This is a genomic window from Leucobacter komagatae, assembly GCF_000834055.1.
Classification (GTDB): Bacteria; Actinomycetota; Actinomycetes; order Actinomycetales; family Microbacteriaceae; genus Leucobacter; species Leucobacter komagatae_A.
On record NZ_JXSQ01000021.1, the window covers coordinates 1 to 56104 of the forward strand.

54 protein-coding genes, 4 tRNA genes, 1 pseudogene and 1 riboswitch (1 of these 60 cut by a window edge) are annotated in these 56104 nt (G+C 65.4%); of the genes and pseudogenes, 20 read left to right on the forward strand and 39 right to left on the reverse strand.

The features are described from left to right. Window positions 1-52 precede the first annotated feature (52 nt). The 11 genes and pseudogenes from SD72_RS12750 to SD72_RS12795 form a co-directional block, all read right to left on the reverse strand. A tRNA-Asp gene (locus tag SD72_RS12750) sits at window positions 53-129 on the reverse strand. A 112-nt stretch (window positions 130-241) separates the two neighbouring features. After that, window positions 242-314 (reverse strand) — tRNA-Phe (locus SD72_RS12755). A gap of 87 nt (window positions 315-401) precedes the next feature. After that, window positions 402-475: transfer RNA gene (locus SD72_RS12760), tRNA-Asp, on the reverse strand. Window positions 476-503: 28 nt separating this feature from the next. Beyond that, a tRNA-Glu gene (locus tag SD72_RS12765) sits at window positions 504-576 on the reverse strand. 128 nt (window positions 577-704) lie between these two features. Beyond that, window positions 705-989 carry a hypothetical protein gene (locus tag SD72_RS12770; protein WP_042544850.1) on the reverse strand — a complete coding sequence of 95 codons (285 nt, stop codon included), beginning with the start codon at window positions 987-989 and terminating at the stop codon, window positions 705-707. A 64-nt stretch (window positions 990-1053) separates the two neighbouring features. Next, on the reverse strand, window positions 1054-2415 hold the full coding sequence (locus tag SD72_RS12775) for a M18 family aminopeptidase (RefSeq protein WP_042544851.1): 1362 nt from the start codon (window positions 2413-2415) through the stop codon (window positions 1054-1056). Window positions 2416-2419: 4 nt separating this feature from the next. Then, entirely contained in the window at window positions 2420-3157 is a 738-nt protein-coding gene (locus SD72_RS18320) for a leucyl aminopeptidase family protein (RefSeq protein ID WP_232299768.1), read from the reverse strand. A 97-nt stretch (window positions 3158-3254) separates the two neighbouring features. Then, window positions 3255-3974, reverse strand: a pseudogene (locus tag SD72_RS18325) (M17 family peptidase N-terminal domain-containing protein); the annotation flags it as partial. A gap of 66 nt (window positions 3975-4040) precedes the next feature. Further along, the gene (locus tag SD72_RS12785; RefSeq protein WP_042544852.1) at window positions 4041-5441 is read right to left on the reverse strand and encodes an ABC transporter permease; all 1401 of its coding nucleotides are present in this window, start codon (window positions 5439-5441) and stop codon (window positions 4041-4043) included. Further along, window positions 5438-6211 carry an ABC transporter ATP-binding protein gene (locus SD72_RS12790; protein ID WP_042544853.1) on the reverse strand — a complete coding sequence of 258 codons (774 nt, stop codon included), beginning with the start codon at window positions 6209-6211 and terminating at the stop codon, window positions 5438-5440. The genes SD72_RS12785 and SD72_RS12790 overlap by 4 nt, the downstream gene beginning before the upstream one ends. A gap of 165 nt (window positions 6212-6376) precedes the next feature. Further along, on the reverse strand, window positions 6377-7840 hold the full coding sequence (locus SD72_RS12795; RefSeq protein WP_042544854.1) for an MDR family MFS transporter: 1464 nt from the start codon (window positions 7838-7840) through the stop codon (window positions 6377-6379). Between the two features lie 92 nt (window positions 7841-7932). Here SD72_RS12795 and SD72_RS12800 point away from each other — a divergent pair, with 92 nt between their 5' ends. Next, a complete protein-coding gene (locus SD72_RS12800; protein ID WP_042544855.1) occupies window positions 7933-8571 on the forward strand; it encodes a TetR family transcriptional regulator in 639 nt (212 codons plus the stop codon). Window positions 8572-8598: 27 nt separating this feature from the next. On the opposite strand, the gene SD72_RS12805 is transcribed toward SD72_RS12800, so the two are convergent. Beyond that, window positions 8599-9165 (reverse strand): AraC family transcriptional regulator, encoded by a 567-nt coding sequence (locus tag SD72_RS12805; protein WP_198141965.1) that lies wholly within the window; start codon window positions 9163-9165, stop codon window positions 8599-8601. A gap of 296 nt (window positions 9166-9461) precedes the next feature. Here SD72_RS12805 and SD72_RS12810 point away from each other — a divergent pair, with 296 nt between their 5' ends. Both SD72_RS12810 and SD72_RS12815 read left to right on the forward strand, forming a co-directional pair. Continuing rightward, window positions 9462-10289, forward strand: coding sequence for a sulfite exporter TauE/SafE family protein (locus SD72_RS12810; protein WP_232299769.1), 828 nt, complete (start codon window positions 9462-9464; stop codon window positions 10287-10289). A 127-nt stretch (window positions 10290-10416) separates the two neighbouring features. Further along, complete coding sequence (locus SD72_RS12815) at window positions 10417-11478, forward strand: LLM class flavin-dependent oxidoreductase (protein WP_042544856.1); 1062 nt, start codon at window positions 10417-10419, stop codon at window positions 11476-11478. Between the two features lie 107 nt (window positions 11479-11585). On the opposite strand, the gene SD72_RS12820 is transcribed toward SD72_RS12815, so the two are convergent. The 6 genes from SD72_RS12820 to SD72_RS12845 all read right to left on the reverse strand — a co-directional run bounded on the left by SD72_RS12820 (window position 11586) and on the right by SD72_RS12845 (window position 16164). Further along, window positions 11586-12206 (reverse strand): Type 1 glutamine amidotransferase-like domain-containing protein, encoded by a 621-nt coding sequence (locus SD72_RS12820; RefSeq protein WP_042544857.1) that lies wholly within the window; start codon window positions 12204-12206, stop codon window positions 11586-11588. 186 nt (window positions 12207-12392) lie between these two features. Continuing rightward, entirely contained in the window at window positions 12393-12914 is a 522-nt protein-coding gene (locus tag SD72_RS12825; protein ID WP_042544858.1) for a hypothetical protein, read from the reverse strand. Window positions 12915-13044: 130 nt separating this feature from the next. After that, entirely contained in the window at window positions 13045-13527 is a 483-nt protein-coding gene (locus SD72_RS12830; protein WP_042544859.1) for an ASCH domain-containing protein, read from the reverse strand. A 174-nt stretch (window positions 13528-13701) separates the two neighbouring features. After that, on the reverse strand, window positions 13702-14712 hold the full coding sequence (locus SD72_RS12835; RefSeq protein WP_157000578.1) for a phosphatidylinositol-specific phospholipase C domain-containing protein: 1011 nt from the start codon (window positions 14710-14712) through the stop codon (window positions 13702-13704). Window positions 14713-14924: 212 nt separating this feature from the next. Further along, complete coding sequence (locus SD72_RS12840) at window positions 14925-15308, reverse strand: hypothetical protein (protein ID WP_042544861.1); 384 nt, start codon at window positions 15306-15308, stop codon at window positions 14925-14927. A 121-nt stretch (window positions 15309-15429) separates the two neighbouring features. Then, entirely contained in the window at window positions 15430-16164 is a 735-nt protein-coding gene (locus SD72_RS12845) for an SDR family NAD(P)-dependent oxidoreductase (protein WP_042544862.1), read from the reverse strand. A gap of 76 nt (window positions 16165-16240) precedes the next feature. Between SD72_RS12845 and SD72_RS12850 the strand changes: the two genes are divergently transcribed. From SD72_RS12850 to SD72_RS17470, 3 genes are all read left to right on the forward strand, one after another. Further along, on the forward strand, window positions 16241-17215 hold the full coding sequence (locus SD72_RS12850; protein ID WP_042544863.1) for an arsenic resistance protein: 975 nt from the start codon (window positions 16241-16243) through the stop codon (window positions 17213-17215). 128 nt (window positions 17216-17343) lie between these two features. Then, a complete protein-coding gene (locus SD72_RS18015) occupies window positions 17344-18075 on the forward strand; it encodes a hypothetical protein (RefSeq protein ID WP_198141966.1) in 732 nt (243 codons plus the stop codon). After that, window positions 18009-18452, forward strand: a complete 444-nt coding sequence (locus SD72_RS17470) for an LppP/LprE family lipoprotein (protein ID WP_198141967.1) — start codon at window positions 18009-18011, stop codon at window positions 18450-18452. The genes SD72_RS18015 and SD72_RS17470 overlap by 67 nt, the downstream gene beginning before the upstream one ends. Window positions 18453-18522: 70 nt before the next feature. Here the strand turns inward: SD72_RS17470 and SD72_RS12865 are convergent, their stop codons facing one another. Next, on the reverse strand, window positions 18523-19350 hold the full coding sequence (locus SD72_RS12865; protein ID WP_084767199.1) for a DUF3027 domain-containing protein: 828 nt from the start codon (window positions 19348-19350) through the stop codon (window positions 18523-18525). Then, window positions 19343-19720 carry a cold-shock protein gene (locus tag SD72_RS12870; protein ID WP_042544865.1) on the reverse strand — a complete coding sequence of 126 codons (378 nt, stop codon included), beginning with the start codon at window positions 19718-19720 and terminating at the stop codon, window positions 19343-19345. The genes SD72_RS12865 and SD72_RS12870 overlap by 8 nt, the downstream gene beginning before the upstream one ends. Before the next feature lie 170 nt (window positions 19721-19890). On the opposite strand from SD72_RS12870, the gene SD72_RS12875 reads away from it, so the two are divergent. The 6 genes from SD72_RS12875 to SD72_RS12900 all read left to right on the forward strand — a co-directional run bounded on the left by SD72_RS12875 (window position 19891) and on the right by SD72_RS12900 (window position 27896). Next, on the forward strand, window positions 19891-20157 hold the full coding sequence (locus SD72_RS12875; RefSeq protein ID WP_042544866.1) for a hypothetical protein: 267 nt from the start codon (window positions 19891-19893) through the stop codon (window positions 20155-20157). Between the two features lie 12 nt (window positions 20158-20169). Continuing rightward, the gene (locus SD72_RS12880; protein WP_042544867.1) at window positions 20170-21969 is read left to right on the forward strand and encodes a helicase-associated domain-containing protein; all 1800 of its coding nucleotides are present in this window, start codon (window positions 20170-20172) and stop codon (window positions 21967-21969) included. An 86-nt stretch (window positions 21970-22055) separates the two neighbouring features. Next, window positions 22056-23756: a sunset domain-containing protein gene (locus SD72_RS17055; protein WP_052492677.1), complete on the forward strand. Its 1701-nt coding sequence runs from the start codon at window positions 22056-22058 to the stop codon at window positions 23754-23756. 83 nt (window positions 23757-23839) lie between these two features. Then, entirely contained in the window at window positions 23840-25489 is a 1650-nt protein-coding gene (locus SD72_RS12890) for a DNA repair helicase XPB (protein WP_042544868.1), read from the forward strand. A 59-nt stretch (window positions 25490-25548) separates the two neighbouring features. Further along, entirely contained in the window at window positions 25549-26250 is a 702-nt protein-coding gene (locus SD72_RS12895) for a response regulator transcription factor (RefSeq protein WP_042544869.1), read from the forward strand. Next, window positions 26250-27896 carry a sensor histidine kinase gene (locus SD72_RS12900; protein ID WP_157000579.1) on the forward strand — a complete coding sequence of 549 codons (1647 nt, stop codon included), beginning with the start codon at window positions 26250-26252 and terminating at the stop codon, window positions 27894-27896. Before SD72_RS12895 ends, SD72_RS12900 begins: the two co-directional genes overlap by 1 nt. 255 nt (window positions 27897-28151) lie before the next feature. Here the strand turns inward: SD72_RS12900 and SD72_RS17060 are convergent, their stop codons facing one another. From SD72_RS17060 to SD72_RS12915, 3 genes are all read right to left on the reverse strand, one after another. Next, entirely contained in the window at window positions 28152-29210 is a 1059-nt protein-coding gene (locus SD72_RS17060) for a hypothetical protein (protein WP_052492678.1), read from the reverse strand. Between the two features lie 108 nt (window positions 29211-29318). Further along, window positions 29319-29951 carry a GNAT family N-acetyltransferase gene (locus SD72_RS12910; protein WP_042544870.1) on the reverse strand — a complete coding sequence of 211 codons (633 nt, stop codon included), beginning with the start codon at window positions 29949-29951 and terminating at the stop codon, window positions 29319-29321. A 24-nt stretch (window positions 29952-29975) separates the two neighbouring features. Next, window positions 29976-30881 carry a UTP--glucose-1-phosphate uridylyltransferase gene (locus tag SD72_RS12915; RefSeq protein WP_042544871.1) on the reverse strand — a complete coding sequence of 302 codons (906 nt, stop codon included), beginning with the start codon at window positions 30879-30881 and terminating at the stop codon, window positions 29976-29978. A 94-nt stretch (window positions 30882-30975) separates the two neighbouring features. Between SD72_RS12915 and SD72_RS12920 the strand changes: the two genes are divergently transcribed. Both SD72_RS12920 and SD72_RS17475 read left to right on the forward strand, forming a co-directional pair. Next, window positions 30976-31575: a 5-formyltetrahydrofolate cyclo-ligase gene (locus SD72_RS12920; RefSeq protein ID WP_052492679.1), complete on the forward strand. Its 600-nt coding sequence runs from the start codon at window positions 30976-30978 to the stop codon at window positions 31573-31575. A gap of 11 nt (window positions 31576-31586) precedes the next feature. Then, the gene (locus SD72_RS17475) at window positions 31587-31844 is read left to right on the forward strand and encodes an FmdB family zinc ribbon protein (protein WP_084767200.1); all 258 of its coding nucleotides are present in this window, start codon (window positions 31587-31589) and stop codon (window positions 31842-31844) included. Between the two features lie 24 nt (window positions 31845-31868). Here the strand turns inward: SD72_RS17475 and SD72_RS12925 are convergent, their stop codons facing one another. The 6 genes from SD72_RS12925 to SD72_RS17480 all read right to left on the reverse strand — a co-directional run bounded on the left by SD72_RS12925 (window position 31869) and on the right by SD72_RS17480 (window position 40924). Next, window positions 31869-32075 carry a hypothetical protein gene (locus tag SD72_RS12925; RefSeq protein WP_157000580.1) on the reverse strand — a complete coding sequence of 69 codons (207 nt, stop codon included), beginning with the start codon at window positions 32073-32075 and terminating at the stop codon, window positions 31869-31871. Window positions 32076-32173: 98 nt separating this feature from the next. Then, window positions 32174-35836: an ATPase AAA gene (locus tag SD72_RS12930; RefSeq protein WP_042544893.1), complete on the reverse strand. Its 3663-nt coding sequence runs from the start codon at window positions 35834-35836 to the stop codon at window positions 32174-32176. A 234-nt stretch (window positions 35837-36070) separates the two neighbouring features. Then, on the reverse strand, window positions 36071-37420 hold the full coding sequence (locus SD72_RS12935) for a uracil-xanthine permease family protein (protein ID WP_042544873.1): 1350 nt from the start codon (window positions 37418-37420) through the stop codon (window positions 36071-36073). 197 nt (window positions 37421-37617) lie between these two features. Beyond that, window positions 37618-39039 (reverse strand): NAD(P)/FAD-dependent oxidoreductase, encoded by a 1422-nt coding sequence (locus tag SD72_RS12940; RefSeq protein ID WP_042544874.1) that lies wholly within the window; start codon window positions 39037-39039, stop codon window positions 37618-37620. Window positions 39040-39128: 89 nt separating this feature from the next. Then, on the reverse strand, window positions 39129-39347 hold the full coding sequence (locus SD72_RS12945) for a hypothetical protein (protein WP_042544875.1): 219 nt from the start codon (window positions 39345-39347) through the stop codon (window positions 39129-39131). Beyond that, on the reverse strand, window positions 39344-40924 hold the full coding sequence (locus SD72_RS17480; protein WP_157000581.1) for an EamA family transporter: 1581 nt from the start codon (window positions 40922-40924) through the stop codon (window positions 39344-39346). Before SD72_RS17480 ends, SD72_RS12945 begins: the two co-directional genes overlap by 4 nt. A gap of 42 nt (window positions 40925-40966) precedes the next feature. On the opposite strand from SD72_RS17480, the gene SD72_RS12955 reads away from it, so the two are divergent. Continuing rightward, window positions 40967-41503, forward strand: a complete 537-nt coding sequence (locus SD72_RS12955) for a hypothetical protein (RefSeq protein WP_157000582.1) — start codon at window positions 40967-40969, stop codon at window positions 41501-41503. Window positions 41504-41674: 171 nt separating this feature from the next. On the opposite strand, the gene SD72_RS12960 is transcribed toward SD72_RS12955, so the two are convergent. Further along, complete coding sequence (locus SD72_RS12960; RefSeq protein WP_042544876.1) at window positions 41675-42079, reverse strand: ArsR/SmtB family transcription factor; 405 nt, start codon at window positions 42077-42079, stop codon at window positions 41675-41677. Between the two features lie 161 nt (window positions 42080-42240). Between SD72_RS12960 and SD72_RS12965 the strand changes: the two genes are divergently transcribed. From SD72_RS12965 to SD72_RS12975, 3 genes are all read left to right on the forward strand, one after another. Further along, window positions 42241-43968, forward strand: a complete 1728-nt coding sequence (locus tag SD72_RS12965; protein WP_232299771.1) for an ABC transporter permease — start codon at window positions 42241-42243, stop codon at window positions 43966-43968. 22 nt (window positions 43969-43990) lie between these two features. Continuing rightward, the gene (locus SD72_RS12970; RefSeq protein ID WP_042544877.1) at window positions 43991-45352 is read left to right on the forward strand and encodes an ABC transporter ATP-binding protein; all 1362 of its coding nucleotides are present in this window, start codon (window positions 43991-43993) and stop codon (window positions 45350-45352) included. 133 nt (window positions 45353-45485) lie between these two features. After that, on the forward strand, window positions 45486-45791 hold the full coding sequence (locus SD72_RS12975) for a hypothetical protein (protein ID WP_042544878.1): 306 nt from the start codon (window positions 45486-45488) through the stop codon (window positions 45789-45791). An 81-nt stretch (window positions 45792-45872) separates the two neighbouring features. Here the strand turns inward: SD72_RS12975 and SD72_RS17065 are convergent, their stop codons facing one another. The 7 genes from SD72_RS17065 to SD72_RS13010 form a co-directional block, all read right to left on the reverse strand. After that, window positions 45873-46766: a CorA family divalent cation transporter gene (locus SD72_RS17065; RefSeq protein ID WP_198141968.1), complete on the reverse strand. Its 894-nt coding sequence runs from the start codon at window positions 46764-46766 to the stop codon at window positions 45873-45875. Beyond that, window positions 46763-47641 (reverse strand): CorA family divalent cation transporter, encoded by an 879-nt coding sequence (locus tag SD72_RS12985; protein ID WP_232299773.1) that lies wholly within the window; start codon window positions 47639-47641, stop codon window positions 46763-46765. Before SD72_RS12985 ends, SD72_RS17065 begins: the two co-directional genes overlap by 4 nt. Window positions 47642-47773: 132 nt before the next feature. Then, complete coding sequence (locus tag SD72_RS12990; protein ID WP_042544879.1) at window positions 47774-48016, reverse strand: hypothetical protein; 243 nt, start codon at window positions 48014-48016, stop codon at window positions 47774-47776. 39 nt (window positions 48017-48055) lie between these two features. Continuing rightward, window positions 48056-49006, reverse strand: coding sequence for a CorA family divalent cation transporter (locus SD72_RS12995; RefSeq protein ID WP_052492683.1), 951 nt, complete (start codon window positions 49004-49006; stop codon window positions 48056-48058). Window positions 49007-49068: 62 nt separating this feature from the next. Next, window positions 49069-49389: a hypothetical protein gene (locus tag SD72_RS17070; protein WP_052492684.1), complete on the reverse strand. Its 321-nt coding sequence runs from the start codon at window positions 49387-49389 to the stop codon at window positions 49069-49071. Between the two features lie 47 nt (window positions 49390-49436). Further along, a riboswitch (M-box (ykoK) riboswitch) is annotated at window positions 49437-49602 on the reverse strand. A 73-nt stretch (window positions 49603-49675) separates the two neighbouring features. Continuing rightward, window positions 49676-50881, reverse strand: a complete 1206-nt coding sequence (locus SD72_RS13005; protein ID WP_042544880.1) for an acyl-CoA dehydrogenase family protein — start codon at window positions 50879-50881, stop codon at window positions 49676-49678. A 43-nt stretch (window positions 50882-50924) separates the two neighbouring features. After that, complete coding sequence (locus tag SD72_RS13010) at window positions 50925-51812, reverse strand: TIGR03084 family metal-binding protein (RefSeq protein WP_232299775.1); 888 nt, start codon at window positions 51810-51812, stop codon at window positions 50925-50927. A 104-nt stretch (window positions 51813-51916) separates the two neighbouring features. Here SD72_RS13010 and SD72_RS13015 point away from each other — a divergent pair, with 104 nt between their 5' ends. Then, on the forward strand, window positions 51917-53491 hold the full coding sequence (locus SD72_RS13015) for an acyl-CoA synthetase (RefSeq protein WP_042544881.1): 1575 nt from the start codon (window positions 51917-51919) through the stop codon (window positions 53489-53491). A 10-nt stretch (window positions 53492-53501) separates the two neighbouring features. Here the strand turns inward: SD72_RS13015 and SD72_RS17485 are convergent, their stop codons facing one another. Further along, window positions 53502-54605 (reverse strand): maleylpyruvate isomerase family mycothiol-dependent enzyme, encoded by a 1104-nt coding sequence (locus SD72_RS17485; RefSeq protein ID WP_332307508.1) that lies wholly within the window; start codon window positions 54603-54605, stop codon window positions 53502-53504. 229 nt (window positions 54606-54834) lie between these two features. Next, window positions 54835-55206, reverse strand: a complete 372-nt coding sequence (locus SD72_RS13025) for a hypothetical protein (RefSeq protein WP_157000583.1) — start codon at window positions 55204-55206, stop codon at window positions 54835-54837. 309 nt (window positions 55207-55515) lie between these two features. Here SD72_RS13025 and SD72_RS13030 point away from each other — a divergent pair, with 309 nt between their 5' ends. Then, window positions 55516-56104, forward strand: partial view of a hypothetical protein gene (locus tag SD72_RS13030; RefSeq protein WP_042544884.1) — the 5' portion only. Its footprint extends 293 nt past the window's final position; the window shows 589 of its 882 coding nt (coding positions 1-589); its start codon is at window positions 55516-55518; its stop codon lies off the right edge, out of view.

The window sequence follows — 56104 nt, forward strand, 5'->3', positions numbered from 1 at the left end:
GCGCGAAGCACCCGAACACGGCCCCGATTTCGGGGCAGATGGGAACAAAAAGTGGCGACCCTGACGGGACTTGAACCCGCGACCTCCGCCGTGACAGGGCGGCGCGCTAACCAACTGCGCTACAGGGCCAGATGTGAAATTGTGTTGTCGCCCGCACAACAACCGTGCGTGGGAGAAAAATAAGGAACCCCCACGAGTAGAAGCCTCATGGGGGTTCAGCAGCGGCGTAATGACCGCTACGTGGCTCCGACCGGCATCGATCCGGTGACCTTTCGATTTTCAGTCGAACGCTCTACCAACTGAGCTACAGAGCCAGACGATCAATCGAACTGGATACCCAACTCTAGGCGATCGCCGTGAAGATGAAGAAGCCCTTCCGAAGAAGAGCTTCCCCAACCTAGCGACCCTGACGGGACTTGAACCCGCGACCTCCGCCGTGACAGGGCGGCGCGCTAACCAACTGCGCTACAGGGCCATGCATATTTAGTTGTATTCAGTGACAGTGACCCCAACGGGATTCGAACCCGTGCTGCCGCCGTGAAAGGGCGGTGTCCTAGGCCGCTAAACGATGGGGCCGAGACAATTTCTTGCCTGCTACCGAGATATGAGCTTATGGCAACAATGGCGTAGGGCGCAAATCGTGGCCGCAGTGCGGGATCCCTGGCGTGTCGCGAAGCTTCTCGACAGCGCCAGTTGCGCCCCGCTCAGCCACCGAGCGCACGCTGCACCCGGTTGAGCGAAATGTTCTCGAGACGTTGCACCCCTGCCCCGGTGCGCTGCTCGAAGTGGTAGCCCATTTTGCCCTGGCTGAGCATGCCAATGAGGTGTGGCTCGCTCGCGTTCCACATGATCCACGTCGGCTGCCCATGGATGTTTGGGCCTAAGAAGGTGAACTCAATCGCTTGCCGCCCGAACCGCTGGATGTTAGGCCCCAGCCGATCCGTTGGGAGCGCTAGCACCTTCTCACCCTGCCGTCGCACCTCGCTCATGGCCCGATCCTATCTAACCCATCGCAAAATTTCGATTGTGAAACGCTCATCTACGCACAGCCTGTTAGGCGCCGGCGTAGAACGCCCCGATTGCGCGGGCAAGCCCGTGCAGGTCGTTGACGTGCGCGAGCTCCCGCGCCGAGTGCATGGAGAGCAGCGGCACCCCGACGTCGACGGTGCGGATCCCGAGCCTGGTGGCCGTGATCGGACCGATGGTCGATCCACACGGCACCGTGTTGTTCGAGACGAATTCCTGCGTTGCAACGCCGGCCGTCGCGCAGGCCCGCTGCCAGAGCGCTGCGCCGTGCGCGTCGCTCGCGTAGCGCTGGTTCGCGTTCACCTTGAGCATCGGCCCATTGCCCGCGAGCGGGCGCACGTTTGGGTCGTGCTTCTCCTGGTAGTTCGGGTGCACCGAGTGGCCGGCGTCTGCCGACAGGCACCACGACGCTGCCATCGCCCGTGCGGCGTCGTCAGCGGTCGCGCCGAGCCCAGCACGCAACCGCGTGAGAACGTCCTCCAGGAAGGGCCCTGCGGCTCCTGAGCGGGTGTCTGAGCCGAGCTCCTCGTGGTCGAACGACGCGAACATCGAAATCGTGCCCGGTGCTGGCTCGGTTTCGATGAGCGCGACGAGGCCAGCAAACGTCGAGCTCAGGTTGTCGAGGCGGGGCGACGCGAGGAACTCCTGGCGCGCACCGATCAGGCTCGCGGCCTGCGTGTCATACATCCGCACGTCGGTGCCCGCGATATCGGCCGCCGTGATGCGCCCGGTGTCCGCGGTGAGCTCGGCCCGAGCGGGGGCTTCCCCGAACGGGTCCTCCCCCGGCTGCGGCAGGTTCGCGGCGGTAGCGAGCAGCTCAAGCACGGAGGTCTCGGGCGAGGACACCGCGAGGATCGGCTGCGTGTTCCGCTGCCGATCGAGCGTGAGCCCAGAGTTCGCCTCGCGGTCGAGGTGGATCGCGAGCTGTGGGATCCGCGCGACCGCCTGCGTGCAAACAAGTCGCTCCTCCCCGGAACTCGTGACCACGCGCCCGGCGAAGCCGAGGTCGCGATCGAGCCAGGAGTTGATGAGCGGGCCGCCGTAGATTTCGACGCCGGCCTGCGACCAGCCCGCGGCCGTGAAGTCGGGCTGCGGTTTCAGCACGAACCCTGGCGAGTCGGTGTGCGCGCCGAGCACGCGCACCGGGCTCGTCGCGGTGACGGCCTCCCCCGCCCGCCACGCGATGATCGCGCCGTCGCGGACGACGACGCCGCGGGAACCGGCAGTGACCGGCCCCCACGCGTCTTCCTCGGACAGCTCGGTGAAGCCCGATCCTGCGAGGATCGCCGCTGAGAACCGCGCCGCGTGATACGAACTCGGCGATGATCCTACGAAATCGATGAACTCATTGATGTACCCGTCGCGGTTACTCAGCAGCGTCTCAGTCATGGCGTTACTTGATCACGCTCGACTGCGGCGCATCGGTTGCAACCGGTGCGGTGAAGGCTGCAGCGAACTCCGAGAGGAGGCGCGCACCGAAACCGGTGGAACCGGTCGAGCGCCACAGATCGTCGCGATCCGTCTCCATCGTCGCCGCGATGTCGAGGTGCCCCCAGGGCACATCGCCAACGAACTCGTTGAGGAAGAGCGCCGCGAGGATCGCCCCGCCGTACGGGCCGCCAATGTTCGACAGGTCGGCGACGTTCGACTTCAGCTGATCGCGGTAGCGGTGGTCGAGCGGGAGCGGCCAAATGCGCTCGTCGGTGAGGTCGGCCGCTGCAGCGAGCTGCTCGGCGACCTGATCGTTGTTCGCGAGGGTCGCTGCGGTGCTCAGACCGAGCGCTGCCATCGCGTTGCCCGTGAGGGTCGCGATGTCGACGATCGCGTCTGGGCGGCGCTCCTCCTCGGTTGCGAGCACGAGACCGTCGGCGAGGACCAGGCGGCCCTCAGCGTCCGAGTTCTTCACCTCTGCGGTCTTGCCGCCGCGGAAGGTGAGCACGTCACCGATCTTCGTCGCGGTGCCCGAGAGCATGTTGTCGGTGCACATGAGCCAGCCGGTGACGACGCTGTCGACGCCGAGCTCGCGCAGCGAGAGCATCGAGGCGAATACCGCGCCGGCGCCCATCATGTCCATCTTCATGCTGCCCATCGAGTTCGCGGGCTTCAGGCTCACCCCGCCCGAGTCGAACATGATGCCCTTGCCAACGAGGGCAAGGTGCGGGGTCGCGTCGGTCGCGCCCTTCGGGGTGGTAGCGGAGCTTGATCATGCGTGGCTCTTCGACGCTGCCGGCGTTCACGCCGAGCAGGCCGCCGGTGCCGAGCTCGATGAGCGCTTCGCGGTCGAAGATCTCGACCTCGAGGCCGTACTCTGGGCCGAGCTTCTCCGCGATTTCAGCGAACTTCTCAGCGCTGAGGTGACGGGGAGGCGCGTTGCCGAGGTCGCGGGAGATCGCGGCGGTGCGTGCGAGCACGAGGCCGCGATCCACGCCCTCCTGCGCGGCCGCAGCGTCACTGTCTGCCGCACCGAGGAGCATTGATTCGAGCGCGACGTGCTTCGACTCGCCCTTGAGTGACTCGAAGCGGTAGCGCGCGAGCACAGCACCCTCGGTTGCGGCGAGCGCAGCGTCGCGTGCCGAGAGTTCAGCCGAGACAACCTCAGCGAGGTCGAGCGCAAGCTTCGGTGCTTCGTTCGCTGCGCGGGTGAACGCGGCAACGGCGTCGCGGAGCTTCGCGGCGGTCTTCAGCCCCTCACCGGTGCCGACGAGGACGCAGAGCGTCTCACCGGGGAGGCGGAGGGTCTGGCCTGGCTTGCCGGTGAAGCCCGCTGCGGCGAGCGCCTCACGGGTGATGCCGGTGAGGCGCTCGCACGAAGGCAGCTCCCCCTCAGCGGCGATAAAGCACGCACGGACGGGGGCTGCGGCGACATCGGCGGCGGAGCCGATGGTGACGTCAGTCGTCTGTGCGAGCGAGGGGACAGGGTCAAAGGATGGGTCAATCACAACACTCATGCCCCAACCCTATCCCTCGCGCATCGCAACGGTCTCAGCGAGATTCGGCCGTGACCGGTTGCCCGCTCAGTCGATCGCGAGCGCCGTGACCGGCGACACCCGCACGGCGCGCCTGGCCGGGGCCGCTGCGGCGATGAGCGCGAGCGCGATCCCGAACACGGCGACCCCGGCGAGCATGAGCCACGGAATGCTCGGAGCGGCGAAGCCCACCTCCGACCCGATGAGCGATTGCGCAGCAACCCAGCCGTAGAAGACACCGAGCACGAGCCCGAATCCGAGGGCGGCGAACGTCATCTGCGCGCTCTCGGCGAGCACCATCCGGCGCACCTGGGCCCCGGTGAAGCCGAGCGCGCGCAGCAGGCCGAGCTCGCGGGTGCGCTGCAGCACGCTGAGCGAGAGCGTGTTCACCATGCCGACGGCCGCGATCACCGCCGAGAATCCGACGAGGCCGGTGAAGATCGCCGTCGTGACTCCGAGGGTCTCGTTGAGCGCGGCCTCCATGGCGGGGTCGGCGTCGAACGCGATGAGCGCCATGGTGCGGTAGCTCTCCATCGCGACGGCGAACATCACGACGAGGGTGACGCCGATGACGAGGCCAATCGTCGAGCGGGCGCTCCGCTCGGGGAAGCGCACCGCGTTCGCGGCGGCGAGGGATCCCGTCGGGCCGCGGTCGATGAGCTTGCCTGTCAGGCGCAGCACCGGCGGCATGATGATGTGCGCGCCGACCGCGATTCCGGTGAAGGAGAACAGGCCGCCGAAGAACGAGACGCCGAGCGCCATCGGGGAGACGACGCTCATGAGGATCCCGCCCGCGAGCAGGGCGACGCCGATCGCGATGAGGATCCACGCCCACACGGTGCGGGCACTGCGGCCGCGCGCGTCTTCGGGGCGGAGCTCAACCGACGCGCCAGTCGCCGCGATCGGTGACACTGCTGCCACGCGGCGGGAGCCGGCCCAGGCTGCGGCCCAGGTGGTGAGCGCGACGATCACGACCGCGAGGAGCGCGAGCGGATCGAACAGCGGGTACTCGCGGCCGGCTGGTAGCCAGCCCCAGCCTGGCCCGAAGGTGGTGGCAACGAAGACGAGCCCCTCGGCGAGCGCGAAGCCGATAGCGGCACCGATCGCGCCCATGAGCAGGCCCTCCGCTGCGACGCGGGAGCGGATCCTCGCGGAGGTGGATCCCACGAGCCGGTACAGCGCGATCGTGCGCGTGCGGCCGGCGATAATCGTCGCGAACGTGTTCGCGGTGACGATCGCACCGACGTAGAGAGCGATGAGAATGAAGATCGCCGAGACCATGAGCAGCATGACCCGGAAGGTGCCCGAGCCCTCGATGATGTTCGGGTCGATCGCGGCACCCATGACGCCGGTGAACAGGATGAGCGTCACCGCGAAGAGCGTGCTCAGCGCTGAGACGACAACGGTTGCTGCGTGCTCGCGGAGACCGGAGCTAGGAGCGGCACTCATGCTGCGTTCGCCTCCATGTTCAGCATCGTCGTCGAGATCTCCTCGGCGGTCATCGCTGCGCGGTCGGCGACGACGCGGCCGTCCGCGAGAAACAGGATGCGGTCGGCGTAGCTCGCGGCGATCGGGTCGTGCGTGACCATGACGATGCTCTGGCCGGAGTTCGTCACGGCCGAGCGCAGCAGCTTGAGCACCTCGCGGCCCGTGCGCGAGTCGAGCGCGCCAGTCGGCTCGTCAGCGAAGATCACGTCGGGGTTCGTGGCGAGCGCCCGCGCGATCGCGACGCGCTGCTGCTGCCCGCCCGAGAGCTCGTGCGGCCGGTGCTCGAGGCGCTCGGCGAGGCCGAGCTGGCCGAGGAGTGCGTCGATCCACGCCATCTCCTTCAGGCTCGGCTTCTTGCCGTCGAGCTGAAACGGGAGCATGATGTTGCCGCGCACGTCGAGCGTCGGCACGAGGTTGAAGGCCTGGAAGATGAAGCCGATCCTGCGCCTGCGGAGCTTCGTGAGTTCGGCGTCGCCAAGGTTCGTGACCTCGTCGCCGCCGAGCCAGACGCGCCCCTCGCTCGGGGTGTCGAGGCCGGCCATGACGTGCATGAGCGTCGACTTGCCGGAGCCAGACGGGCCCATGATCGCGGTGAACTGGCCGCGACCGACGCCGATCGAAATGTCGTGGAGCGCGACGACGCGGTGTGCGCCGTCGCCGTAGTACTTGCCGAGGTTCGCGACTCCCGCGACCGCTTCAGCCTGCTGGGGAGATGTAGCTTGCGTGTTCATACTTCGAAGTTACGGGCGCGCGGCGCGTGGCGGATCGGTCCGCGGTCCTGCCCGACTCGTACCCGGGTGCCGTTGGGGGCCGTGCCCGGGTGGTACCCGGGTACCGATGCGGTCGGGTTGGCATGTGCCTCACCCGCCGCACCGGCACCGCCGGGTACCGGCCGGCTACGCCGCCGCTTCGGGCTGCACGCGCTTCTTCGGAACGAAGAAGGCGAGCACCAGGGCGACGAGCGAACTCAGTGCGGCAACGACGAAGGCTGAGTGGATGCCCTGCGCTGTCGCTTGGACGCCGTCGAGCCCCGCGCTCGTTGCCGAGGCCGAGCTGAGCGACATGATCGTCACGAACACTGCCGTGCCAACCGCGCCCGCAAGCTGCTGGACGGTCGAGAAGATCGCGCTGCCGTGGCTGTACAGCTCGGGAGTGAGCGCCCCGAGCGAGGACGTCATGAGCGGGGTCATCATGAACGCAATACCCAGATTGAGTACGAGCATCGCAACAACGACGAGCCACACCGGGCTCGAGACGGTGAGCTGCGTGAGCAGCACGAGTGCGATGGTCACGACGACTGCGCCTGGGATCACGAGTGGGCGGGCGCCCAGCTTGTCGAACAGCGCGCCGACGAACGGTGCGGCGAGTCCCATGAGCAGTCCGCCTGGAAGCACGACGAGACCCGTGGTGAGGGGGCTCAGCCCGAGCACGTTCTGCATGTAGATCGGCAGCAGGATGAGCGACCCAAACATGGACAGCATGACGACCGAGATCACCACAATTCCCACCCAGAACGGGCGCTGCTTGAACGGGCGAAGGTCGAGGAACGCTGTGCCGCGGCGTTGCAGCGAGAGCTGCCGCCACACGAAGAGCGCGAGGCCGATGAGGCCGGCTGCGATGGGAAGCGCCGGTGGCACGGGAACACCACCGTCGGCCGCCTGGCCGAGGCTGCCGAGGCCGTACACGAGCCCACCGAACGCGACAACGGAGAGTAGCGCGGAGAGCACGTCGAACTTCACGGCCTTCCCCCTCTCACCGCGCCCGATGAGCAGTGCACCGACGATGAGCACGATGACGACGATGGGGAGCACCGCGATGAATACCGAACGCCATCCGAACGCGGTAATGAGCAGGCCGGAGAAGGTCGGGCCGAGCGCCGGAGCGGCAGACATCACGATGGCAATGAGCCCCATCATGCGACCGCGCCGCCCCTCGGGGATGCGGGTGAGGATCGTCGTCGACAGCAGCGGCATGATGACCGCTGTGCCAGCCGCCTGCGCGACACGCGCGATGACGAGCACGCTGAACGCCGGGGCGAACGCCGCAACGGCCGTGCCAACAGTGAAGAGGCCGAGAGCGGCAACGAAGATCGTGCGCGCCGTGAACCGCTGCAAGAGGAACCCCGACATGGGGATGAGCACTGCCATGACGAGCATGAACGCCGTCGTAAGCCACTGGCCAGCTGAGGCGGTGACCCCGAACTCCGCCATGAGCGGCGGCAACGCGACCCCCATGACGGTCTCGTTGAGCACCATCACGAATGCGCCGGCGAGCAGTATCCAGATGAGGGCCATGCCCTTGCCCCCTGCGTCGCTTGCAGGTGCAGGCGTTGGGGGTGGTGCTGGGGTACGTGCGCTCATCTATTCCTCCGGAAATAGTCAATGTGACAGTGACTGACAGTTTTGGCAGACAGTGCCAGCATAGGTCCCGTTTCCGCTGCTAACCTGTGAGCATGCCGAAGCCGACGCTCAGAGAAGTCTCGCGACAGGCCGTCAGGCAGCGCGTCAGCGACGTCGCCGTCGAGTTGTTCGCCGAGCGCGGCTACGATGACACGACGGTCGAGGAAATAGCCGAAGCGGCAGGCATCTCCGAGCGCACCTTCTTTCGCTATTTCCGCACGAAGGACGAGGCGTTCTTCTTCCGCGGGGAATCCGACATCCAACGGCTCGTAAGCTACGCGCGATCCCGCCCGGAAGCCGAAGCGCCGTGGGTCACGTTGCAAGCTGCCATTGAGCACGCGCTCGATGCGCTCGACCACGACTCCGAACTGGCGCGGGAGCGACAGTTCCGCGCGATCCTCGCCGCATCGCCAACGCTCATCGCGCACCAGTTTGCCCGGCTGTCTGAGGCGCTCAGAGTCGTGAGCGATACGCTCTGGGAGCGCTGGATCGACCTGCACGGCACCACAGACGAGGATGACGACGCCCGCCTGGTCATCCGGGCCCTCGTCGGCTCAATGCTCGGCGCACTCACCGAAATCATGCCCCGAGCGGAAGAACTCCCGAGTGACGAGCGTCTGCGCTTCGTGCGCGGCACACTTGCCGCTATCAGGCCAGCGCGCGAAGACCTCGCCGGCCCGCAGCCTGAGTAGCGCTCCGCCCAACCGCTGCCGTCGCCGCTACGGGCGAAATGCCGAGGGAGGTGCGCCAAGCATGCGCGCGAACGCGTACGAGAAGGCTGCAGGCGACGCGTACCCGAGGAGCATCGCGACCTCGGTAACGTTCTGGTGGCGCAGGATCGGCACCGCAGCGAGCAGGCGCGCCCTCGCTCGCCAGGCGGCGGGGCTCATCCCCGTTGCCGCCCGAAACTCGCGGGTCAGCGCGCGCTCGCTCATCGCCGCGGTCCGCGCCCAATCTGCGTTGCTCACACCGACGCCGGGGGCCGCGAGATACGCACTGCACAGCTCGGCGAGCGGCGCGCTCACCGGCACCGGCAGGTGCAGCGGCACCTCTGGCGCCCGCTCGATTTCGATGAGCAGCAGCGCGAGGAGCGCGGCCTCGCGCTCCGGATCCACCGCACTCGCGGCGCTCCCCGGATTCACCTCGCCCGTTGGTGCCCCCAGATCCACCGCGGCGCGCAGCAGCTCCCGCACCAGGGGCGCAATCTCAACCACGCGGCAGCGCTCCCGCCACCACGGCACCGCGGCCGGCTCGACGTAGAGGCTATTCGTCTGCACGTCGAGCATGCGCACCCGGTGCTGGGTGCGCGGGGAATGAGCACCGCGCGCTCCCCCGGGACCGTCCACGAGTCGCCAGCCGTCTCAACGAGCATCGTGCCGGTGGCCGCGTAGAGCAGCTGCGCGCGCCGATGCTCGTGCCAGTCGAGGAGGGTGCCCGCCGGGTAATCGGTCGCGATGGGCAGCACCTGAGCCGGGTCATGGTCGACGCTCGCGAGCGGAATGTTGCGCACACTCCAGCTTAGGCCGAAACTCGAACACTTATGGTCAATATTCGATTGTCACCACCCGCCGATCGGAGTGAAATGGGTGCAGTGAGTGTGCTTCTCGTCATCCTGATCGGCCTCGTTACCGGGGCAACAACCGTGCTATTCGGCTTCGGCGGCGGCTTCGTAACCGTCCCCGTTATGCTCTGGATCCACGCAGCCGCTGGGCCCGGAGCCGCGGTGACCGCCGTTGCGACATCCGCGGTCGTGATGGTGGTGAACGCGCTCGTGGCGACACTCGCAACGCCGCGCGCCCTGCTCGGCGCGCTCCGCGGATCGGCGCCACTTCTCGCCCTGCTCGCCGCGGGCGGCCTCGCCGGCGCACTCCTGGCGACCGTCGCCCCGGAGCAACTCATCACGTGGGGCTTTGCCGCGTACCTCGCCCTCACCATCCTCGACGCGCTCCTCCGGCCAGGGTTCCTACGCCCCGCCGCGCGGCCAGCAGGCCCCGCGCAGGGTGAGGTCACAACCAGCCCGCGCTTCGCAATCGGCGCTGGGCTCGGACTCCCCATCGGAGCACTCGCGGCGTTTCTCGGCGTTGGCGGCAGCGTGATGACCGTGCCGCTGCTGCGCCGCTCCGGGCAGCCGATGCGCGTCGCGGCGGCCCTCGCGAACCCGCTCACGCTGTGCGTCGCGGTGCCGGCACTCGCCGTCTTCCTCCTCACGGCGCCTGCCGGCCAGGGTGCGGGCGACTGGTCGGCCGGCGCGGTCGACCTCGGATCCGCGGCGCTCCTCCTCGCGGGTTCCATTCCCGTTGTCGTGCTGTGGCGTCGCCGACCACCGCGCCTGCCTGACGGGCTCCACGCGTGGGGATACGTGGCCCTCCTCGCCGTGGTGCTCGGCGTCGTGCTTGCCCAACTGCTGTAGCCGCATCGCGACCGCACACCAGCGCATCCCCGGCGAGCGCCGGCCGAGCAGCGGAGCCCGGGGTAGCGGAGCCCGCACAAAAATACATGCGTGGGAATGTATTTTCCGGTTGGGTGTTATAGCAAGCATGAGATCATTCGGATTCCTCTCCTTCGGCCACTACGGCCCCGTCCCCGGCTCCCGCGTGCGCACCGCAGGCGACATGCTCAAGCAGACCATCGAGCTCGCAGAGGGCGCAGACGAGATCGGCGTGAACGGCGCCTACGTGCGCGTGCACCACTTCGCCCGCCAGGCCGCATCGCCGATCCCGCTGCTTACCGCGATGGCCGCGCGCACGAAGCGCATCGAGGTCGGAACAGGGGTCATCGACATGCGCTACGAAAACCCGCTCTACCTCGCGGAGGAGGCGGCGGCGCTCGACCTCATCTCCGACGGCAGGCTCGCGTTCGGCGTGAGCCGGGGATCCCCCGAAACCGCGCTCCGCGGCTACGAGGCATTCGGCTACACGGGCTCCGAGGATCCGCGCGGCGCCGACATGGCCCGCGACAAGTTTGAGCTCTTCCTCCGCGCGATCGAGGGCGACACCCTCGTTGACTCCGATCCACAGATGGCCCCTCCAGGCCGCCTCGCGATCGAACCACAGTCACCCGGCCTCCGCGACCGCATCTGGTGGGGCGCGGGATCCCGCGACACCGCAGTGAACGCTGGCCGCATGGGCGTAAACCTCATGAGCTCGACCCTCGTGACAGAGGCGACGGGCGAGCCGCTCGGCATCCTGCAGCGCAAGCAGATCGACGACTACCGCGAGGCCTACAAGGCCGCAGGCCACACCGGGAAGCCCCGGGTCTCCGTGAGCCGCAGCGTCTTCCCGATCATCACCGAACAGGACGAGCTCTACTTCGGGCTGCGCGGCGGCGGCCCCCGTTCGGAGGCGCAGGATCAGATCGGCGTGATCGACGGCTTCCGGTCGACGTTTGGCCGCACCTACGCTGACACCCCCGACAGGCTCATCGAGCAGCTCAAGGCCGACGAGGCGGTGATGGCGGCTGACACGCTCATGCTCACCATCCCGAACCAGCTCGGCCCAGAGTACAACCTCCACATCCTCGAGTCCTTCGCGAAGCACGTCGCGCCGGCGCTCGGGTGGAAGCCGAACACGGAGGGACCCGCTGTAGGCGACGCGGTCTGAGCGCGTGGAAGTCCGCCGAGACGCATTGTGCTTTTGTCTCGCTCAGTCAGCGAAAGGAATGCGCGTCGTTGTCGCTAACTCCCTGAAAGCATCATGGGCTCGTCGTGTCAGAACGAGTCGATAATCTCAGCGCCTTCTGCACTCACGAGGAGGGCCTGGTCGTCTCGGAGCGGGAGCAGTGGGTAGCGGTCACCGTAGGTCGTCAAGACCTGCTGAATGAGCGCAGGTGGGTACGGAGGCAGTTGTCCGTCAGCGTGAGGAACAATGATCTGTTCGATGAGCTGAAGTCCACTGTCGTCTTGAAGGTCCGGAGCCGCTTCCCTGCTATCCATCAGCTCGAGCGGAGTGACCGTTGGGCCCGCGACAATCGAGCCAGCGCTGCAGCCGATGTACGGCAACCCAGCCCTGACCCTCTCAGCAAGCGCCTGATCTGCGCCACTTGAACGAAGCGCATCGAGCAACGCAAAAGTCTCGCCGCTTGCCACATAGATGGCGTCGAGTGAGTCAAGGAGCTCATCAGACTTCTCGACATCCATGTCCCGCGCCCGAATCTCGATGATGGAGTACCCAAACGCCTCAATTTTGGCGCGCTCGGCCGAGGCGAAGGGCATGCCAATTCCGGCATCCGACACGTAGCCGAGACGAAGCGGCCGTTCGAGCGCGCCCACGCACCCGTCCAAGAAGCTAGGGATGGCCGCAGGGTTCATTGAGAGCAACAGCAAGTCCATAAACTGAATACTACTGATTCACCTTCACCCAGTTCCTCGGAGAGGCACCTGTCGACGCGCACCAAACCAGCTCGGGCCCGAGTACAGGCTCCACCCGTCGAGTTGTTCACGAAGCACGTCGCCCGCGCACTTGGATGGAACCCGAACGCTGAAGGTCCACTTCGAGGGCCACTCGCCCTCAAATGACTAAAAGCGGGACACTTCGCTGTCTTCGTGCGCTTCCTCGTCTGCGTACCAGACAGTGACAGAGTCACGGGGGGAAATCGTGGCGCAGAGCACGCCATAGAGCATGCAGCACATGGTGAAGAACATCGCGAGCCCCACACTGGGTGCTGCTCCACGCTCAATCTCTTGGGTCATCGACCAAGCACCAAACAGGACGCTTACGAGCACGGCAGCAACAGATCCAAGAAAACCTCTCTGCCAGCGTCTGTTGTACTTCCAGCTCTCCCGTGTCCCAAGGAGCCCAATAGCTCCGCAGACAGTGGATGCAAGTAGCGCTAGCGCAGCGAGAACCCAGCCAGCGTCGCTGCGAATCAGTTCTCCATCGGGCGAGAAGAAAACTGCGAAGTCGGTCAGCCAAGCCCTGGGATTAAGAACGAGAAACACCAGGACAGACACGAACGGCGCGAGCATAAGTGCAAGACTCAAGCCCTCGCGAAATCTCTCTGCCCGCTGAGGGCTCTCCGCTACTTCTGACGAGCGCATCACGGCTCCTTCACCACGGCGAAGACACAATCTCTTCCGCTCACTATTGCATATATTGAGCCAACGCTGCGGCGAAGTTCACGCGCCCAAATAACCTCGGGCCCGAATACAGGCTGCCCCGTCGAGTTGTTCACGAAGCACGTCGCGCCTCGGTCGTGGCGTGAAGCAAGCGGAATCGTTCGCACACGACCGGCATGTCAGGTTCGAAGCCTCGCGGATTCTCGGAATGCTTGCGCCAGTACTCTTCATGCGTCTCACGCCAGTCCAGCAGACTCCGGTCGCCTTCTCCCTCGGCGAAGGCATGGGACGGTTCTACTTCGCCGAATGGAACCACTTCGACCGAAACAGTCTCAATGAGCGCACACGGCACTCCGCGGCCATCGAGGATGATGCTCAGCAATCCGCGCTCAGGCAGTGCGTCCTGTGAATACTCGTAGTCCCAGAGTGATGATGCCGTTGCGGTCTTCGTCCCGTCGATCACGAGGCCCAAGAGGCTGTCGGCGTGCGCGGGGGTTGCCCCGAACGCCCAGGCTTCTGGACTGGCCGCTGGCAGGCCAGGCAAGACCGATCGGCAGTCACGCCAGAACTCTTCGATGGCGAGAGGGTCGTTCATGCGTTCAGCGTAGCCGGAGCACGGCGCTGACCTCGGGACCTGGACTGCTCTCGAATCCGCTCCGCCCCGCACCCGACCTGCGCATCCCTGAGTCGTTCGCAACGTATGTCGCATCTCGCTCGACTGGTGCCCGCACACCGCGGGGCTTGCAGCGCTCGGGGCGTCACCACCGCGCTACTCGCCCTGCGCTCCTTGGCGGCCTTCCGCGCTAGCGTCGTTGAGGTCGATAATCGAGCGGATCAGTGAATCGCTCGGAAAATCGAGGATGAGCACGCCCGCGCCACCCGCGAGCGCCCCGGCATCGCGCCGCAACTCGGCTTCGAGGCGCGGGTTCAGCTCGGCCGCGTAGCAGCGCGGCGTGCATGACACCGCCGTCGCGCTCACGTGGTTGAACCGCAGCCCAGGCTCAGACGGTGCGGAGAGCAGCGCCCGGATCGCCGCAAATTTCTCCCCGATATCTGGCGATTGAAAATCGTCTTGGATTCGCAGCGGGGCATCCCAGAACGGCAGCGTCAGCTCATCGAGCTCCTGCCCGAGGGTGCCAAGCACATCGCGCAGCACGATGACCTTGCCACGCGCCTCGCCCAGCTCTGCCCGCTCATCCTCCGGCACCCAGAGCCGATCAGCGGCGTTCTCGAGAACCGGCCGGACTGCCTCCCGGAACGCGTCATGGTTTGACCGCTCCTCGTCGCGAACCCGCACAAGGAGAAACTCGTCCGGCTGCGCCGCAAGAAACGCTTCGATCGTGTCGAACACGTCGGCCAGCGTGCCCGCAACCGGCACCCAGCCGTGCGCGAGCCCACCGTCGTTGCGCACCCGAATGTCAAGGTAGCGGATCCCGGCGCGCAGCTGGCTATCGAGGTCACGCGTCTGGGTGCGCGAGTACGGGCGAGTGAGCCACCAGGCGACGCCGCCGGTGTAGGTCATCGTGTCGTGCGTGCCTGGGATCGAGAGTGCAGCAATGCGGGTGTCGTCCGGCACGCCTGCCTGCCACGACCCCTTTTCCCCTGGTCCTTCCCCGGCGGGGAGCCCTCGGCCAGCGCCGATCCACAGCGCCACGAGTAACGCGACGAGAACCGCGCTCACCGCACCGAGCACACGGCGGACACGACGCACAGCTGCCGAACGCGGAGCCACCTCCCGAGTGGCTCCACGGCCCACGACGCCCGAGTGCTGCAAGGACATGCCACCAGCCTACGCCTCACAACTGTTGCCGCGAAGAGCAACGCGACACCACGGGACAGTGTCGTGACGATCCACACAGCAGCGCTGCCTGCAACCTGCAACGCTTTCAGTGAACGTCACCGTAAGGTGCGTGAGCACGCACGTTCGGGGCGCTCCGCACGAACGAGCGCACGACTCACAGTGGAAGCAGCATGAGTATCGGGCTCACCCATTCACTCCGCCGCGCCGGGATCCGCCGCCAGCAGCGCCTCGCTGATGAGCGCCAGCGACGCCTCGGCATCCTCGACCGATAGATACAACCGGTGAAACGGATCTCCACCAGCAATCCCGACAGTCAGGACGCTCCCGCTGCCGGAAAAATTCCAGTAGTGACGCTCCTTGTTCGGGTGGAACGTGCCGACGAGCTTGCCGAAACCGTCGAGTCCTGGCCCCCGCCAGCCCTTCGCAACGTAGTGGGGTCGGTGCTCGATAGCCACATCCGTGATGTGCGCGAGCGGAACGACCACTCGCCTGCGGAACCCCCAAACCTTGTCCAGGCCGCGAGGCACCACCACCAGGGCTTCCGGATTGATTTCAAGCCGGTTCCTCGCGCTCATGCATGCTCCCTTCGCGCGCAGACATTCCTTCCAGCGACGCTCATCCGAGCGCCCGCTCTGGCGCTGCCCACGGCACGGTTCGGTAGCCACTGAACCATCGCGCCGAGGGAGCGCTTGCCCATCAAACCCCGCCGGCAACGCGCAGCGTCGTACCTGAAATATAGCTCGCGCCTTCGGAGAGCGCGAACAGCACTACCGACGCCACCTCGGTGACCGTGCCTGCCCTCCCCATCGGATGCCGCTGCGCGACCCGCGCTGTCCGATCAGGGTCGCCGGCGCTCGCGTGAATATCCGTGTCAATCGTGCCAGGCGCAACGCCAACGACCCGCACGTGTCCCGGCGCCGCCTCGATCGCGAGCCCCTTTGTGAGCGCGTCGACCCCCGCCTTCGCAGCCGCATAGTGCACGTACTCACCTGGTGAGCCCGTCGTCGCCGCCCCGGAGGAAATGTTCACGAGCACGCCGCCGGCGCCCAGGGCCCGCACCGCTCTGCGCGCCACGAGAATCGCGGAGGTGAGATTCAGGTCGACGACGCGTCGAATGACGTCCGTTGGCGTGTCGAGCAGGCTGCCGACGTTGAGCGTAGCGCCCGCGTTGTTCACGACAGCGTCTATGCCTCTGGACCACTCTGTCGCAGCTGCGAACAGGGTCTCGATCCCCTCATCCGTCGTGAGATCCGCCCGCACCGTGAGACACCGCACCCCGGCATCGATAATCTCCGCTTTGGTGACGGCGGCCGCGGCATCATCCCGCGCATATCCGAGGACGACATCACTGCCCTCGGCGGCGAGCGCAAGCGCGCACGCCCTGCCGATCCCGCGCGTACCGCCAGTGATGAGAACCGTTCGTTGAGCCATGCGTCCAGCCTACGCCGCGACTACCGGTCTCAGACGCCGCAGGCGCGGCCGCCCTCGACTCTGCGAGAATTGGCGCATGAGCTCTGTCGTCGATCTGCTGGAGCGACGACAGATCGGCCTCTATCTGTTCGCACTCGCCCTCGGGGCAGCCGTCGGACTGTCCTTCCCCGCCGTCGCTGGCGCCGCCGAGTTCGCAATCAACCCCGTCCTTGGGCTCCTCCTCTACGCCACCTTCCTCGGTGTCCCCTTCGGAAAGATCGGCGAGGCGCTACGCGACTGGCGATTCCTCACCACGGTGTTCGTCGTGAACTTCGTCATCGTGCCAGGTGTCGTCTTCATCCTCTCGAGGGTCGTCGCACACGACCAGGTGCTGCTCGTTGGGGTGCTGTTCGTGCTTCTCACCCCGTGTATCGACTACGTCATCGTATTCACTGGGCTGGCCGCGGGTGCGAGCGACAGACTCCTCGCCGCCGCGCCACTTCTCATGCTCGCCCAAATGCTGCTGCTGCCGGTCTACCTCTTGGCGTTCGTCGGGGGCGACTTTGTTGACAGCGTCGATCTCACCCCATTCGCTGAGGCATTCGCTGTGCTCATCGTGCTGCCGTTGGTGGCAGCCGGGCTCACGCAGCTCGCAGCTGCCAAGACGAGGTGGGGGCGGCCGGTAGTCGACGGGGCGCTATCCATGATGGTCCCGCTCATGATGCTGACCCTCGCCGTCGTTGTGGCATCCCAGATCAGCGGGGTCGGGCGTGAGCTCGGGGCCCTGCTGCTCGTGGTCCCCGTCTATGTGGCCTTTGCCGCCATCATGGTGCCAATCGGAGCGACTGCTGCGAGAGTGGCCAAGCTCGATGTTGCCGCCCGCCGAGCGGTCGTGTTCTCTGGGGCGACACGAAACTCTCTCGTGGTGCTGCCGCTCGCACTCGCGCTGCCGGCAGGCTTCGAGCTCGCCCCGCTCGTCGTCGTCACACAGACCCTCATCGAACTCGTCGCCATGGTCATCTTCGTTCGGCTTATCCCCCGGCTCATCCGAGACCCAGTTACTCACCGCTAACACCGCCAGAGACGGGTGTGGGGTAACGTATCAGCCGCAGATCTCCGGTTTACGCCAAACTCCCCGAGTCTCCACTTAGTCTGGAGCGAAGTGCACCCGGCACCCGTCGGGTGGTTGGGGGCGGCGACATGAGACTCACACAGGCGCAGACACGTCTGCGTCTGTGGGCCGGTGTTTCGCTGTTCATCACCGCGACGCTCGCGCTTTCCGGCTGCCATCCTGCCGAACCCGAGTCGCAGAACACTGTTGAGACGCCGAAGAACCCGCCCACGGTCGCACCACCCGCACAGGTGGCGCCGATCGTTCTCCCCGAGTGCGGAGCGATCAACGCCGCCGCGTCAGCACAGCAAGCCGCGTTCCTCGCCGAGTTCGGTGAGGAACGCATTACGGCGAGCTATGGCGAAACAGACCGGGCGCTCCTCACCGAGTTCACCGGCCCCGCTGCGCTCGCCGCCGCAGACGCGTCGCTCCAGGCACGCAGCTGCAACTGGGTCATCTACTTCGACAGCGTCTACCTGTACCAGTTCACCGCTGAGCTGCCAGACGATGCACTCGAGTCCCTGCTGGCCGATTTCCGTGGCGCGGACTTCACCGAGTCGGAGCGTGGCCCGGCGACGGTCTTCAGCCGCGCACTACAGACCGGCGATATGCGCGGGACCATGGATATCACCCACACGTTCCTCGGAAACGTGTGGATCGCGCTCATTGAAAACGCTGCAGCCTCATACGAACAATCGGCCGCCGATACCCTCCTCGCTGCGAACCCAGAACTCGCCGATTCCCTGGTGACGTCGTGCGTCGACCGAGACGCTGGAGAGGTCATCACGCTGGTGCGGCACGCATCGCACCGCCCGCGCTGAGCGCGGAGCACGGACACGCTGTTGGCTGGGATACGGCGCGCGCGATCGCGCTCGCGAAAGGCACCTTCGACGCGTGCTCACCGCTCTCTTGGGCGCTGCTCCCCTCGACTGATTCCGCATCAACCGAGACACAGGTGATGCTGTTTCATTTCGGCGACTTCATCGGAACCGATACCCAGTTCGGGGTGAGATTCCCGCCGAGCATTGAGCGGATCTCGAAGTATGCGGTGCGCGCGGAGTACCGGTGGTTGCGCGACACCGACAGCGCGACGACGCCGACCGGGAAATCGGTGTCGACGTTCACCTGGGACAACGAGTCGAACGCTGTGCTGCACGAGGGCGAGTTTCCCCCGGCTCCCGACGGCATCGAGTCGTAGACGTCACGAGCGCGCGCACGAACGCGCGAGTCCCCGCAGGTTCACACCTGCGGGGACTCGTTCATCGCTGTTAGTTCGACGAGGAAGCTCGCGGCTTCCTTCTGCGCCCACGCTGCTGCCCATTCGACCGCGGCCGGCCGCGGCCCGAGCCGGAACGCGTCGCATCGTCATCCGCGGTGTCGCGATCCGACGCCTCAGCTGCCTCGTCGTCGCCGTCATCGTCGCTGTCGCTGTCGTCTTGCTCGCCGTCGGACTCATCGTCATACTCGTCGTCGTCGGCGGCGTCGTCCGCGTCATCTGCGTCATCTGCGTCATCTGCGTCGATGTCCTCGTCGAGCTCGACGCCGTCGAGGACATCATCAAAGTCGGAGTAGTCGTTTTCGAGTGCCTCGTCGTCGGACTCATCGAGATCATCGATGTCGTCGAGATCGTCCGCGTCTTCGAGTTGCGCGGCGGAGTCCTGGCGCTGTCGCGCCTGCGCGTCGCGGTACTGGGCGAGGCGCTCAGACCAGGGAACCCACTCTGGGGCGAGCATCGCGCCCTCACCCGGGAGCAGCTCGACTTCGAGCACAGTGACGGGAGATTCCGCGTCGACGCGTGCGATGGCTGCCGCCCACCTCCAGTTGGGGTAGCCGGGAAGCGTGCACTCGAAGAACAGCGTGACCGTTCGCTCGTCGTGCACTTCATGGCCCGCCTCGCCGCCGATACTCTTCGGGTCGGTGATCTCCTCGAGCGCGGCGCGCGCCTGTTCGCGGGACGCGCGGCTCAGCAGGGCTGCGTCTGGCTCCGCCTGTACTGCGGGCGTCGTCTCGGCTTGCACGTCCGCTGCAGCTTCCGCAGTCACGTCTTCTCCTTCTGGCGCCTGCTCGGGCGCGACCGCTGCATCCTGCTCAGACATCGAAATCATCCGCGACTCGGCGCAGCATGGTTGCGACCTGCCGTGAGGCTTGCCGTTCGGGGTACTGTCCGCCCTTGAGCTTTCCGCCGACCCCGTCGAGCAGCTTCACGAGATCCTCAATGATCACCGCCATCTCATCAGCGGATTTGCGGCTTCGCTTTGCAAGCAGCGGGGTGTCGAGCACCCGAACTGAGAGCGCCTGCGGACCGCGCCGGCCTTCGCCAACGCTGTACTCAAGCCTGCTGCCGGCACGCACCTCAGCCCCCTCAGGGATCACTGAAGCGTGCAGGTACACCTGCTGCCCGTCTTCTCCCTGAATGAATCCGAAGCCTTTGTCCTCGTCGTAGAACCTGACCTTGCCGTTCGGCATGTCTCGCCCTTCCCTTCGCGGCGGTAGCCGCAGCGGCCTCGCGGCCGAGAGTATTCGTGCGTGGCCGTCTCGCCACGCGTGTGTATGCAGTCTAGCCGTTCGGGCTTAGCAGACGGTGCGTAACCGGCGCCCAGCCCCGCCGCACATATGCTCGCGCTAAACTCGGTGGAATGAGCACCGAAGATATCAGCACCCCGTCGCTGTTTGAGCGAATCCTCGCCTACGCGACGGTCACGATTATTGTTATCGCACTCGGCTCGTTTTTCGCGACGCTCATCGTTGGCATGAACGACAGGCAGGCCGTCGCTGAGGGGCTGTGGCCCGTCGTGTACGGAATTTCTCTGCTCGCGCTCCCCGTCGGGTTCGTGTTGTTGGTTGTGCTCTTGGTGGTCGCCCAGCGCCGACGCAGTCGCGCTGTCCGTCTCGGGAAAAAGTAGCGCGGCCTCGCCATGAGTGGCACGCTCGCACTGTCTTCTCTGATCGCTTCGCTCGACCGGGAGGGGCTGTCCGGGCTGGTGCGCTCACGCCGCATCGCGGCACCAACTTCCGTTAAAGACTCCCTAGATCTCGCCACTGAGCTACTCAAACCTGACTCGATCACGCAGGCGCTGACGTTGCTCACGCGGGAGGATCTCCTGCTACTTGCGCCGGAGGGGGCGCCAGAGCTGTCGGACGCCGAGCGGACCAGCGCGCTCGTTCGCCTCCGCGGGCTGGGCCTTGTCGGCGGCAACGACACCGAACTCCACGAGGTGTCGCATGCGCTCGAGGCGCTCCTGCGAACGCGCGGGCTCACCCTCGCAGATATCCGCGAGACCCCCGAACATGCTGAACCGGCTGTCGCCGAGCCGGCTGACACCTCGGCGTGGTTTGCGGCTGCGCTCACCGCGACCGGCCAGGCCGCATGGGTGCTCCGCGACCTCGAGCGATCCCCAGCGAAGCTCAACCGCAACGGTGACGTCGCTTCGGCATGGTTGCGCACCGTCGAAGATCGGCTATCGATCCCCGACGCTGACGAGGTCGTCGAACTCTTGCGCGCCGCTGAACTCGCCGTGCCCGAGGGGGGCTGGTGCGTCTCCCGCGGCGCGGCATGGCTTGCTGCGGAGAGCGCCGAGCGTTGGAACATCTTGGCCAGTTCTGCCATCGGACTCATGCCAAGGCAGCTCCTCGGTCACCTGAGCGCCGCCGAGCAGGGATCTTCGATCACGGTGGTCGTCGAAGCGTTTCCGCGCCACTACCCGCTCGCGACAGAACCGACGTTCGCGAGCATCGAGCGCGCTGCGCTGCTCTGGGAACGGCTCGGTATCACCGTAGCTGGACAGTTCAGCCCGGCCGGGGTCGCCGTGCTCGAGGGCGCCCTCAGCGGCAACCCCGTCAGCACGGAACTCGACCTGCCAGATACGGCTACGGGAATATACATTCAGCCGGACCTCTCCGTGGTCGTTCCCGGCCCGCTTTCCGCGCGCGACGAGGCTGCACTGGCCGCGATTGCGCTCCCCGAGCAGCTCGGCGTCGCCTCGACGCTGCGCATCTCCGAGGCCACACTGTCTGAGGCGTTCCACCGCGGGCTGAGCGGCGATGAGATTCGCGGCCTTGTCGACGGGCTCGCGCTCACCGGGATCCCGCAGCCGGTTGACTACCTCATCACGACGCTCAGTGAGCGCGCCGGCAGCATCATCGTTTCACCCCATTTTGGGGAGGCGGGTCGCACCCGCGTGGAGTTCGCGCGGCCAGAGCTCCGTGCCACCGTGCTCGTGGATCGGCGCCTCGCCCACCTGCAGTTGCAGGAGCCGCCTGCGTTCGACGAGATCGCACGGGCAACGCGCCCCCTGCTCTCGAAGCTGCGGGCGGATCATGTGCTCGCTGCCCTTCTCGACGCGCGCTACCCCGCCAGGGGTGGCGGAGGCCTGCTGACGCCGACTGATTCGCGTGGGGTCCCAGCGCGCGAATCTGCGCCGGATGCCGAGGCGCAGACGCCTGCGACACGGGCCGCTTCAGCCGCGGAGGCGCTGATCGAACGCGTCCTTGAATCGGGAGACGAGGGGCCGACGGACATCAGCCGCCAGGTCACGCTCGCGATCAGGGATCGCACCAGGCTCCAGGTGACTGTCGAGATGCGTGGCGTGGTGCGCAGCTTCACGATTGTCCCTGTCTCGCTCGCCGCCGGCAGGATGCGCGCGCTCGACGAGGCCGCAGGCGTAGAGCGCACACTCCCACTCGAGGCGATCACGGAGATCACGCAGATACGCTGACGCACAAATCTTTGGCGACCGCGTATTCAGCGTGGCTCCCGCAGCGACTACACTGACAAAGTCTATGTAACGCTTGAGGAGTTTCAATGCTGAAATGTGTCGGGGCTCTTGTCGCCTGCGCTCTTGTCTGTCTCGGTGCAGTAGCTGCTCCGCTTCCCGCCGAGCCAGCGTATGCCGTTGCGTCCGACCCTAGGCTGCCAGTCCCGTCGCTCGACGAACCCGGCGCCCCGGTTCCCCCTGCTGACGCCGAGGACCCAGAGGAACTATCAGCACCGGCCGAGGATCCCCAGATTCTTGGCGCAGGCGCGACCGTGGGAACACCAGTAGACGTTCACCCGGGCGACTGGGGGCGCGACGATCTGAGCTTTGCATTCCAGTGGCAGGTTGACGGCGTGGCCGTTCCTGGCGCGACCGACCCTCGTTTCATTCCGCGCGCAGCAGACGAGGGGACGGCGCTCAGCGTCGTCGTTACGGCGACGTCACCGAGCGGGGCTTCGCGCGACGCGCTCTCCGCTTCCGTGATCGTGCGGCCCGGCTTGATTTCGCTCGGGGCGGTTCGGGTATCCGGCAGCACGATCGTTGGGAAAGCAGTGACGGCGGAGCTCGTGTCGCCCGCGCCGGAAGACGCCACCCTCAGCTACCAGTGGCTACGCAACGGCTCCGCCATTGCCGGCGCGACCGCGGCGACGTATACGGTCACCGCTCCCGACCTCGGCAAGCAGCTCAGCGTAGCTGTTCGCGCGCGCCAAGCCGGCTACGAGCCGGCCGTCGAAACCTCCGCCGCGACTCGCGCGGTATCCGCCGGCGCCCTTACGACGTCGAAGCCAAGCGTCACGGGAACGGCTGCAGTGGGGTACACCCTCACCGCCAAGCCAGGAACCTGGGGCCCGAAGCCCGCGAAGCTCGCATACCAGTGGCTGCGAAACGGCGCGAGCATCTCGAAGGCGACCGGCTCGACATACCGGTTGAGTGCCGCCGACGTCGGCAAGCGGATCTCGGTGCGCGTATCCGGCAGCCTCTCCGGATATACGACCACATCCCAGACATCAGCCCAGACAGCGACCGTGCTCCGCACGCTCACAGGAGCCCCGGCACCAACGATTTCGGGCAGCGTCGCAGTCGGAAAGCGCCTCACCGCACGCGCAGGAACGTGGAAGCCAGCGCCGGTTGCGCTGTCATTCCAGTGGCTACGCAACGGGGCGCCCATCAAGGGTGCGACAAAGTCGGCATACACGCTGACTGCTGCGGACGGCGGTGCGAAGATCACCGTCCGCGTCACGGGAAAGAAGTCCGGTTACCTCACCACCGCCAAGGTGTCAGCGGCCAAGAGCGTTCCCCGGGTGCTGCAAACGTCGAAACCAAAGATCGCTGGGACGGCTCAGGTCGGATCTCGAGTCACCGTCCAGCGAGGAACATGGACCTCGGGCGCGAAGCTCGCTACGCAGTGGCTTCGCAACGGCGCAGCGATCAAGGGCGCAACCGGAAGCGCGTACACGCTCACGGGGAGCGATGCTGGCAAGACCATCTCGGTGCGGGTGACCGGCTCTCGGTCAGGGTACACATCCGCAGCCCAGACATCAGCGGCAACCAAGAAGGTGAGTTATCCGGCCCGCACGCGGCCCGTCTCCGCGTGGGATTGCCCTGCCTGGGCACCCATCAAGGGCAACGCGAGCTCGATGATCTATCACGTTAAGGGCGGCGCGTCCTATACGAAGACAAAGCCAGAGGACTGCTTCTCAAGCGCCGCGGCCGCGCAACGGGCCGGTTATCGCGCATCGAAGCGATAGTGAGCACGGCGAATCCTCGATTTCAGGTCATTCGCTGAACGCGTACCCCCAGTCCGCAGGGACTCGGAGTAAACTGGCTAGTTATGACTCTCGGCCCACTCATCGTTCAGAGCGATCACACGGTGCTTCTCGAAGTTGCGCACCCCGACGCTGAAGACGCTCGCCACGAGCTCGCGGTGTTCGCGGAGCTCGAGCGCGCCCCGGAGCACATCCACACGTACCGCGTCACGCGGCTTGGTCTGTGGAACGCGCGGGCGGCAGGGCACTCGGCTGAGGAAATTCTCGGCACCCTGAATAAGTACGCGAAGTTCCCCGTCCCGAGTGGTGTCGCCTCGGAAATCGGCGACACGATGCGGCGATACGGCAGGCTCACGATCGTGCGCGACGATGAGGGCCAGTTGCTGTTGCGATCAGACGACGCACCAACGCTTCGCGAGGTTTCCTCTGCGAAGAAGGTTGCCCCACTGCTCGGCGCCAAGATCGACGACGTTACGATCATGGTCGAGCCTTGGGCGCGCGGGGAACTCAAGCAGCAGCTCGTCGCGCGCGGTTGGCCGGCCGAGGACCTCGCAGGGTACCGCCCTGGCGAACCCTACGATATCTCGCTCGACGAGAGCGGCTGGGAGCTGCGCGACTACCAGGCAAAGGCCGTAGAGGCGTTCCAGCGGGGCGGATCGGGAGTCGTTGTGCTTCCCTGCGGCGCTGGCAAGACACTCGTGGGCGCTGCGGCGATGGCTGCGGTCGGGGCGAAGACGCTCATCCTCGTGACGAACGCGGTATCCGCGCGTCAGTGGCGCGACGAGCTCTTGCGGCGCACCAACCTCACGGAGGACGAGATCGGTGAGTACTCCGGTCAGGTCAAGGAGGTTGGCCCGGTAACGATCGCCACCTACCAGATCCTCACGAGCCGGAGGAAGGGCGAGTACGCGCACCTCTCGCTCCTCGACGCGCAGGACTGGGGCGTCATCGTCTACGACGAGGTTCACCTGCTCCCCGCACCCGTGTTCAAGCTGACCGCGGACCTGCAGGCCCGCCGCCGACTCGGCCTCACCGCGACGCTCGTGCGCGAGGATGGCCGCGAGGGTGACGTGTTCAGCCTCATCGGCCCGAAGCGCTACGACGCGGCTTGGAAAGACATTGAGGCACAGGGGTTCATCGCCCCCGCCGAGTGCTTCGAGATCCGCATCGATCTGCCCGAGAGCGAGCGTCTCGAGTATGCGATCGCTGAGGATCAGGATCGATACCGGCTCGCCGCGTCGACCGCGCAGAAGGAGCGCATCGCCCGCGACATCATCGAACGCCACCCCGGCGAGAGTGTGCTCGTGATTGGGCAGTACATCGACCAGCTCGAGTCGATGGCCGAATCGCTTGGGGTGCCGCTCATCACCGGTCAGACCCCGGTCGATGAGCGCGAGCAGTTGTTCAATGCCTTCCGTTCCGGCGAGGAGCGCATCCTCGTGGTGTCGAAGGTGGCGAACTTCTCGGTGGATCTGCCCGACGCGTCGGTCGCGATCCAGATCTCCGGTTCCTTCGGCTCACGGCAGGAAGAGGCGCAGCGCCTTGGCCGGCTGCTTCGGCCGAAACAGAGCGATGTGAAGGCGTCGTTCTACACGCTCATTGCCCGCGATACGGTGGATCAGGACTTCGCGCAGAACCGCCAGCGGTTCCTCGCAGAGCAGGGTTACGCGTACACGATCCTTGACGCCGAGGATCTCGCCGCCGTACGGCAGTAGCGATCCCCCGAAGCGCAAACTTCCAGCAAGTTCATAGCAAATCATCAGAGACTGAGAACATGAACATTGAACGAAAAGGCCCCAGGATCCTCATCGTCGATGACGAGCCGAACATTCGCGAACTACTGAGCACAAGCCTCCGCTTCGCCGGCTTCGGTGTGCGCTCCGTGGGAAACGGCGCGCAGACCATCTCGGCGGTACTCGAGGAAGAGCCAGACCTCATCATCCTCGACGTCATGCTCCCCGACATGAACGGCTTCAGCGTAACCAAGCGGCTGCGCTCTGCCGGGTACACCGCCCCCATCATCTTCCTCACCGCGAAAGATGACACCGAGGACAAGGTTGAGGGTCTCAACGTCGGCGGGGACGACTACGTCACCAAGCCGTTCAGCCTCGACGAGATCATCGCTCGCATCAACGCCGTACTCCGTCGCACCATTCAGGAGGACGAGGAGACCATGCTCGAGGTCGGGCCCATCAGCCTCGACCAGGACACGCACGAGGTGAGCGTTTCGGGCACCTCGGTCGAGCTCTCCCCCACCGAGTTCAAGCTGCTGCGGTACCTCATGCAGAACGCCAACCGGGTGCTCTCGAAGGCGCAGATCCTCGACCACGTCTGGGAATACGACTTCAACGGCGATGCGGGCATCGTCGAGTCCTACATCTCCTACCTCCGCCGCAAGCTCGATCCGTTGACCGATGAGTCGCTCATCCAGACGAAGCGCGGATTCGGATACATGCTGAAAGCAGACTCCATCTAGTGACTCAGCTGCGCGACTTCGGGACCCATTGGGCGGACGTCTCACTCCGCACCAAGATCACCATCGTCACGGTGTTCATCCTGTTTCTCGGTCTTATCGTCGCGGGGGTGGGCACCTTCTCGGTGCTCCGCCCCATCCTCATCAATCAGCAGAGCGCGGAGCTTGCACAAATCCGCAACAACCCGACGAATGTTTTCGCGCCGGGAACCGACCCGGAGCGGTTGTCAGCTGACGACGTCTTCACAGCAAACCCGCGCTACTACGTCGCGTTTCTCGCGCCGGATGGCAGTGTGCTCTTCGACAACTCGCGGGATCGTCGAGCCGCAACGCTGCCCGACGTCGCCAACTACGGGATCTCCCTCAAGTTCGCCGCTGCTCGCGAGGGCGAGAGCGTCGCCCCGATCGAGATGTCCAGTGCTGACGGGACGCACTGGCGCGGGGTAACCACGCTGCTCTACGTCGACGGTGTGGAGCACCAAGCGTCTGGGACGCTGCTCATCGCGGACTCAACAACCACGATCAACCAGCACGTCGCGCAATACATCATCGTCTTCACCGGCTTCGGTATCGCAGTGATCCTGCTCGGCGCAGCGCTCACACGCATCCTCATCACGACCACCCTGCTCCCGCTCGCAGAGGTCGAACAGACCGCGCTCGAAATCTCCCGCGGCGACTTCTCCAAGCGAATCATTGTCGCGAGCCCACACACCGAGGTCGGCCACCTCGGCGATTCGCTGAACGTGATGCTCGACCGGCTCGACGGTTCCCTCGAAGAGCGGGAGCGCACTATCGAACGCATGCGCCGTTTCGTCGGTGACGCGAGCCACGAGCTGCGCACGCCGCTCGTCTCCGTTCGCGGCTACGCGGAGCTGTATCGCATGGGTGCGCTGCAGACGCCCGAGCAGGTCGGACAGGCGATGGAACGCATCGAGAAGGAAGCGATCCGCATGACCTCCCTCGTGGAGGATCTGCTCGCACTCGCGCGACTCGACGAGCGACGCCCACTCCAGCTCGCGAAGCTGTCCCTGAACCAGCTCGCACGCGACGCAGCGCTCGACGCTCGCGCAGGCGCGCCCGACCGTGAGATCTCCGTCGTCGAGGCGCCAAGCGACCCGAAGGCATTCGGCGACGAGAACAAGATCCGCCAGCTCATCACGAACCTCATCGGCAACGCGAAGCAGCATACGCCTGAGGGCAGCCCTATCGAGATTGTCGTGACGGCGCTCCCCCAGCCCATCGACGACGCGGCAGTCGCCGCCGTCGAACAGCTTCCCGTTGCTGGCAGCGGCAAGCGGAGCAGCGGGTCTGCCCCGATGACCGGCAGCACCGGCGTGATTCGCGTCGACCCGAAGGGCATGACGCGCTTTGAGATCGTCGACCACGGGGAGGGCATCCCCGAACAGATCCGCGAGAAGATCTTCGGGCGGTTCTGGCGGGCTGACAGTTCTCGCAACCGTGAGACCGGGGGTTCTGGGCTTGGCCTTGCAATCGTACGCTCGATCGTCGAAGCCCACCGCGGCACGGTGACGGTGCACGAAACACCGGGTGGCGGAGCAACGTTCAGGGTAGACCTGCCAGCAGCCCCGCGCGATCCGGAACCAGGCGCAGACGACGCTGAGCAGGCGCCCCAGCCCGCAGACTCCTGAGCCGCACGTAGCGCCCATTCGCTACTCCGTCCCGGGGGAATGCGCGCAAGAGGGCCATCAGGGCCTAGCGGCACTCCTCAGAGGCGCCGAACGCGGCTTCAGCGCGGCCCCTGCTCGCACTCCTGCAGGCACCACAGCGCACCCCTAAGGGCGCCACAGCACGCGTGCTAGTCCACAGCACTCCAGTTGGCGGCTGCGCAGCTCACGAGGCCCAGGCGTGTCGCTGGGGAGCTTCGCGCTGCCCGGCGTTCGAACCTATCCTGCGTTGCGGCGGCGGCGAAGCACCTGGTCGAGGTTTGGCATTCCCTCGCTGGTGTCGCCGACAACGCCAAGCTCACTCAGGCGCGATCCGGGCCGAGCTGACGCAGCGGCAGCGTTCGCGCCATTCCCACTTGGGCGGGAAGCAGCTTGGGCGGCCGGGGCCTGCGGAGCAGTCGCGGCGCGCTCACTGACCGGGGCGGCTTCGGGCCGCGCCGCGGCTGCAGCGCCTGCAGCGCCTGCAGCTGCACTGCGATCGCGTGCAACCTGTTCGCGTACCTCACGCAGCAACATCGAGTCGGCCTGATTCTCGCGCGGGGCATACGCGCGCGCCTGGCGTGCCCGCGCCATCGTTCGCGCCCGCTCAATCCGGTCAGCGGCGGCGCGCTGCGCGGCTGCGTGAGCTGCGCTCGAATCCTGTGTCTCCCCGGTCGCGACAACCTCGTCGAAGGCAGCCGGGTCAGCGACGGCGCGCGCCACTGCCTGCTCGGCCGCGATCGGCGCAAGCTTTGCTCGGCCGGGGGCAATGACAACCAGTGTGCCGAGACCGACCGTGAACGCGAGCAGCGAACCGAGCAGCACAGCGGGCCCGATCCCGGCGATGAGCATGCCGAGGCCGACGAGCGAACCGACAAGCCCGAGCAGCCCGAGCAGCGCGGCGAACGAACGCGCCCGTCGCACGATCGGCTTCCGAAGCTTCGCTGCCCGGTTCATCGCTACCTGCTTTCTCTGCATCTGCTGCGCTCGGATCTCAGCACGCACCTGTTCAGCCCGCGCGTTCGCGAGTTCTGCCTCGCGCTCGGCTTCCTGCCGTCGTTGTGCGCTGCGGAGGAGTCGTTCGTGGGCGAGCGCCTCGCGGGCCGTCGCCTCGACGCGGACCTCCTGCGGTACCTCGGCGGTCTCAGCGAGCACGCGCAGAGTGCGTTGGAGCCTGAGCGCGTTGCGCTCGGCGGCGTTGAACTCTCGCCGGCGAAACCAGGCGGGGATGAGCACGGCACCCCACAGGAGCGCGATGACGATGAACATCACCCCGCCGCCAAGCCCTCCGGTACCCATGTGGCAACTGTAGCCATCGTCGCAGCAGGCTTGCCTACCGGCGCGCCGCAAACACGAGGGTTCTCAGGCCTGCACCCCCAGCACACGGGCGGTATCCGGCTCGACCGGCTATGGGCGACCTGGCTCGGTTGGGGCGCGGGTCTCGAGCCTGGCAAGCATCGATCCGGGCGCCTCCTCGCGAGTGACAGCGAAACTGTCATGGTCGCGCCACGCGCCGTCAATGTGGATGTAGCGAAGCCTGCGCCCCTCATATCGCAGGCCAAGCTTTTCCACGACCCGCAGCGAGGCGCTGTTCTCGGGCCTGATACAGATCTCGACCCGGTTCAGCCCCACGCTCACGAACAGGTAATCAATGGCGAGCGCAACCGCAGTTGGGGTGATGTTCTTCCCGGCGTGGGCGCCATCGATCCAGTACCCAACGCTCGCTGACCAGAGCGCACCGCGCGAGATATCCGAGGCGCTGAGCTGGCCAACCACGTCACCGTCGTAGGTCACGACGAACGGCACGCCCCTCCCCTCGGAGAACTGCTGCCGCATGCGCTTGATCGCCGGCTTCAGTGACACGTCCCCTGGGGTTGGGCCCGGGTTTCCCGGGTAGGTGGCCTCCCACGGGCTCAACCAGGCACGATTACTGCGCAGCAGCTGTTCGAGCACGCGGGCGTCGCGGCGGCGGATCAGCCGAATGCCAACCCGCCCCGCGCTCAGTGCACTCGGGAGCTCTGCTCCGTCGCCGCCCAGCATCCTCGGTTCTGCCCTCGTGCCGTACTACTCTGCGCGGAGCTTGTCGGCGAACCCGATGACCCAGTCACGGATCTCGTCGCCGAGCTCTGCGTGGTCGACACCGAGGAGCACGTTCGCCTTGATCCAGTCGGCGCGGTCGCCGGTGTCGTAGCGGCGCCCCTTGAAGACGACGCCGTACACCGGCGCGTCGCCCTCCCCAGCAGCGAGCACGTTGAGCGCGTCGGTGAGCTGGTACTCGCCGCCGCGGCCGGGCTCAAGGTCGTCAATGATGTCAAAGATCTCGGGCCGGAGCACGTAGCGCCCAATCACGGCGAGATTCGACGGGGCCTCTTCGCGGCTCGGCTTCTCGACGAGCGCGGTGATCCGCACAACGTCGTCGTCGTCAGTCGCTTCGACCTCGGCGCAGCCGTAGAGGTGGATCGACTCGGCTGGCACCTCCATGAGAGCAACGACAGTTACCTCGCGGACGTTGTGCACCTCGACCATGCGGTCGAGGAGCGTGTCGCGGGCATCGATGAGGTCGTCTCCGAGGAGCACGGCGAACGACTCGTTGCCAACGTGCATGCGCGCGCGGCCGACGGCGTGGCCGAGGCCAAGGGGCTGGCCCTGACGCAGGAAGTGCACCTCGGCAAGCTCACTCGCTTCGAGGACCTTGCCCAGCTTGTTATCGTCACCCTTGTTCTGCAGCGTGTACTCGAGCTCTGGCACACCGTCGAAATGGTTGACGAGGTTGTCTTTGTTGCGTCCCGTGATGATGAGCACATCGTTGAGGCCCGCACTTGCGGCCTCCTCGACAACGTACTGGATCGCCGGCTTGTCGACGATCGGCAGCATCTCCTTGGGCATTGCCTTTGTCGCGGGGAGGAAGCGGGTGCCAAGGCCTGCGGCCGGGATTACCGCCTTCACGACGTTCGGTCGGGTTTCAGTCATAGGCCAAGCCTATCCCGGAGGGGCGTACTGCGCTGTCACCTGGCCGACGGGGCTTCCCAACGCCGCACCGCAGGCAAGAAGTTATGGTGGGTGCATGGATGAAAAGCAACGCTTGCGGGCGCTTGTCAGGACGCGACGCGACGCGAGGCTGTCGGCGGCGGGCGACGACGATTCCGTGCGCAGCGGCCAACAGGCGAGCTTCACTGCGCAACTCGCTTCCCTCACTGAGCAGCTCGGCGCTGGCCGCGTCGCCTGCTTCGTGAGCGTTCGTGGGGAGCCGGAGACGACGGGCTATTTGGCATGGGCTCGCGCGCACGGCGTGGAGGTCCTCCTCCCGCGCGTGCGTCCCGGCGGCTCACTCGAATGGTCCGTACACGAGGAGTCGGGGCTCGCCGTTGGGGCGTTCAGCATTCCGGAGCCCGTTGGGCCTGCGACCCCGATGGACGCGAGTGAGCGGGTCGATCTGCTGCTCGTCCCCGCGGCCGCGGTCGACCAGACTGGCACGCGCCTCGGGTGGGGCAGGGGCTACTTTGACCGGGAGCTGGCGAGGTTGCGCGCCGAGCTGCATGACGCTCCCCCACAGGTTTTCGCGGTGGTGTGGTCAGACGAGCTCATGGACCGACTGCCGCAGGAACCGCACGATATCCCCGTCGACGGAGCCGTCACCGAGGAAAGTATTCACCGCTTCGGGTAGGCTCATCCATTGTGCCAACTTATGCTTACCGCTGCGCCGACTGTGGTCACAGCTTTGACATTTATCAGTCCTTCACCGACTCGACGCTCACCGAGTGCCCCGAGTGCGGCGGTGACCTGCGCAAGGTCTTTGGTTCGCTCGGCGTGACCTTCAACGGGTCGGGCTTCTACCGCACCGATTCCCGCTCGGACTCGAGTGGTTCCTCGGGGTCTTCGGGGTCCTCAGGATCCTCAGGGTCCTCAGGCGCTTCGGGATCCAGCGGCGACTGACGGGCGACGCCAGCGCGGCCTGGCTCAGCCCCAGTGCGGCGGTTTGTCGACCTTCAGACGCTCGTCGTTCTCACCGGTTCCCGCCGGCCTGCGAGCGGGGGTCTCTCCCCAGCCCTCGGGTTTGTCTTCGGTCGCGCGCGACGCGAGCGAGTGATCACCGGGGGTGGGATCGACGCCAGCAGGGGCAGGCCGCTGTGCGCGGCGCGACCCTGCAACCTTTCGCGTTGACACGCGCGCAGGCGCGTCGCCTGTCGCGCCAGGTTTTCTGACGCCCTCAGGCCCCAAGTCGCTCACCGCACACCACTCATTCCACGTTCCACGCCGGCGGGCTACTGGAAGGCGGCGTCGCTCGCCTGAGCGCTGGCGCCGAGCACCCGCGCGATCCGACCGGCAACACCCTCGGGATCTGCGAAGAGATCGAAGCTCTGGACTCGGTGGTAGTGCCACCCGAGCCTGCGCAGCACGGCCGGGCGCAGGCGCAGCGCCTCGCGTAGGCTCGCGCCGCCATCTCCCGAGCTTGCGGTTCCCAGGTCAATGTCGATCGCGATTGCACGGTCGCCGTGCGAGGCAGCGATGGGGATCGCGCCGCGGTAGTCGAGCACGACCCGCACCCCGTACGCCTCAAGCCGATCCGCAAACTCGCGCACAAGCGGGTCCGTCTCGGACGGCAGGCTAACGGGTTCTGGCTCGGGGTGCTCGAACGCGAGCAGCTCAGCGAGTTCAACAACGCCGTGCTTGAGCCTCGAAGAGTCGAGATCCTCAGGCTTGAAGCAACTGACAATCGTCATGGCCCTGCGTGCGCGCGTCATGGCGATGGCGAGCAGGTGCTCCCCGCCTGGACGACCGAGCGCCCCAAAGTTTGACAGCACCCGACCATGCGGGGTGCGGCCGTAGCCGATGGAGAAGATCACTCGGTCGCGGCTCTGCGCAGTCGCCTGCTCGAGCGTCAACACGGCAAACGGCTCCGCGCGCTCGCCGAGCAAGAACTCGCGGTATTGCGGGAACTTCGAGAACGCCTGCAATACCTCGCGGTACACCCGCACAGCGTGCTTCTCGCTCGCCGTGATCACCATGAGGGACTCATTCGGCCGTTCGTCAGCGTGCTGCAGCACCATCTGAACGACCCGATCAACCTCGGCCTCGGTGCTCTCAACCGCGCCCGTCTGCTGGTCGGGCAGCCCCTGGCCAGCGGGAACAAAGTCGTAGGTCAGGCTCGAGTGGCCAAGGAAGCTCCCAGCCCACGGCAACGACTTGATCTCGCCACCGTAGAAGCGGGTGTTCACGAGGCTCGTGAGATCCTCACCACCCGCGCGATAGCTGCGGGTGAGCTTCAGCGTCGGGAGCACCTCCGCCAGCTCGCCGAGCGCCGAGCGCTGGCTCTTGGGGGTTGCTGGCTCGTCCTCGGAGGGGCTGTGCACCCCAATCTCAAACGGACTAGGCGTCTGGGTGGTGTCATCACCGAACACGACAACCTGATCCGCACGGCGGATCGCGCCAAGATTCTCTGCGAGCGTCGTTGCGCCAGCATCGATCAGCAGCACGGTGTCGAATCGCGCCGTTTCCGGGAGCTGCGACACCTCGTAGGGCGACATCGCGAGCACGGGCGCAAGGGTCGAAAACAGCACCGGAGAGTCCTGCGCGAGCGCGGCGATCGAGGCGTACCCGCTCCGCAGCAACCCGCGCAGCGCGAGCGCCTCCTGCTTGTTGTCGAGCACCGCGACCCGCCAGGCGTCCGCGAGCTTCGATGCGAGCAGGGTGCCGTTGGCGCCGGCATGAGCATCGTCCACGAGGCGGAAGTCCGCCTCGAGCCGCTCGATCACGCCGGTGTTCGCGCTCAGCAGCGCAGGGTTCGTCTGCAACATGCGCTCAAGCACCGACTGCCACCACGCGAGCTCGAGCTCCGCGGCGACGGCTTCTGCAGGCACGTGCCTCGCGGACAGGTCGTCAAGGAGCGGCCCAAGCCTCGCGCTGCGGAGCCGCTCGACGATCGTCGTGCGCTCCTGAATGTTCTGCAGCACCTCGGACTCTTTCGCGAGCTCAGAGACGCGTGCGGCGAGGTCGTGCAGTTCGAGATTCTTCAGCCGATCCGGCTCCACCGTCGTACCCAAGACGGCGTCGAGCTTGTCGAGGTCTTGATACGCCGACTGGAACGCGACCACCACGTCGGCAATGCCGAGCGGCACCTCGGGGCGAGCCCCGACGACGGTTGTGTAGCGCTGCCACAGCACACGCTGCTGCTGGATCTGCACCAGGCGCGAATACATGTCGGTGATGCTCACGCCTGGCCGCACGTACTCCTGCGCGAGCTTGCGCAGTCGCCGCTTGTTTGCGGCAGACATATCCTCGTCGCTCCCGCGGGGAGCGTGGGCCGCAATCACCTCGGCGAGCGAGCGATCGTAGACCTCGGGCGTGAACCGGTCGAGCGTGTCACGCACCCCCATGAGGAGCCGCAGGTACACCCCGAGCTCTGAAACCGACTCATACGGGCGCATCGACGTCTGCTCGACGACCTCATTCGCCATCGAAATCAGGCGGGGAAGCTGCGACTCAGCGAGATCGACCGCGATGCCGTAGGCAGCGCGCGCCTCCTCCGTCGAGGAGAAGTCGACGCCGTACCAGGGAGAATCATCAGGGCCGTACTGGAACTGCCCGAGCCGTGCGACCTCCGTGAGGTCGTCCGCGACCGAGGAGCGATCGATCGTGAGCTGACCGAGCGCCTGGTCGTCGAGGCGAACCGTGGTGGTCGGCGGGTTCTCGCCGAGCGAGAGATTCGTGAGCTTTCGCAGCGCGTGCAGCGGTGTCACCGAGAAGCGCTCGTCCGGGGTCGAGAGCGCGTCCCGGTAGTCGAGGAGCACGCCACGAAGCCGCACAAGCGCCTCATCGACATCGCGCATCTGCTCTGCCGTTGCGTTCTCATTCCGGCTGATCGACTCGACGAGGTTGCGCCGCAACCGCCGCGGCGTCACGGCGAGACCGGGCAGGCCGGCCCGCGTCAGTCGGTGCGTAATCCCGTCGATGGTGGATCGCCGCGGCGTGACGACCATCACATGCTTGCCATCGCGCACGAGGTTGCCGATGGCGTTCACGACGGTCTGGGTGCCCCCGGTCCCTGGCAGCTGCCGAACGACGATCGACTGCCCGGCGTCGATCTGCGCGAGCACATCGTCCTGCTCCGGATCGGAGTCGTAGAGGCACCTGTCCGTCTCGGGCGCTGCAACATCGGGCGACACCGGGTTCACCGGGTGGTAGTTCTCGGACAGCGTCCGCTTCGCGGGTTCGCTCCCGCAGATCGCCTGCAAGATCGGGGTATCAAGCCGCACCGCGTCGGCGCGCATGCCCTGCGAGATGTTGTGGAACGAGGAGACGACAAGCCTCGGCTGCACAACGAACTCGGGAACGCCCGCAACCATCTGGCGGAGCCGGTCGATGACGGGCTGCGGTTTGAACACGCCCTCAGCCTGCGAGAGCTCGATGAGCGAGCGGGCGTCGATCGTGATCCCGAACTGGTCGCGGAGCGCACGGATGAGCTCCGAGTTCACGACGGGGAAATTCTTGAGCTTCAGCTCGAAGTCGCGGCCGTAGCGGCGTATCGCGAGCGGTCGCAGCAGGACGGGAGCCGTGAACTCGGTTCCCTCGAAGCTCCACTTCGCGAGGCCAACGGCGAGGTTCACGGTCTCGAGGCCGCGCATCGTGCGCATCTCGACGGCCTTGTCGGTGACGCGGGCAGCGGCGGCGCGGGCGTGCCTGAGCGCAAGATCATCGCGGATGAGCGCAGACAGCAAGATTTTGTTACCCGAGATGAACTGTGGCAGCCCACCGGGGTGCGTTGAGGAAAGCTCAATCCGGTTCGCCGGGTGATCCTCGAAGTGCAGCAGCGGGTTACGTCCGCCGATCGCCCCGAGCTGGCGGAGCCACTCTGCCTGCTCCTCAGCGAACGGGTTCACTACGGCTACGGGCCCACCGAGTTCCTGATCAAGATGGTCCACCCCGATCCCTCCTCCAAGCGCGTGACTGTTCACCGGCCCCGCCTCAGCGACATCCGGTGCATCTGCGGCGCCGCCCTTTGGATCGGGTCGCCTGCGTCGTTCCACACTCCACACACCGCCACCCTAAGGTGTGCGCACGGGAATACGGCGCATTATCGCGGTGTTTCTCCGCGCGTCGTTCCTGTGACTTCGCCGCTCGCGGCTGCGCGAGCGGCGAAGTCAGGGGGCAACCGGCTCGCGCTACCGGATGATCGCGGTGTCTACCGCTGTACCTCGCGCCTTGGTGACCGCGCGCATCACGTGGTAAACACCAACAGCTGCGAGCGTGCCGAGCGCGATGCCGTTAAACATCACGTTGCCGAGCTGCATGCTGAAATCAGCGATACCGACGATGAGCGCGATTGCCGCGGTGAACTGGTTGATTGGCTTCGAGAAATCGACCTTGTTGTCGATCCAGATCTTCACACCAATGAGGCCGATGAGGCCGTACAACGCCACGGTCACACCGCCGAGCACACCGGCCGGAACCGAGAAGATGAGCGCGCCGACCTTCGGTGAGAAGCTCAGCAGCATCGCGATGATGCCCGCAACCCAGTACGCCGCCGTCGAGTACACGCGCGTCGCCGCCATCACGCCGATGTTCTCGCCATACGTCGTGGTCGCCGATCCGCCGCCGAAACCGGCGAGAACCGTTGCGACGCCGTCAGCGAGCAACGCCCTGCCCGTCACCGGGTCGAGGTCGCGCTCGATCATCAGGCCGACGCTCTTCACGTGGCCGACGTTCTCCGCAATGAGCACGAGCACAACCGGAAGGAACGCCGGCAGCAATCCCCACAGTGAGGGGTCAGCGAATGGGATAGCTGGGAGGTGGAACTCTGGGAAGCCGATCCACGCCGCGCTCTGCACCGACGCGAAATCTACGATGCCCATGAACGAGGCCGCGATGTACCCGACGACCATGCCGAGCACGATCGACAGCCGCCCAATGAGGCCCCGGAACAGCACCGTGATGAGAATAATGGAGGCGATCGTGATGAGCGCTGCGGTCGAGTGCAGGCCCTGGTTCACGTCTGGGTTCGATGCAGGGTTACCAAACCAGTTGTTCTTCACGGCCGGCGCGAGGTTGAAACCGATGAGCGCAACAACGGCACCCATCACAACGGGCGGCATGAGCGCGTTCACCCAACCGGTGCCGAAGCGCTGCACCGCAATGCCGACGAGCGCGACCAGCACACCCATCGCGATAATCGCGAACGAGGCGCGAGCGAGACCGGCGACGTCGCCGTAGTCAAACCCGGCCGTTGCCACCGCGATGGGCGCGAGGAACGCGAAGGAGGATCCGAGGTAGCTCGGCAGGCGGTTGCCCGTCATGAGCAGGAACAGCATCGTGCCGAGGCCGGAGAAGAACAGCGTCGCGGTTGGAGGGAAGCCGGTGATGAGCGGAACCAGGAACGTTGCGCCAAACATGGCGACGACGTGCTGCGTTCCAAAGCCGATGGTGCGGCCCCAGCTCAGGCGCTCCTCGGGGAGAACGATCGCATCTTGGCCGACGGTTTTTCCGTCGCCGTGTAGCTTCCAGGGCAGGGCCATTGGGGCTCCTTCGGGGGCGTGCGGACTCAACGTGCCGCGCGTCCACCCCCACAGGCACGCAACCAAACGTCAATCATACAGCGAACACTCAGGATCGCGACCCGCTCCCCCATCGCATCGCGACCGGCGCCCGGCCCGTCGATGCCGGGGAGGGATGGGGGTGTGCGGGCCGCCTGTCGCGCTCGGCGCTGGCTGCGCTAGGAATCGAATCCCAGGCCAGCTGCGTCAAGCGCACGGAGGAACACGTTGCGCCTCCCGCTGTTGTGGTCCGCCCGGTCGAGCGACCACCTGACGAGGTTCACGCCGAGCGTCGCGGCTGGCTCCGGCGGGAACGGCAGCGGGATGCTGCGTACCATTTCGAGTTCGGTGCGCTCAGTGACCCGCCCCTCAAGCCGGTCGACGATCACGTCGGCGGCGAAGTGTGTCGCCCCAACGCCGAGCCCGGTAAACCCAGCGACGTACTGGACACGACCGTCGTACGCTTTCCCGAAAAACGCGCAGAAGCGCGTCGACGTGTCGATGACGCCTGCCCAGCGGTGCGTGAATTTCACGCCGGCGAGCTGCGGAAATGTCGTAAAGAAGTGGCTCGCCAACTGTCGGTGGGTCGCCATGCGATCCTCGTAGGCACGCTTGATGCGCCCTCCCGCGTGATAGACCGCGTCATAGCCGCCCCAGAGGATCCTGTTGTCCGAGGTGAGCCTGGCGTAGTGGAACTGGTTGGCCATGTCTGCGAGCCCCTCGCGGCCCTCCCACCCAATCGCGGCGAGCTGCTCGGCGCTGAGCGGTTCGGTCATGAGCACGTAGTCGTACACCGGGACGGTGTGGAACTGGTAGCGCTTGAGCAGCGAGGGAAACACGTTGGTGCAGAGCGCGACTCGCTGTGCTGTCACGTGTCCGCGAGCGGTTTCGAGGACGATCGGTTCGTCTTCCCGGCCGGCGAGACGTTCGACTGGCGTTCCCTCGTAAATCTCGACCCCGATGCTCGTCGCGTGCTTTGCGAGTGCGACGGCGAGCTTCGCCGGGTGCACGTTCGCGTTGCTGCGGGGCGAGAACGCTCCGGCGAGGAAGGTGGGAGAGTTCACCCTGGCGCGTACCTCAGCTTCGCCGAGGACCTGTGTCTGCGGGTCGCTGCTCTCCCCAACCCAGTCGACCTGGTGGGCGTGGTTCGCGACCGACAGCTGCCCGGTTCGCTCCCAATCGACGTCGAGCTCGTGCTCCGCGATGAACCGCTCAATGGCGTCAAGGTTCGCAAGTCCGATGCGGTGGAGATCCTCCGCCTCGTCCGGCCAGCGCGCCTCGGCATTCGCCTCGCCGTGCGTGATGCTCGCCTCGCAGAATCCTCCGTTGCGGCCGGATGCTGCCCACCCGACCTTCACCGCCTCGATGAGGGCGACGCGGCGTTCCGGGTGCTCCTGCTTGAGCTTGATCGCCGTCCAGAGCCCGGCATAGCCACCGCCAACCACCGCGTCGTCAACGGTGGTATTCGCGCTCAGCCGTGGATAGGAGCCAGCAGTGTGCGCGACGTCCTCGATCCAGTACACCCCGAGGGTCGTATCCGCGAGCGATGCGTCGACGATTCTCGCTGCGGGGCGATGCGTTTCAAATACCGTCGGTTCCATGATCGCAACCAGTCCTCACCATTGGGTCGTGCCCAGAGTGTACATGGACAACCCAAAGAAAACTGGTGCTCAACCGCGCCGAATCAGCGTTACTTCGTCGGCGGCTTCATGATCACGCCGGTCGCGAGACCGACCGCGAGGCCCGCGGGGAACCACATCCAAAACTGGGTGAAGTACCAGAGCACGAGGCCCATGACGGCGCCCATTGCGATGCCAAGCAGCACCTGCTTGCGCCGAGCCTCAGGGGTCGGCTCATCGCCGGCACCCTTGTTCTTCGGGTCCTTCTTCGGCTTCGACGACTTGCTCATGGCATCAGCTTACGCGCGGCAGCTTGATCCACCCTGTCCATCTCCTGCAACTGGGCGATTACCTCTGGGGACGCGCCACGAGCGGTCGCCACAGCAGCAAGCGCTCCCATAGCCCTGGCAATCTTCGCCGTACTCAACGAGGGTGTCGCCCCAGCACCTTCAAGCACCTCACCGGTGAGGTCGAGCCAGTGCTCATCAGCACCGGGCAGCAGTTCAGCTTCCCACTCACGCCACGCCCGCTCGATGCGCGCATCACCGCGCAGCTCAGCCGCGAGCACCCGGTCGTCCGCGAGTTCGACGACTTCGACACCGGCCCGGGTGACCAGCCGCACCGTGCGCCGTTCCGTGCGCAGCTCTGCGATGGGGCGAACATGTTCAGCTGCGTCACCGATCCGCTCGCGCAACTCGCTCACGAGGCCGGCTGGGATTGCAGCCGCCAGCGGCCAGTGCAACTCGCGGGTACCCCCGGCGGTCTTGGCCTTCAGATGCCAGCCCTCGTCAGCTCCGCCCTCGCGGACCCGCATCGCGAGCCCTCTCGCGGCAAGCGCGCCGTCCGCAGTGTCGTAGTAGCGCGCGTTGAGGGTATTGACCTCGGCCGCCCCGACAGACAGGCCCACCGGCGCAAAGCTCGCGTCAGCAGGAATCTCTGTCTGCGCCGGCACCTCGTATTTTCGTTCGATCTCGAGGGACTCCGTCGCGCCGCCCTCCTGTCGCACAGGTTCCGGTGCGCGCCGCTGTCCGGCAGACCAGACAATGCCAGCGCCAGCGAGCACGACGAGCACGATGCCCGCGAGCGCAGTGACCGTGAGGACGTCGCCGAGAAACAGAACTCCGACGAGGGTGCCCATGACCGGATCGAACGCGAAAAATACGCCGAGGGTTCGGGCAGAGGTGAGCCGCCCGGCGATCGTATCGACCGAGAACGCGAGGGCAGTCCCAACGAGCGCCGACAACGCGAGCAGGCCCCACTGCGCGGGCTGCACCTGCGTGATCACGGGCAGCGAGAACGGCATCGTCAGGATCGCTGCGACAGCGACGGACAGCGCGACGCTCTGCAGGCCGCCCTCGGCCTTGCCGATGCGGGGTGCCAGTAGCGTGTATCCGGCGAAGCTCACACCGGCCAGGGCGCCCCACACGAGCCCAATCGGATCGAAAGGTCCGCCGAACCCCGCGAGGAGCACCACGCCTGCGAACGCCGCAATCGCGAGGAGCCCCTCACGGAGCCTGCGGGAAGCGAGAAACGCGACCATGCACGGGCCAAGGAAATCGAGGGTCGTCGCGACCCCGAGCGGGATCCGCTCGATGGCTTGGTACAGAAACAGGTTCATGGCGGCCATCGCCGTGCCGTAGAGCACAATTCCGAACCACTCGTCACGACTCCGCCCTCGCAGGCGCGGCCGGAAGAGCGCGAGCATGATGGCCGCGGCGATGAGCATGCGGAGGCCGCTCGTCCCTGCCGCGCCGAGGTCGGCGAAGAGCGACAGCGATATCGCCGCGCCGGCCTGCATGCCGATCGATCCGGCGAGCACGAGAAACATCGCGCGTATCGTCGCGGATCTGTTGGGCTGAGTCTGCATCCTCCCAAGCCTAAACCCAGCGGGGTGCCTACACTTAGCATCGTGACTGAGCTCGTTGATACCGTGACGGAAACCGTCCGTGAAGCCGCGACGCGGCTGCGCGATGCAGGGGTAGCCCCAGAGGCGCTCGCCCGCTACGTACCGCAGCACCGCCGGCTACTCATCCCGCGCAAGGCGTCGATGCAGCCCCTCGGGCAGGTGTGGCGCCTCGGCACACTCTTGATCGGCGCGGACCCGGCCGCCCCCGCACTGTACGTTGCCGGGCGCGCGACGCGATCGGCGGTCCGCCCCTACCCGGGAAACCAGTCGATCTCGCGAGAAGAGCGGCGTGATCTCGCGGCGGCCGCGCTGCACGGTGGTTACCCAGAGGGCACAGCGGTGAACTTCGATGCGACCCCGCTCCCGATAGACGAGTCCACACTCGGTTCCCTCTCACCGGAGTTGCCGCTTGGCGTCGTTGACGGGGCGCTCCACGTGCGGTGGCGGGCAGGAGCGCCCCTTGCGGGAGCGCAGACGCTCGCGGCGTATCTTGATGAGCGAGTTGAGCTCCTCGTCAACCCGCCCCAGGGGGCGAGCTAGCAGCGCAAAGTCTCAGATCTGCAGAAGATCTGAGACTTTGCGACGGATTCGCAAGAGGAATCGCATTTTTCCATAGCTAACGCAGCGCGCCGGCAACATTCGGCAGGCAGCAGCGCGCCGGCAACATTCGGCAGGCAGCAGCGCGCTGCACGCAGCCGCCCCTCCCGGGACCTAGCCCACCGGTGGCGCGGCTACCGCGAACCGTGGGGCCCGCGGGGCCCGGCGCTCGTCAGCCTCGGCTGCGAGGGTGCCGTCGGGTGCGATGTGGCTGAACATCTGCGCGACAACGGCGATGATGTGCGGGTCTTCGACCCGGTACAGCTGACGGCGCCCGTCTCGGCGGGCAGCGACGATACCGGCGGCCCGGAGTTTCGCGAGGTGCTGACTGATAGCCGGGACGTTTGCGTTCGCCCGCTCGGCCAGCGTCGAGACGTCATACTCACCTGCGGCGAGTAGCCAGACGAGATGAAGCCGAGTTGGTGTGGACAGCATGTCAAAGCTTCCAGCGGCTGCGTGCAGCTGGGCCTCGGTGATGTCGGGCAGTGTTGCGGTCTCGGCTAAATGGTGATCGTCCATCTTTCAATGATCCATTATTCTGAGATTTGCGCAAGTTATTGCATGTCGTAGGCTGGGAGACACCTGCACACCCGACGGCACAACCGCGGGCACAGCCCGCCGCGCCTGCTGCCCCGCATGGAGATCAGGAGGCGGCCATCGAAGCACCACATGCCGCCCCGTTGCGCGGGCAGGGAACTCCGAGCCGAGGTGAGCGAAGTCGGCTCGCGGACGTTGTCATCTTTGCTGGCCTCTTCGTTGCGTTCTGGGGCGTCTCGCAGATCTCCACTGATTTTGCCGCCCCGTTCGACCCGGAGTCCGCGCCTGCCGCGGTCTCGACCGACCCGGCGCAGCTGCCCTACTATGCCGCACGGTCGCTGCTGCGAATGTTTGTCGCGCTTGCCTTTTCCGTTGTTTTTTCGTTTGTGTATGCGACGATTGCCGCCCGTGTGCGGCGCGCCGAGCGGATCATGATCCCCATCCTCGATGTGCTGCAGTCCGTTCCTGTTCTCGGCTTCCTTGCGGTAACCCTGCCGCTGTGGATCGCCCTGTTCCCCGGCTCGGTGCTCGGCCTGGAAAGCGCCGCCGTGTTCGCGATCTTCACCAGCCAGGTGTGGAACATGACGTTCGCGTTCTACCAGTCGCTCATCTCGCAGCCGCGGGACCTCGACGAGGCGGCGCGGGCGATGCGGCTCACGCGGTGGCAGCGGTTTTGGAAGCTCGACGCACCGTCGGGGGCTTTCCCACTGGTCTGGAACGGCATGATGAGTTTCGGCGGTGGCTGGTTCTTCCTCATCGCTTCCGAGGTCTTCACTGTCGGGCAGCGCGAGTATGCGTTGCCGGGCATAGGCTCGTTTGCTGCCGCGGCCGCGCATGAGGAGCGGATCGACCTGTTGCTCCTTGCCGCGTGCGTGATGGTGCTTTTGGTTATCGGGGTAAACGTTGTGTTCTGGCGACCGCTGACTGCCTGGGCCGAGCGTTTCCGTCTTGGCGACACGGACTCGGCCGACCCGCAGACGAGCGTGGTGTATGACCTGCTCAGGCGCTCGGCGATCCCCGGGGCGCTCGCCGCGCTCACGCGTCCGCTGCGCGAGTGGCTGGATCGCTCGATGCGAATTCTTGGGCGCACGGGGAGGCGGCGAGCTTCGTCGTTTCGGCCGGTGCCTCGCTGGGGCAGGGTTGCGCTTGTGGTCACCGCGATCGCCGCACTCGCGTGGGGCCTCATCGCCGCACTCGTGTTTGTTGAACGCGGCGTTGGCCTCCTGCAGTTTCCCATTGCGATCGGGCTCGGTCTCGTGACGATGTTGCGGGTGTTCGTGGTGCTCGCGTTGGGAACGATCGTCTGGGTCCCCATCGGGGTGTGGATCGGCCTGAGCCCCCGGGTGACTCGCTTCGCTCAACCGGTGGTGCAGGTGCTCGCGAGTTTCCCCGCGAACTTCTTGTTCCCGGTGTTCGCGCTCGCCCTCATGGCCACGGGCGTGAGCCTCAACGTTGGTGGCGTGCTCCTCATGGCGCTCGGTTCTCAGTGGTACATCCTCTTCAATGTCATCGCCGGCGCCGCCGCGATCCCCATCGATCTGCGCGAGTCTGCTCGCAGCCTGCGCCTCGGCCAGGCGCTGACCTGGCGCACGTTGTACGGCCCCGCCGTGTTTGGGAGTTGGGTGACGGGGGCGCTTACCGCGGCCGGTGGCGCATGGAACGCTTCCATCGTGGCCGAGGTGGTGAGCTACGGCCATACGACGCTCACCGCGACCGGCCTCGGCGCGTACATCGCTGGCGCGACCGCTGCCGGGGACACCGGCCGGGTACTCGTCGGTGTTGCGGTGATGAGCGTGCTCGTCGTTGCGACGAATCGGCTGTTGTGGCGCAGGCTGTATCGGCTCGCCGAGACCCGGTATTCCCTGGCATGATGACGCTAAAGGAACTTGAACCATGACACACGTATTCAACACGCAGCCTCCCGGGCGTGTACTCGTGAGCGCAGAGGGCATCGGGAAGTCGTTCCCGTCGACAGATGGGGGCGGCCTGCGGGTTCTTGACGGGGTGAATCTCACGATCCGCGAGGGCGAGGTCGTCGCGCTGCTTGGCCGCTCGGGGTCGGGCAAGTCGACGCTGCTCCGCGTACTCGCCGGGCTCATCCCGCCGTCACATGGCGACGTGCGCTACCGCGGCGTTCCGCTAGCAGAGGCGAATCCTGCCGTCGCCATGGTGTTTCAGTCGTTCGCGCTCATGCCGTGGCTGACGGTGCTTGAGAACGTAGAGCTGGGTTTGCGGGCGTCTGGGGTTGCGCGGGCTGAGCGGACCTCGCGGGCACTCGCCGCGATCGATGCAATCGGCCTCGACGGCTTCGAGGCCGCCTACCCGCGGGAGCTTTCCGGCGGCATGGCGCAGCGTGTGGGGTTTGCCCGCGCCTTCGTGCAGCGGCCTGACCTGCTCCTCATGGACGAGCCATTTTCCGCGCTCGACGTGCTCACCGGCGAGAACCTGCGCGGGGAACTCATGGCGGTGTGGGGCGAGCGAGAGCTGGCGGGCCAGAGCATCTGTATCGTCACGCACAGCATCGAGGAGGCGGTGCAGCTCGCTGACCGCGTGCTCGTGCTCGGAGGGTCGCCCGGAACCATCCAGGCGGAGATCCCGATTCACATACCGCGGCCGCGCGACAAGCGCAGCCCAACATTTGAGGCGGCCGTTGATCACCTCTACGCCCTTCTGACCGGTCGGCCCCCGGGCTCCGATGGGGTGTCGGGGCAGCCGCCCGGACCGCTCACCCACCCGCTCCCCGAGGCAACAAGCGGTGGGCTCGCTGGGCTGATTGAGATTGTGGTCGCCCATGGCGGGCAGACCGACCTGCCAGATCTTGCGGACGAGCTGTCCTTCGACATTGATGACCTCCTCCCCCTCGTTGACGCGGCACGCATGCTGGGCCTGCTGAGCGTTGATGGCGCGCAGAGCTTCATCACTGACGCCGGGTATGCCTGGCATCTCGCAGGCATCCAGGAGAGCAAGACGAGCTTCGCGGATCTTGCGGTCACCCGGGCGCCTCTCGTGCGAACGATTGTGCGCGCGCTGGAAAATAGCGACACGGGTGCGCTGCGTGCCGACTTTTTCCGCGATCTGCTGCGTAGAGGGTTCGCGGAGGCCGACGCTGAGCGGCAGCTTACGCTCGCGATCGATTGGGGTCGCTACGGCGAGCTGTTTGATTTCGACGCTGACACGGATGAGATCGTGCTGTCTGAGGTCGCTACGGGGCTGTCGGCGCTGCTCGATCCGGATTCGGAGGAGTCCGGCAGCTAGGCCGCTGAGTAGAGCGCATCACTGCACTTAACCTTTGCGTGATTGCGCAAATGAGTTACCATGGGAGAGGCCCGGATACGCCCAGGGCCGCTGTTTGCTGCCCACGCAGCCCAATCCACAGCGGAGGCACACGATGCGCCACTCAATCTGGTTGACCCACTCAGGGATCGGCCGTCCAACGAATACAGACGGGATCCTCGCCGAGCAGCACGACGACGCCGACTACCCGCGGCCCGTCCACGCCTCGAGGCGACTGTGGGTTCGCTCGCTCCTCGCATTCGTCGCAATGCTCCTTTTTCTCGCATCACTCATCGAACTCGTCGCGGTACTCGTCACCGACTCCGAGGCCTCAGTGCCATTCGGCGTCGCTGGCGTCTGCATCGCCATCGCCATCGTCTGCACGCTCGCGGTAACCCGCAATCGGGGCGAAGCGCACTAACCAATACAGACAGGGCGGGGGTGGATCGACACAGTGTCGATCCACCCCCGCCCTGTTCGGCCACCGGGTGACTGGGCGCGCCTACCGCAGCTGGCCCGCGCGCTTCACCGTGTAGATCGGGATCACCGCGAGGAAGAACACCCCAAGGATCTGCACCCAGCTCGAGTACTCCCAGCTGAGCTCAGGCATAACCTCAAAGTTCTGCCCGTACCAGTTAATGAGGGTCGTGCCAGGAATGAGGATCGCCCAGAGCACCGTGAAGATTTTCACAATGTTGAGGTCGCTCGTCGAGATCTGCTGGGATGCGCCCTGCGAGAGGAACCGGTGGCGATCCACCATGAATTCGACCCGCCTGGTGAGCGCTTCTCCCTGCTGTACCAGGGCATCAACCTGAGGCCTGGCAACCCCAGGGTTCGACAGCACGCTCTCGCGCCTGAGCAGCCTCGCAAGCTGTGTCAGCGCCGCGATGGATGAGGCGATGTAGGAGAGCGAGTGATCGACATCGACGAGCATCTCGGTCACCCGCGGAAGGTCGCTCACGCCCAGGCTCCGGGAAGAGCCAGACCTCGCGGCCTTCGCCATTGGCGCCCGCACGGCGTTGATGTCTGCCTCGACGAACGCAAGCGCCGCCGCGTTCGACTGGAACCCTGCCTGCGCGATCGCGAACCACGCGTGGTGCGGGCTCCCAGCGGTGTCGTCGGCCCACTGCAGTTGCGCCTCGACGTCCTGGAGGAGCGGCACCCCTGCGCCCGGCTCGATCGTGATGATCTGATCCGAGAACAGAATGACCGTGAGTTCGTACACGTGGACCGAGCCGTTTGCTGCGGCAACGATACTCAGCTGGAGTCGCGTTTCGTGCTCGCTGTCTCCCCCGCGCATCCGATTGGCGAGTACCCGCTCGGCGGTATCGAAATCCTCCGCAGCGTCAACGAACACTCTCGTCCACGTGTCGCGGGTGATGCTGCGAACGCTCATCGCAACCACCCCTTCCGCTTGATGTATGCGAGCGGCACAAGCGCGAAGAGCGCCGTGGTCCCCATGACGAACCATTCGCCCCAGCCGATAGCGAGCTCTGGCATGTTCGCGAAGTTCTGACCGTAGTACGCCGCGATGAGCGTCGGGGGCGTGAAGACCGCGGTTACGACCGTGAACACCTTGATGATCTGGTTCTGCTTGAGGTCAAGGGTGGTCATCAGCGACTGCTGAATGTTGCGCACCTTCGCGTGCTGGAAACGCGCATGCCTCCGCCCCCCTTGGATATCGGAGAGCGTGGTCGTGTAGTCGAAGTCGATCTCACCGCCTCCGCGACGCACCCACCTGGCCGCACGCTCAAGCATGAGCTGCCCCTGCACCGTGCGAGCGATGAGCTCCTCGGCACCGCCAAGCAGCACCGCGGTTTGCGCGATATCGGCGACACCGACCTGACGGCCTTCCATCTTGAACCCGCCGCTGCTATCAACGGCCTGGTCGGCGAGGCGCGTGAGCACCTGCGAGATCTGCCCAACGGTGCCCTGCATGGCATCGTTCAGTTCCTCGAGGATAACGATGAGCGCATCACGACTCGCCGGCGTCGTCTCGGCGCGTGAGAGCGAGCTCTGCGCGCGCCGCAACGCCTCAATCGGATGATCAGGCTCGACGGTAATGAGGAGATCTCGAGTAAAGGCGATGAGGATCTGGGTCGACGAGAATGATGCGCCGCCGGACGACTCCGCGTCCCTGTCTGGCAGCGGAAGGTCGAGGGGAAGCAGCACGAAGCTCTGCTCCTCAACCGCGTGCCTCACCGGCCGGTCGAGGTCGAGCCCGTACTGTCTGTGGATATTTCCGAGCATGACCTGGTCTGAGGCGCGCACACGGAGCCACCCCTGCCGCGGAAGTTGGTGCGCATCTCGAGGCGCACCCATTACTGTGTTCTCTTGCATCGTCACACTTTCACGATTGGATCTCGCCCGATTCGAGCTAGATCGAAGTAACTGAGGGGCGTTCTACCCGAGCGAAAGCCCGAAGAGGTGCAGGCCGGCGAAGCAGGCGATGAGGCCCGCGTAGAGCACGACGACGGCCCAGATGATTTCCTTCTCGATCTTTGAGCTGCCCCGCTTGCCCGTTTGCGTCGGCGCCGCATCAACGGAGGCGTCGCCCCCGAGGTGGTGCACGTCGATTCGCGAGCTCCAGGCGACCGGCCGAGCGGAAGTCCTGGCAATGGCGTCGTTAGGGTTCTTGTGAGTCATGAGGTTCCTTCAAATGGTGAGCGAGTAAGCGAATGGGGGCTAGCGCAGCCAGCCACGCTGACGCACGTACATGAGCGGCGCGAGCGCGAACACGAAGCTGAGGACAATGATCATGGGCTCCGCGTACTGCCAGGAGAGGATCGGCATGTTCTCAAAGTTCATGCTGTAGTAGGTCGAGAGCAGCATGACCGGAAGGAACACTGCTGTGACCACGGAGAAGACCTTGATGATCTGGTTCTGCTTCACATTGAGCGCGAGGTTGTTGGTCTGCTGCAGCAGTCGCACCCGATCGTGGACAAACTCGATGTGCGGCTCAATTGCCTCAATGTCTTCGATCAGGCGGCTGAGATCGGTCCTTGTTTCAAGGCCGAGATCCCAGAGCTTCGCACGCAGGTGCCTCGCCGCCTCTGCGAGACCGAGCTGGCTCTCCATGCAGTGCGAGAGCAGGGATTCCATATCGGCAAGCTCCTGCTGGGTGTAAGTAACATCACTCACCCCGAACTCCCGAGATTTCTTTGCTTCGAGGCTCTGGAGGATCGCGCCCGTCTCGATCATCATGCGCTCCGTGCCCTGGCTCATCGCACCGACAAGTTCGTCCGTTGTGTCGGCAATGGCCTGCAAGATACTCGCGACGACCTCGACGGCACTATCGTTTTCACGCCCGTCCCGCGCCATCCGCGCCACCGCGAGGTCGAGGGCGGCCGCAGAGCCAGACGGTTCGATAGTCACGACGCTCGCGTCGCTCACGGCCACCATGATTCGCGTTGTTGTGTAGCCGTCGCCGGTGCTCGACACATAGGAGACGGGCACATAGCTGAAGCCGTTTTCCGCGCTGAACCCCGACGCCGAGGCATCCTCGAAGTCCACCCCGTAGGTCTCCCGCAGCTCGGCGTGGATCCGTGGGCTATCACCGCGGACCCGCTGCCACCGGCCCCCGATGAGGGACTGCACGTCGGCAGCAAGCGTCGCTGTTCCGTGATCATTATTCATTGATTTCACTTCCTGTGTGGACGCGGCAGACTACTGCCGCAGGTTGGCGGATCACCACCGGGCTAGTCCTCTTCCTTGTAGAAGCTGCCGTGAGTACCAGAGGTCGACGAGGTCTTCGTCTCGAGCCCGTAGTTGAACACGTGCAGGCTCGCGGTGACGGTGAGCATGATGACACTGCTCACGAGCACCATTCGCGTGGTAAACCGCTCGTACCTCGTTGAGCGCCGCCGCTTGGGCTCATCGCTCGTTGGCGCGTTAAACACCTGGCTGCGCCACCTGGCTGGCTCAGCCTGTGGGGCGCGATCGGGTGGCGGCCATTCCGTGACGCCTGTCACCTCGACCGGCGATACCGGCAGGGTTGGTTCGTAGAGCGCTGTGCGCATACCGCTTTTCCTCTCAGGGCACACCAAATGAGCCCGTGGGCTCGGGGAATGCGCCTCCATGTCAGAGCTTCGGCATTGCGTGACGTAGTCGTGGTGCAGCCACTTTGGGCACCCCCTTAAGCCGAGGGCGCCTGTCTTAACCTTGGGCATCTCTCGATGTCGTCAGATCAGTGGCCTGTGTTCACGCAAGAGCCTCACCGAACGAGGCGCAGTGCAAGCCTAACAACACTCAATCAGTTGCGCAAGTGATATATGAATTGGTTTCAGCGAGCGTCAATCGCCGCGCTCAAGCCTGATACCCAAGGTGTTTCGCGGCAAGCATCGTGAGAATTTCAACCGTCCCTCCCCCAATAGCCAGCACCGGACTATCGCGATAGATCCGCTCGACTTCACTCCCACCCATGAACCCCATGCCGCCGAACAACTGGACGGCTTCGCGGTTCACCCATTCTGCATTCACGGTCGCCGTATTCTTCGCGAATGAAGCAGCTGCAACGATACTCAACCCCTCCGCGTCACCCTCGGGCATCTCCCCTGTCCCAGCACCCGAGTATTCATCCCAACGCTCGGCGACCCGCCGGGTGTACACCCTTGCAGTGTCAACCCTCCGTGCCATCTCAGCAAGCTTCGCCTGCACCGCATCCCGCGCAATGAGCGGCTTGCCAAAAGTCACACGATCGCGACACCATTGCACACTGAGATCGAGCGCCCGTTGCGCACTCGCGTACGCCTGGGCAGCGAGGCCTACACGCTCACCGACAAACCCGTGAGAGATGTAGGCAAAACCGGCTCCTTCTTCACCGATAAGCAGGCTCTCCGAAACCCGAACCTCGTCATACAGCAGCTCTGCGGTGTCCGAGGCCCGCCAACCCATCTTCTCGAGCTTCCGCGTTACGCTGAACCCCTGAGTGCCTGTCGGCACGATAATGAGGGAAACGCCGCGCGCGCCCTCTCCACCTGTTCGAACTGCCGTGGTGACGAAATCAGCGCGAACACCGGAAGTAATGAACAGCTTTGACCCGCGGACAACAAAGCCGTCGCCGTCCCGCTCCGCCCGTGTGGCGATGTGGCCTACGTCACTCCCACCATCGGGCTCCGTGATCCCAAGCGCGCCGATCATCTCACCGGCAAGCGTTGGTCGCACAAACCTGTCGACCTGCTCAGCGGATCCCGCGAGCACTATGTGCGGAACGGCGATTCCTGCGGTGAAGAGCGAGGCGTAGACACCGCCAGCCATTCCAGCCTCGTGGGCAGCTTCCGTGACCGCAACGTTCGCGAGCAACCCACCGCCGCCACCACCCACGCGCTCCGGGAAGGCGGCCCCTATAAGCCCCAACCTGCCAGCGGCGAGGTGGAGTGAGCGCGGGACCTCCCCGGCGCTCTCCCACTCTGACTGCTTTGGCAAGACCTCAGCTGCGACAAACCGCCGTGTCATCTGCTTCAACTCAACGAACTCATTCTGACCAATTACGCCAGCCCCACGCACAGTCATCGCGCCACCCCTAGCTGCCGGCGCCAGCCGTGCCGCGCGCTCATCACTTGCTCCCGCGCGCGCCCGCGGCGCGCCAGCGAACCCGCTGCCCGGGCGGTGGGCCGGCCGTCGGCGACCCGGCAAACGCCTGCGCGATTCGCATCCACTCTCGCGCACCGTCACCAATCGCTTCGAGATCGACGTCGGCGATATTGCGTCGCTGCGTCACCACCGCCGCGAACCCCCACCCAGATCCCGTGATCCGCTCGTCAGCCTCTTCTGGGCCTTCCAAGAAGCGTTCGCCGCCCGGCATATCGAGCTCAATCCGCACTGGCGCCTCAGGGACGGGAAGGCCGTTTAGCCGAAAAGCAAACCCTCGAGTGCGGGCCCCCAGCCGCGCAACAGCCCAGAGCGCTGAGGTCGCTGGGAGCTCCCGCCCAAGCGCATCGTAGACGTCGAGCGCATGCGCCCACGTCTCCATCGTGCGCGCAGTTGCGACCGTGATAGGCCGCATCGGTGGGCCGAACCAGGGGATCTTGCTCGCGGGATCCACCCCAAGCAGCGCTCTACGAAGCTCCGCTCGCTTGCCGCGCCACGAAGCCAGGAGCTCCGGAAGCGGGAGCGCGGCACGCTCGCGGGCCCCGCGGTCTATCGAGTCGGTGTCCTCGCTCGCCTCGACCTCAGCAGCGAGCCGGAGGAAGGCAGACTGGTCGCCAATGGCGAGCAGCGTAATCTCGTCGGTCCACAGGAGGTGCCCGATCTGCTCGGCGATGCGCCACCCCTCGGCCGGCGTTGGCAACGACCACCCACCGGGCGAAAGCTCGGCAACCTGAGTTTCGAGCAACTCGGAGATCTCAGTGAGCATTCCAACGGCCTCATCGATATCCATACGCGCCTCACCAATCTGTGCCTCGCACACGGGCGTTGTGACCCCGCGATCAAAAACAATCATCCTTGATTGCTACCGCCCGTTCACCTACAGTAGCGAACGAACGCCGATTTGACTACTGGGATACGAGGGCAGTCAACGGCTTGATCATTCAAAGGAGAATAATCATGAGCGTTCCACTGGGCAATTGGCTTTCCATTCACGCGCGTCGCATCGGAGACAGAGCAGCCGTCATCGACGTCGACGCCGAAACCACCCTGACCTACCGAGACATTGACGATCGCACCACTCGCCTCGCATCCGCGCTCCGCCGCAAGGGCGTCGCGGCCGGAGACAGAGTAGCCCTCTGCAGCTTTAATAGCCCGGCAATGTTTGAGCTCACCTTCGCCATCGCAAAGCTGGGCGCCATCACCGTGATGATCAATCATCGCCTCACCGCCACAGAGATGAACTACATCCTCTCCGATTCAGGAGCCAAAGTGGTGTGCGCATCGACACCTCTCGTTGACGTGGTCACCACAGCAGCGAAAGGCACCGCAGCGGCGGAGATCGTACCGCTCACGACAGCGGCGGAACGGCTCGAGCACCTCGACGATGCCATCGAAGCCCTGATCGCTTCAGGCGACGCGGACGAGGCCCTGCCTGACGTCAACCCGGACAGCCCTGCACTTCTTATGTACACATCGGGCACCACCGGCAAACCCAAGGGCGCAATACTAACTCACACCAACCTCTTCTGGGTTTCTCTGTACCACAACAACGTCGGGGAAGGCATCAACCACAACAACCGCAACCTCGTCGTCGCACCCTTATTCCACATCGGGGGACTCGCCGTGTACACCCTAGCAACCACATACTGGGGCGGGGCGAACTACATACTTGAGTCGTTCTCGCCCGGAAAGTGGGCGGCCGCAGTAGAAACCTACAGTTGCACGACGGCATTCGCCGTCCCGACGATGTGGGCAGCAATCCTACGCTCGGGCGAACTCGACACCCATGACACCAGTTCCCTCCTGGTCGCCATCAGCGGCGGCGCCCCGTGCCCCATTCCCATCATCGAGGGCCTCCAAGCCAAAGGCCTCTCGTTCACAGAGGGATTCGGCATGACCGAGACTGCGGCGGCAGCCTCGATCCTGTCAAGCGAGTTCATCACCACTAAGGCGGGCTCGGTGGGCAAACCGTCCACCAACGTCGATTTCAGGGTTGTCGACGACTCAGGTAATGACGTCGCGCCAGACACCGTCGGCGAACTCATCGTGCGTGGACCATCGGTCTTCAAGGGATACTGGAACCGCCCAGAGGCCGACGCGGAGGCGTTCCGCAACGGATGGTTCCACACCGGCGACCTCGCAAAAAGTGACGCAGACGGCTTCTACTTCCTCGTCGATCGCAAGAAGGACATGATTATCTCTGGCGGCGAGAACGTCTACCCCATCGAAGTAGAACAGGCCCTACACTCGCACGACGGTATCTCGGACATTTCCGTGATCGGCACACCAGATGACTATTGGGGTGAAGCAGTCACCGCCATCATCGTCCCGAGTAACGCCGGCCACAGCAACTATGAGACGCTCATCGCCAGTCTCGAGAGGCACGCCCGTGACCGGCTCGCCGGCTTCAAAATACCGCGGTACTACTTCGTCGTGGACGCCTTGCCACTGACCGCGACAGGCAAGGTTCGCAAGGTGGACCTCAGGGAATGGGTGAAGACCCTCAGCCCGGTAGTGGCGGGCGCCACCTAGCGCCCAGCTCTCACTGATGCCAGGCGAGCCGCGCTCCAGGCGTTGGCCCATTCGTCGGGGCACCCCCGAACGCCTGCGCGATCCGCATCCAACGAGCTGCACCGTCGCCAACAGTCTCGAGCTCCACGTCCGCGATGTTCCGCCGCTGCGTCACGACGGCAGCAAACCCCCAGGCCGAGCCCAGCACGCGCTCAGGGGCGTCCGCCTGCCCGAAGGCGATCCGACCGCCGCCGTCCACGGTGAGCTCCACGCGCACGGGGGCCTCGGGGAGCGGGATCTTGCGTGCCCGAAATGAGGACTCTCGCGTGCGCACCCCCATCGCCGCGACCACCTGAACCCCAGCGGTGGCCGGCATGTCCTCAGCGAGCGCGTCGAACACATCGAGCGCGTGTGCCCACGTTTCAACGGTGCGGCTCGCGACCATCGTCCGCGGAAGCACCGGTGGGCCCAGCCAGGTGACGCGGGCTGCGGGGTCAGCAACGGCGAGCGCATCACGCAGCTCGCTGCGCCCTGCTCGCCACTCGCGAAGCAACTGCGGCACCGGCAACGTCGCGCGCTCACGCGCACCACGATCGACGAAACCACTCACTTCGCTCGACAGCACACGCTTCACGAACTGCGCGAATTCGGGATCGCGCTGCACTGCCTGAAGTGCCATCGAGTCGCTCCAAGCGAGATGTCCAATTTGATTCGCGATACTCCAGCCCCGGGCCGGGGTCGGGCGAAGCCATCGCCTCGGTGGGAGCTCGGAGACTGCGCGGTCGAGCACCGTCGCAGTTTCCTCCAACACGTCCAAGGCACGTGAGATGTCCACTTCACTACCCTCCGCCCTGAGGTTCTTTGTCGTCGTGACTGCCCGATACGTGCCGAGCCCGGTTCGGTCACGTGGCCATATGCGACCACGCAACAATGCCACAACTGTACGACAGCTCAACGACGGAAGTCTAGGCTCTGCGCGGGCCCCTCGGAAACACCCAGGAGTTTCTGACACTGCCGGGGCGAATCCCGCGTACGGCGAAGCCCGGGTACGGCGATGCGCGGCCAACGGCCAGCACACACAACGACATGCAGAGTGCCCTGGAGAGGAATCGAACCTCCTCCGAGCTAAGCGCACTCTACCGGGCAGCTGAATAGCGCGTGTTTACGTGCTGTTTCGATTTTGGAACCGGCATTGATTCCCGAAAACTAGATGAGTTGTTGTCATTTTGTTGCCACGAGAGCGCAGGAAAGTCGCGCACAGTTTTGAGCGCCACCCATTCACCGGGAGATGCAGAACGCTAACGGGCCAGGGCGAGCAGACCTCCGTCCCTCCCCACTCTCTCCATGGGAAAGAATAGGCCGGTCTACTTGCCACCCAGCAGTGTTGACAAGACGGCAATATACGACGCAACCAGAACACAGAGCTTCAAAACCATATCGATGCGCTGTCGTCGGTTTAGCTCTTTTATTCCCTTATATTCGAGCAGCACACCCAAGGAGCCAAGCAGTAGCAAAACAGCCGCTGCGATACGGAGCGCCACCTGTGCGCACGGCCACCAGATAGAGGCGATACTGAAGGCAATAACAACCACCAGAGCCGCACATGCAGCAACCCAAACCAGGTCGCTCTTGAACAACGGTCCCTCGCGTCTCTCGCGCACAGTACGACTCTTGGCCTGCTGGAGTGCTTTTGCTCGCTTCGCGTCTGTCTTACTCTTGCCATTGGCATTTCCCATATCGAGAGCTTAGCGTTCGCTGTAACCGACGAAAGGGCTACCGCCAAAGCACGGAACGCAACCAACACATCATCGTGCTCAGCGGGCACGGGTACACACAACAGCACATCGCACAGCACTTCGGCATCTCAATAAGGCGCGTCCAACAAATCCTCTACAAACAACGAACGCAAGAAACCATCAAAGCGCTAGACGCGAAACACGAAGCAACGTTGCCGGTGCCGGTGCATGCCTCGGGCAAGAAATACCCTTCTGAGTACAGCGCCAATTTCTGAGGGCGTAAGCTCAAATCTAGATAGGTTGGAAGATATGAAGCCCCTAGAAGCCAAAACGCTGTCTGCTGTTGTGGGGATCACGGTCCTCACATTTCTCCTGTTTACGGGAAGTGCTGCGATGCTTGGGCCTTGGTGGCGTTTCACTGATATGCCCGCCGCAGATGAGTGGACCGCCTTCTGGTCTTTTGCCACTCTCCTGACTGCAATCACCGCGGCATGGTTCGCGTTGCATCAGCTTTTTGCAATGAGGACAGCAAACACCGAAGCCGCAAACGCCGCTAGAGACGCGTCTGATGCTAGTCGGGCAGTCGTCCGTCCGTACTTGGACATACGATTCGAGTTCATTCCTTCGATTCCCGGGAATCCTCAAAGCACCCCATCTGCCGGGTTCACTGCAGTCGTTATCGAGAATCTTGGCAAGACGGCGGCGAAGAACATCCGGTTGACGTCCCGACCACTTTTCCAATCGAGTGGAGTCGGTCGGACTGGAGACAAAGACAAGGCCCTCGAATGGATCCAAGAGAAGTTCTCGGGATCATTCGTCTTTGAACACCTCAGTCCGGGCAAAAAACTTTCCTATGTTCTGGACTTAACGAAAGAACAAATGGATCTCGAAAGAGGGC

What these genes read in the sequence shown, in the direction of transcription:
- SD72_RS12820 (WP_042544857.1), bottom strand. Translation starts at nt 12,206, where the DNA reads ATGGACTTGCTGTTGCTCTCAATGAACCCTGCGGCCATCCCTAGCTTC.
- SD72_RS12795 (WP_042544854.1), bottom strand. Translation starts at nt 7,840, where the DNA reads ATGAGCGCACGTACCCCAGCACCACCCCCAACGCCTGCACCTGCAAGC.
- SD72_RS12790 (WP_042544853.1), bottom strand. Translation starts at nt 6,211, where the DNA reads ATGAACACGCAAGCTACATCTCCCCAGCAGGCTGAAGCGGTCGCGGGA.
- SD72_RS17480 (WP_157000581.1), bottom strand. Translation starts at nt 40,924, where the DNA reads ATGCAGACTCAGCCCAACAGATCCGCGACGATACGCGCGATGTTTCTC.
- SD72_RS17070 (WP_052492684.1), bottom strand. Translation starts at nt 49,389, where the DNA reads ATGCGCACAGCGCTCTACGAACCAACCCTGCCGGTATCGCCGGTCGAG.
- SD72_RS12830 (WP_042544859.1), bottom strand. Translation starts at nt 13,527, where the DNA reads ATGAACGACCCTCTCGCCATCGAAGAGTTCTGGCGTGACTGCCGATCG.
- SD72_RS12975 (WP_042544878.1), top strand. Translation starts at nt 45,486, where the DNA reads ATGCGCCACTCAATCTGGTTGACCCACTCAGGGATCGGCCGTCCAACG.
- SD72_RS12940 (WP_042544874.1), bottom strand. Translation starts at nt 39,039, where the DNA reads ATGGAACCGACGGTATTTGAAACGCATCGCCCCGCAGCGAGAATCGTC.
- SD72_RS17055 (WP_052492677.1), top strand. Translation starts at nt 22,056, where the DNA reads ATGCTGAAATGTGTCGGGGCTCTTGTCGCCTGCGCTCTTGTCTGTCTC.
- SD72_RS12960 (WP_042544876.1), bottom strand. Translation starts at nt 42,079, where the DNA reads ATGGACGATCACCATTTAGCCGAGACCGCAACACTGCCCGACATCACC.
- SD72_RS12840 (WP_042544861.1), bottom strand. Translation starts at nt 15,308, where the DNA reads ATGAGCGCGAGGAACCGGCTTGAAATCAATCCGGAAGCCCTGGTGGTG.
- SD72_RS13010 (WP_232299775.1), bottom strand. Translation starts at nt 51,812, where the DNA reads ATGATTGTTTTTGATCGCGGGGTCACAACGCCCGTGTGCGAGGCACAG.
- SD72_RS12875 (WP_042544866.1), top strand. Translation starts at nt 19,891, where the DNA reads ATGAGCACCGAAGATATCAGCACCCCGTCGCTGTTTGAGCGAATCCTC.
- SD72_RS12865 (WP_084767199.1), bottom strand. Translation starts at nt 19,350, where the DNA reads ATGTCTGAGCAGGATGCAGCGGTCGCGCCCGAGCAGGCGCCAGAAGGA.
- SD72_RS13025 (WP_157000583.1), bottom strand. Translation starts at nt 55,206, where the DNA reads ATGGGAAATGCCAATGGCAAGAGTAAGACAGACGCGAAGCGAGCAAAA.
- SD72_RS12850 (WP_042544863.1), top strand. Translation starts at nt 16,241, where the DNA reads ATGAGCTCTGTCGTCGATCTGCTGGAGCGACGACAGATCGGCCTCTAT.
- SD72_RS13015 (WP_042544881.1), top strand. Translation starts at nt 51,917, where the DNA reads ATGAGCGTTCCACTGGGCAATTGGCTTTCCATTCACGCGCGTCGCATC.
- SD72_RS12815 (WP_042544856.1), top strand. Translation starts at nt 10,417, where the DNA reads ATGAGATCATTCGGATTCCTCTCCTTCGGCCACTACGGCCCCGTCCCC.
- SD72_RS12845 (WP_042544862.1), bottom strand. Translation starts at nt 16,164, where the DNA reads ATGGCTCAACGAACGGTTCTCATCACTGGCGGTACGCGCGGGATCGGC.
- SD72_RS12990 (WP_042544879.1), bottom strand. Translation starts at nt 48,016, where the DNA reads ATGACTCACAAGAACCCTAACGACGCCATTGCCAGGACTTCCGCTCGG.
- SD72_RS12895 (WP_042544869.1), top strand. Translation starts at nt 25,549, where the DNA reads ATGAACATTGAACGAAAAGGCCCCAGGATCCTCATCGTCGATGACGAG.
- SD72_RS12935 (WP_042544873.1), bottom strand. Translation starts at nt 37,420, where the DNA reads ATGGCCCTGCCCTGGAAGCTACACGGCGACGGAAAAACCGTCGGCCAA.
- SD72_RS12800 (WP_042544855.1), top strand. Translation starts at nt 7,933, where the DNA reads ATGCCGAAGCCGACGCTCAGAGAAGTCTCGCGACAGGCCGTCAGGCAG.
- SD72_RS12810 (WP_232299769.1), top strand. Translation starts at nt 9,462, where the DNA reads ATGGGTGCAGTGAGTGTGCTTCTCGTCATCCTGATCGGCCTCGTTACC.
- SD72_RS12970 (WP_042544877.1), top strand. Translation starts at nt 43,991, where the DNA reads ATGACACACGTATTCAACACGCAGCCTCCCGGGCGTGTACTCGTGAGC.
- SD72_RS12890 (WP_042544868.1), top strand. Translation starts at nt 23,840, where the DNA reads ATGACTCTCGGCCCACTCATCGTTCAGAGCGATCACACGGTGCTTCTC.
- SD72_RS12915 (WP_042544871.1), bottom strand. Translation starts at nt 30,881, where the DNA reads ATGACTGAAACCCGACCGAACGTCGTGAAGGCGGTAATCCCGGCCGCA.
- SD72_RS12920 (WP_052492679.1), top strand. Translation starts at nt 30,976, where the DNA reads ATGGATGAAAAGCAACGCTTGCGGGCGCTTGTCAGGACGCGACGCGAC.
- SD72_RS17060 (WP_052492678.1), bottom strand. Translation starts at nt 29,210, where the DNA reads ATGGGTACCGGAGGGCTTGGCGGCGGGGTGATGTTCATCGTCATCGCG.
- SD72_RS12880 (WP_042544867.1), top strand. Translation starts at nt 20,170, where the DNA reads ATGAGTGGCACGCTCGCACTGTCTTCTCTGATCGCTTCGCTCGACCGG.
- SD72_RS18320 (WP_232299768.1), bottom strand. Translation starts at nt 3,157, where the DNA reads ATGTTCGACTCGGGCGGGGTGAGCCTGAAGCCCGCGAACTCGATGGGC.
- SD72_RS12825 (WP_042544858.1), bottom strand. Translation starts at nt 12,914, where the DNA reads ATGCGCTCGTCAGAAGTAGCGGAGAGCCCTCAGCGGGCAGAGAGATTT.
- SD72_RS12775 (WP_042544851.1), bottom strand. Translation starts at nt 2,415, where the DNA reads ATGACTGAGACGCTGCTGAGTAACCGCGACGGGTACATCAATGAGTTC.
- SD72_RS12870 (WP_042544865.1), bottom strand. Translation starts at nt 19,720, where the DNA reads ATGCCGAACGGCAAGGTCAGGTTCTACGACGAGGACAAAGGCTTCGGA.
- SD72_RS12910 (WP_042544870.1), bottom strand. Translation starts at nt 29,951, where the DNA reads ATGCTGGGCGGCGACGGAGCAGAGCTCCCGAGTGCACTGAGCGCGGGG.
- SD72_RS12835 (WP_157000578.1), bottom strand. Translation starts at nt 14,712, where the DNA reads ATGTCCTTGCAGCACTCGGGCGTCGTGGGCCGTGGAGCCACTCGGGAG.
- SD72_RS12770 (WP_042544850.1), bottom strand. Translation starts at nt 989, where the DNA reads ATGAGCGAGGTGCGACGGCAGGGTGAGAAGGTGCTAGCGCTCCCAACG.
- SD72_RS12995 (WP_052492683.1), bottom strand. Translation starts at nt 49,006, where the DNA reads ATGAATAATGATCACGGAACAGCGACGCTTGCTGCCGACGTGCAGTCC.
- SD72_RS13005 (WP_042544880.1), bottom strand. Translation starts at nt 50,881, where the DNA reads ATGACTGTGCGTGGGGCTGGCGTAATTGGTCAGAATGAGTTCGTTGAG.
- SD72_RS12945 (WP_042544875.1), bottom strand. Translation starts at nt 39,347, where the DNA reads ATGAGCAAGTCGTCGAAGCCGAAGAAGGACCCGAAGAACAAGGGTGCC.
- SD72_RS12805 (WP_198141965.1), bottom strand. Translation starts at nt 9,165, where the DNA reads ATGCTCGACGTGCAGACGAATAGCCTCTACGTCGAGCCGGCCGCGGTG.
- SD72_RS18015 (WP_198141966.1), top strand. Translation starts at nt 17,344, where the DNA reads ATGAGACTCACACAGGCGCAGACACGTCTGCGTCTGTGGGCCGGTGTT.
- SD72_RS17065 (WP_198141968.1), bottom strand. Translation starts at nt 46,766, where the DNA reads ATGAGCGTTCGCAGCATCACCCGCGACACGTGGACGAGAGTGTTCGTT.
- SD72_RS12785 (WP_042544852.1), bottom strand. Translation starts at nt 5,441, where the DNA reads ATGAGTGCCGCTCCTAGCTCCGGTCTCCGCGAGCACGCAGCAACCGTT.